Source organism: Xanthomonas sp. NCPPB 2866 (assembly GCF_041475745.2).
In the GTDB taxonomy this organism is placed as follows: Bacteria; Pseudomonadota; Gammaproteobacteria; order Xanthomonadales; family Xanthomonadaceae; genus Xanthomonas; species Xanthomonas arboricola.
The window spans coordinates 57,672-113,670 of record NZ_CM192975.1; the positions used below are offsets into that span (position 1 = coordinate 57,672).

The following is a 55,999-nucleotide window of genomic DNA, read 5'->3' on the forward strand; positions in this document are numbered from 1 at the left end:
ACTGCGGCAGCAACCGCCGCACCGGCTGCAGCGGCGTCATCCACCAGCCAGACCTTCACCACCACCTCCACGCACGGCCAGATCAACCTGTCGCATGACCCCGACCGCGATGCCTACGTGCTGCTGCAGGGCAACGACAGCGTCATGAATGGCTCGGTGGACGATCTCAAGCATGTGCGTCGCCTGGCCGGCAAGGATGGTCAGCTGATGTGGTTCCGCAAGGATGGCAAGCAGTACGTCGTGCGCGATCCCGACACCTTCAAGCGCTTGAATGCGGCGTATGCGCCAGTCACCAAACTGGGCCAGGCGCAGGGCGCGCTGGGCGAGCGCCAGGGCGAGCTCGGCGAGCAGCAGGGCGAGTTGGGTGCGCAGATGGCCGAGCTGGGTGCACGGGCTGCCGACGCGGCCGCAAAGCACGTCAATGCATCCTTGCTCGACACCGATGCACTGACACAACAGGCCGCCGAGCGTGCGGCGCGGGAAGCAGAACGCGCAGTACGCCAGGCCGAACAGGCCATGCAGCGCAGCGGCGCCGACCAGCGGATGCAGGCGCTGGCCAGGCAGCAGGCGGCGCTCGCCACCGAGCAGGCAGACCTGTCTAGCCAGCAGGCCGCCGCCAGCGTCCGCGCCGACAAGGAAGCCCAGCGCATCATGCGCGAGGCGATCGCACAGGGGCTGGCCACACAGATCGAGGGCTGATCGCCGCAGGCCGCTGCTCGCCGGGACTGTGCAGCACGCGCAGACGGCGAGCAGCTGGCGCCCTCTCGGCCGGAGGCAGTGACTGGCGTCAAACCGGCTCGGCGCCGCACGCGCCGTGCAGGCACGCGCGGCGGGCGACACACAGCGCTGGTGACTCGGTGACGCCGCGACTCGCCGATACTGCGCAACAGGCGCAGACGGCGAGCAGACAATGACGTACCGGGTGGTGGTGTTGGGGGGCTTCGGGCATTTCGGCGCGCGCATCGTGCGGGCGCTGGCGGCGACGGCGCAACTGCAGGTGATCGCGGCCGGACGGCATCCCGGCGATGTGGCGGCCAGGTGGCCGGATGTCGCGCCCGGTCGCATCGCGTGCTGTCGCCTGGATATCGACGCAAGCGATTTTGCCGCGCAACTGGCGGCCACTGCCGCCGATGCGGTGGTGCATACCGCAGGCCCGTTCCAGGGCCAGGATTACGCCGTGGCGCACACTTGCCTGCAGGCCGGCATGCACTACATCGATCTGGCCGACGGCCGCGCGTTTGTCCGCGATTTTCCCGCGGCAGTGGATGCAGCGGCAAGGCAAGCGCAGCGTGTGGCCATCAGCGGCGCCAGCACCTTACCCGCGCTGTCGAGCGCGGTCATCGATGCCTTGCTCCCGCGTTTTTCCGCCTTGCATGACATCCGCATGGTGATCGCACCCGCGCAAGGCACACCGCTTGGCCTGGCCACCGTGCGTGCGGTGTTGTCGTACTGCGGCACGCCGTTCACATGGCTGCATGAGGGCCGCTGGCAAACGGTGGTGGGCTGGGCCAGACCCACGCGCGTGCAGTTCACCCAGCTCGCGCCCCGGCTTGCGTCGCCATGCGATGTGCCCGATCACGATCTGCTGCCACAGCGCTATCCAGGGGTGCAGAGCGTGCAGTTTCGCGCCGCGTTGGAGGTGCCGTTCCTGCAGCGCTGCCTGGCCGGTGTCGCCTGGATGCGTCAGCACGGCGTGCCGTTGCCGATGGCGCGCCTGGCCGAGGTGTTTGCACGTGCGGCACGCTGGTTTGACCGCTTCGGCACCGACCTCGGTGGCATGCGCGTGGAGCTGCGAGGCATGAGCCATCCCCAGGCTGGCGATCCCCGGCCGCTGCGACTGCAGTGGGACCTCACCGCTGCAATGCTGCACGGCCCGGAGATTCCCTGCTTCGCCGCAATCCTGCTGGTGCGCAAGCTTGCCGCAGGGCAGGCGTTACCGATCGGCGCGCATGCCTGCATGGGCTTGTTGACCCTGGCCGAATTCGAGCAGGAGTTCGCGGCGTGGCAGATGGTGACCGAGCTGTTGGAAGTGCCTGTGTGAGTGCGCTGGCGCCACGGCCGATGACGGCCTGTTGTCAGGGCGTCTCCAGCATCGGAATCACGTCACGGTCCTGCGCTTCCACTGCCACCAGGCGCTGCATCAGCAGCGACAAGGTCACCACGTCCTGGTGATTGTGCTCGGCCACGCGGCGCAGGTTGCGCGCGCTGCCGCCGCGCAGGTAGCTCAGCCAGGCGGCAGGCGCTTCGGAGCCGGGCAGGTCGTCTTCGCGCACCACGCGCAGCAGCTGCCGTTCGATGGTGGACAGCTTGCAGTTCTCCCAGGTGCCGCGATAACGGCGCCGGGTGGGGAACAGCAGGTCCACATGGTCCAGCGCAGAGATCGGGTCGCCGCGGCGCGCCAGGCGGTAGCGCGTCTTCAACAACGGCGCGTCGTAGCAGCGGCCGTTGTAGCTGGACAGCACCGTCTGCGGCGACAGCCAGCTGCGGAACAGATCCAGCATCGCGCTTTCGGCCGCCATCGTGGACATCATCAACTGGCGCACGCGCAGCCCGCTGCCCTGCGTAGCGTCGGTGTACCAATCGGCCACGCCGATCATGAAGGCGCGCGTGCCGGTGCCGCCGGCCAGGCCGGTGGTTTCGGTATCGAAGAACAGCAGGTCCATTGGGTCCACCGCGTCCTCGCGCTTGGCGAACGCCAGCGACAGCGCCTGGCGCGGGATCGCCTGCGGCAGGAAGGCTTCGATCAGGTGCAGGCCGGGCGCGATCTCGTTGCCGGGCAGATGCCGGTCGGTGGACGCCGCGCGTACCGGCGCGTGCGCCGAGACCGCGCGCTCGCGCAGGCCGATCATCTTGCGCAGGCCGGCGATATCGGTGCGGCGCTGCGGTGCCGGCAGTGATGTGGGCGCAGCCGGTGTCGCGCGCACAGCCGGCACGCGCGCTGCCGCATCGGCCGCCGCACCTGCCGGCTTGTGGCGCACATCGTGGTCCACCCAGGCAAACGCCGAGCTATCGCGCGCAGGCGCTGCAGCAACCGGTGCCTGCAGGGCGCGGCGCGTCATGGCCGGTGCGCTGGGCGGGGCACGCGGTGCACCGGCCGCCTCTGCGCTGCCGGGCTGCGCGCTTCGCACAGCCGCATCGCGCGGCAAAGCGCGTGACCCAGACGCAGCAGCACCCGGCGCAGGCTGGCGTTGCGCACGCGTGGGCATCACCGCATCGTCCTTGCGCGCCGTGGGTGTCAGCCCGCCGACCTGGCGGCGCAGCAGGCGCAAGCGTTCTGCGCTCACCCCAGGATCGCTGCCAGGCACCGGCGCTGCCGGCGCACGCATCGGCTGCGCCGCCGCAGGCATGTCACCTGCGGCACGCGTGTGCGCATCGCCCGGCACTGCATCCGCACCGACTGCATCACCCGAGGTGCGCGCCACCGCTGCCGCGCGCAGTGGGTGGGCATCGGCCTGCGCATCGGCCGCAGCGGAAACATCCGCACCATCCACTGCAGCGCCATCTGCAAGCGCCGCCGGCGCCGGCACATCGGCGTGTCCGGCCTGACGCCGCAACAAGCGCAACCGGTCCGCACTCACGCTCATGCAAGCACGTCCAGCGCCAGGTCGTCGTCCACCTGGGTGGCATGCCGCAACGGCGCATCCGCATCGAACAACAGCGCCAGCACCGTCAAGGCCAATGACTTGGGCGACTCGCCCTTGCCTTCCTCATGCGCGGCCAGCACCGGGCCCACGCAGGCCGGGCAGCCGGCGCTGCAGTCGCAACGCCGCACCAGCTCGTCGGCGCGCTGCAGCAGCTCGGCCTGGCGCAGCCACAGCGGCTCGCTCAGGCCCACCCCGCCGGGGAAGTTGTCGTACAGATATACCGTGGGCACGAAGGCCTGCTGCAATTCCACCGCGCCTTCTTCGCCCTCGTCCACGCCACGCAGCTGGCCGCGCCCGGTCTGGTCGGCCACCGCAAACCACGCGCCGTCGCCATTGCCCACCGCTTTTTGCAGGTCGCGCGCATCGGCCATCACCGCCACCGTAGCCACCACGTGCAGCGCATAGGCCGCACCCAGGAAACCATCCAGCGCATCCTGCTTGGACGCGAACGCCTTGCCCAGCGTGGCCTGCGGCAGCTGCCACCACACCGCAGTGGTGTGCAGTTCCTGGTCGGGCAGATTGACTGGCCCGTAGCCGATGTTCTCGTGCGTGTAATAGCGGATCTTCTTGTAGCCGGACACGCGCCGCACCACATGCACCTCGCCGTGATGCGAGTCGCCGCGCCCGGCCACGCCGCCGTCGAAGCGGTCCAGCACCTTCAGCTTGGTGTAGTCGATGCTGTCGGTGTAGTAGTCCACATGGGTGCGCGTGACATAGGCCTTGCGGCCTTCCCAGTCCAGCCGCTCCACCTGGTACGGCGTGCTCTGCACCATGTGGATGGCGCCTTCGTACAAGGTCAGCGCGGCGGCCGAATAATCCACCTCGGCGATGATCTGCTGCTTGCCATCGCTCTTGTCCACCACCACGAAGTTGCCGTCGGCCACCGAGCGCAGGCTCACCGCATTGGCCGGGTAGCTGTCGGCGATCCACTCCCAGCGGTCGCCTTCCTGGTGGATCACTTCGCTCTCGGCCAGCGCTTCCAGGAACACCAGCGGGTCGATCGGCCCGAACGGCTCGCTGGCAATGAACGGCAGCTCGAACGCCGCGCAGCGGATGTGATCGAACAGGATCAGCGGCTGGTCCGGCGCAATGCGCGCATGTTCGGGCGAGGCATCGGCAAAGAAATCCGGGTGCCGCACCACGTACTGGTCCAGCGGCTGCGAACTGGCCACCAGCACACCCAGCGCCGGTTGCTGGCGGCGCCCGGCGCGGCCGAAGCGCTGCCAGGTCGCCGCCACGCTGCCGGGGTAGCCATTGAGGATCACCACATCCAGCGCGCCGATATCCACGCCCAGCTCCAGCGCCGACGTGGACACGATGCCGTCGATATTGCCGGCGCGCATCGCGCGCTCCACCTCGCGCCGCTCGGTGGGCAGGTAGCCGCCGCGGTACGCACGGATGCGTGGCGGCTTGCGCGGGTCGTGGTCGAAGATGTCCTTCAGGTACTTGGTCAGCACTTCCACCATCAAGCGCGTCTGTGCGAACACCAGCGTCTTGAGTCCACTCTTGATCGCGATGCGCGCAATGCGGTTGCTCTGCGAGCGTGCCGATGCGCGCAGCCCCAGGTCGGCGTTGACCACCGGCGGGTTCCACAGCAGCACGTGCTTGTCGCCGGTGGGCGCGCCGGATTCGGTGATCGCATGCACCTGCTCTTCGATCAGGGCCTGCGCGTGCGCGTGCGGGTTGCCGATGGTGGCCGAGCACAGGATGAACTGCGGGTTGGCGCCATAGAACGCGCAGATGCGCTTGAGCCGGCGCAGCACATTGGTGACGTGGCTGCCGAATACGCCGCGGTAGGTATGGATCTCGTCGATCACCACATAGCGCAGGTTCTCGAAGAACTGCGCCCACTTGGTGTGATGCGGCAGGATCGCCTGGTGCAGCATGTCCGGGTTGCTCACCACGATGTCGCCATGCAGGCGGATCGCCTGGCGCGCATCGCCGGGCGTATCGCCGTCGAAGGTGAAGGCCTTCACCCCCAGCTCGCCGGCGCGGTTCAATTCCAGCAGCTCGGCCACCTGGTCCTGCGCCAGCGCCTTGGTCGGGAACAGGTACAGCGCCTTGGCCCCGGAGCGCATCGCCGCGCTCACCACCGGCAGCGTGTAGCACAGCGATTTGCCCGACGCGGTGGGCGTCACGATCGCCACATGGTCGCCGCGTTGGGTGGCCGCCCAGGCATCGGCCTGGTGGCTGTAGAGCTGGCTGATGCCACGCGCGCGCAAGGCGTCGGCCAGCGCGGCCGGCACGTCGGCGGGGATCGGCGCATAGCGGCCATCGCGCCCGGGCAGGGTAAAGCTGCCGGTGATGCGGTCGTGGTAGCGCCGTTCCAGGCGTTCGGTGAGCAGTGCGCCATCGCGGCTGGGCCGGCCATCGGTGGTGGCCAGCGCGCGTTCTGCGGTTTCGGTGCGGGGAGCGAGGGCAAACGGAGGCATACGGCGGCTCCCAAAGAGGGGCATGAGACAGGGGAGGTGTCTCAGAGTATGAGACCAGCGCCGAACCGGCGAGCCTGTGTCACTGAGCGGATTCAGCAAGACGGGTATTCTGTTGCCCCCACCGCGTCACCGTTGCCTTGCACGCTGTGGCTCCCCCATTTCGAAGAACCGCCGTGCCCGTTTCCCCCAGCCTCACCGCGCCGCACTACAAGACCCGTTCCGCCCGCCGTGCCGATGTGATCGTGCATGCCGCCGGCCTGTTCCTGGCCATCGTCGGCGGCGCCTGGATGGTCTGGCGCGCGCATGCCAACCAGACCATGCTGCTGGCCACCTGCGTCTACGCGCTGGGGCTGCTGGTGATGTTCGGCTGCTCGGCGGCGTACAACTTCGCCCCGCCGCAACGCCAGCCGATGCTGCGCAAGTTCGACCACGCCGGCATCTTCGTGATGATTGCCGGCTCCTACACCCCGTTCCTGCTGGTCGCCCTCGACGGCACCTGGCGCTGGGCGATGATCCTGGGCGTGTGGAGCGTGGCCTTGTTCGGCGTATTCGCCAAGCTGTTCCTGCCCGGCATCGCCAAGGGCTTCTGGGTGGTGATCTACCTGCTGCTGGGCTGGGCCGGCATCGTGGTGATCAAGCCGCTGCTCGCCGGCCTGGACAGCACCGTGCTGTGGCTGATCGCCGCCGGCGGCGCGTTCTACACCGTGGGTGTCACCTTCTACGTGCGCAAGTCGCTGGTCTACAACCGCGCCATCTGGCACGCCCACGTGCTGGGCGGCGCGCTCTCGCACTGGTGCGCAATCTGGTTGTGCCTGCAGCCGTTGGGCGGGGTGTAGCGCGCTGTCGATGTCGTCGAGCAGTCGCGTATGCCCATCGCTCGGTAGCATCGACGCGTCATGGATCTATTGATCGCCTGACTACGTCGGCTTCCAATCAGAGCGCGCAGGTACGAGGGCAAGGATCAGCACATCGTCGCCGTCGCGTGTGTAGATCAAGAGATATCTGCCGTCCTGGCAGGTGTACAAACGCGTTCCCGGCAGTGGCCCAGAGTGATAGGTGGCGGCACCATCCAGCGCGTCGCCCTCGGCTTCGATCTGGTCGTCCTGTTCACATGCGGCGAAATAAATCTGCGGGTCGGAGATTTCGATCGCACGCGCCAATGCTGAGGCGAGCAATGCGGTGCGCGCATCCAGCGCGCTCTGCTTCCAGGCCACGCTCACGCACGCGTGTCCTTTGCAGCCAGGGCTGCCTCAAGCGCCGCACGGTGTTGCGTCTTGAGCGTCTCCATCTGCTGCTTCGCCTGCGCGCTGGAGAGTGCGGGGCGGGGGTCGGCCAGGGCATGCTCGGTCTGGGTGCGTAGCGACACCGCATAGCGTGCATCCAACTCCTTGACCTTCATCGCCTCGGAGCGGTCAGGCCGGCGCTTCGCATTGCCGCCCTCGGCGTCCCACTGCGCAGCGTCCACGTGAAGCACGTCCAATGGCATGCCCATCTCGCGCAAGACCTTTAACGCACTTTCGAAGCTGCCAAACCGGCGAGGCGCATTCGCCTTGGTGGCCAGCACACGGGTCTGGTCATGGGTCTGCAATTGCACGGTCCAGGCACCGGCTTCCCCGATGACCGACGCGTGCCTGACCGCACTGGCGTCGACCAGAGCACGTGCGGTCGCCAGCTTGACCAGATTCGTCATGGCGTTATCCAGTTAAAGATTAGGTGGTAGCCACTTTATCATTGATCTGGCGCGCCAGCTAACGGTTGTCAGTCAGGCTCACGCCCTACAGCTTGGTCTTCAATACCGCCTCGAAGGCCGCATCCGGCGCGATGCTGTCGGAGAGCACGACCACCGAATGCAACGTGCCCTTTGACTGCACGTTGTATTCAAAGCCCACCGGCTTGCCGCCGCGGCTGAACAGCTCGATCTCGCTGTACTCACCGAGCCGGCCTTCATAACTCTCGCGCTCCAGCCCGTGCTCCTTGGCAAAGGTGCCGGCGGCGCTGCGTGCGCCCTCCCACACCGCGTCCTCGTAGCTCATCGGCTGCAGCAGGCTGATCATGTGGGTGGCGCAGGCGTTGGTGCTGGTCACGCCATAGCCATCGACCTCGCCCAGCAACGGGATCTTGCGGACGTCGCGTTTGGGCGTGGCGGTGACGGTGCAGCCAAGCTGCTGCAGCTCGGCAAGGGTGAAGTGCTCGGACTCTGGGCGCGGCGCGCTGGGGGTGGCCGTGCCACCGTTGCAGGCGGACAGCAGGCCCAGACAGGCGAGCGGCAGGAAGCGGCGTAGGGAAACGTGCGACAACGGTGACGTCCTTGTAGTGAATGGAAAAGCGGTACGGCTTGCCTCGACGCCGACGTGCAAGCAGGACGCCAACGCGTCACGCAATCGCCCAGGTCGAGGCAGCCAGGGCGCGCGAGGGTAGCGCGCCAGGCGTCAACGCATGCTGAGAGCCATCCACCACGCCACCGCGCTCATTCCGGCATCACCATGCGGATCGCGCGTGTGCCGATCTCTGCACCGGTGACTGCGTCGATGGCGACCGGCTGCAGCTCGGTGCCGGTTTCCGCATCCAGAAAACGCAGCAGCTTGCCCTCGCCACGGTGTTTGCTGCCCCACGCACCGATCATGAACAGCACCGGCAGGTAATCGCGCCCTGCCTGGGTCAGCACGTACTCCTCGCGCGGCGGGCGGGTGGAGTACAGGCGCTTTTCCAGCAGCCGCTCCTCGGTCAGCGTCGCCAGCCGCTTGGTCAGCATGGTCGGGGCAATCCCCAGGCTCTGCCGGAACTGATCGAAGCGGGTCAGCCCGGAATTGGCGTCACGCAGGATCAGCATCGTCCACGCATCGCCCAGGAAGGTCAGGCTGCGCGCGATCGGGCACAGGCTGTCCGACGCATTTTTTGAGTTCATATCATTTCCGTATTGACTCACTATCAAATCGATACTAGCATGCGGCGCATGGGCAGTCCAACCGCGCGTTCCAGGCAGGTGACGGGCGCCCAGGCCGCGGCGGCAACCGCGGCGGCAGTCCGCATCAACGCACACCGCAATGCAGGTCAGCGTCAGGCACCGCGCAGCTGCACGCCGATGGCTGGCGATGTTTCTCCACCTTCCCTAAACCGCATTCCTTCAGAGACACCACGATGAAAAAGACAGTGCTGATCACCGGCGCATCCTCAGGGTTTGGCCTGTTGCTGGCCACCAACCTGCACAAGCAAGGCTTCAACGTCATCGGCACCAGCCGCGAGCCGGAAAAGCACCAGGCCAAGCTGCCGTTCAAGCTGCTGCGCCTGGACATCGACGATGACGCCTCGATCCAGTCGTTTGCCACAACGCTGTTCCAATCGGTCGACCGCCTGGATGTGCTGGTCAACAACGCCGGTTACATGGTCACCGGTATCGCTGAAGAAACCGCCATCGACGTGGGCCGCCAGCAGTTCGAAACCAACTTCTGGGGCACGGTCAAAACCACCAATGCGCTGCTGCCGTACTTCCGCAAGCAGCGGAGCGGGCAGATCATCACCGTCAGCTCCATCGTGGCGCTGATCGGGCCGCCGAACCTGTCGTATTACGCGGCCTCCAAACATGCGGTGCAGGGGTATTTCAAATCGCTGCGGTTCGAACTTGCCCAGTTCAATATCAAGGTCAACATGGTGGAGCCGGTCTGGTTCAAGACCAATCTGGGCCACAACGCAGTGCCTGCCGCCGGCAACACCATTGCCGACTACAACGCTTACCGCACGCAGGCCAACGCGGCGACCCAGAAGGGAATCGACACCGCAGAAGCACCGGATGCCGTGGTGGACACCATCCAGAAGCTGATCCAGGCCAAGGATCCCAAGTTCAGCAACCCGGTCGGAAAGATGACCGGCATGATCCTGTTCCTGCAGAGTTACCTGCCAAAGATGTTTGAAGGCGCGATTTTCAAAAGCATCAAAACAGCCTGAGTGCTGTGCGTTACATGCAGCGCCGATCCAGCTGCTGATTCAATCAAGTAAACCGCGCAAAACCCCGTGTTATCACCCGATCAACGGCTTTGCTAAAGCCGTGACGCATCCCCTTTGCCACGAGTACACGAGAATGAAAGCGTATTTCTGCAAATTCATCCCGCCGCGCGCGGACTTTCTGGCCACCATGTCGGATCAGGAAAAAGCCCTGATGCAGCAGCATGCCGCGTTTCTCGACCAGCGCCTGGCCGAGGGCGTGCTACTGGCGCATGGCCCGGTCATCGATGAAACCGGTGGCTTTGGTCTATCGCTGTATCAGATTGCCGACGACCAGGACATTGCCGCCATCACCGCACAAGACCCGATCATCAAACACGGCGTCGGGCAGTATGCGCATTACCCCATGCTGCATTTGAAGGCGCGCGGATAAAACGCCGCGCTGCATATGGCACGCTCAAATCGTCATCGCAGCCGCACGTTGCGGTGGCGAGAGCGCGCCGCGCATGCAGCAAGCCATGGCGGCCGCAGGCGTGCTGCGCTCAGGCCACGCTGTCAGTTGCCGGTCTTTCGAACAGGCGGGCGAACGCTCTCACCGCACCGGCACCCGCGCGCTGGCGCCCAAACCCTGCGTGGGAAACGCTGCGGCCACCGGCGCACGCCGCTGTACCCACATGTCACCCATCATCCGGTCCAGCCCGCGGTCCAGGCCGGTGACCAGCCCCGCACCCGGGGTAAAGGTCAGTTCGCCGAAATAGACCTGCCCGTGCTGGATATACCAGTCCACCCGCACGTAATCGAAGTCGCTTGCCAGCAGCTTGCTCAGCTCCAGCGCCTGTTCCAGCAGCGCCGGCGCGCAGGGCGGTGCGCGCCCGTCGTCGCGGATGCGGTGAAAGGCCTCGTGCAGGTTGCCCACAAAGAAGGTCATGCCCAACTTCGGCGTGTCGAAGCGCCCGTAGATCACCTGCAGCACGTACTGAAAACTGCCGTCCACCTGCCGGAACATGTGGAACTTGTAGTCCACCGGCACCTGCTGTGCATCGCCGATGTACTGCTCCACCAGGATGCGCGGCGGAATATCGCGGTAATGGATCTCGCGCACCTTGTCGGAGAAGTCGGTGCGCAGCCATTGGCCGCAGCGCTCGATGATGCGGCGCTTCTGCTGCGCATCGGGCTCATCGCGCACCACCTCCACCATCGCCGCACCATGGTTGGCCTTGATCACGGTCTGCCGCCACTGCGGCAGGCGCAGCAGCTCCTGCGGATCGGTGCTGTCCAGCAGCAGCGGGATCAGGTGCGCCTCGCCGATCCTGGCCGCCACATACGGGCGCACCGCAAACTTGTCCGCCAGCCGCCGGTACAGCGGGTAATCGCCGTGCACGCACTTGCGGTAGAGGATCTTCTCGTTGAAGCACTTGGGCGCGTACAGATCCGGCAGCCGGCCGAAGGTGTGCAGGTAGTACAGCCGGTCCTGGTGCCGCCAGGGCAAGGTGCGCAGCAGGCCGCGCGCACCCTTGCGCAGCAGGCGCTTGAGGCCGGCCACGTCGGTGCCCGTGGGCGTGGCGCGGCCGTCGCCCGGAGACGTCGTCAACGCCGGCAGTAGCGCAGCCCACGGCTGACCTGCCCCACCGTGCGCGCCCAGCGGCTGCGCCTGCAGCCCCATCCCGTTGTCGGCCATCGCCAGATCCCTCGTCCGTAGTGAAGTGAGACTTGCATCACATTTGAGTGTGATGTGTGTCACGGTATACGGAAAGACGCAGACCAGGGTTGCGAATCGTCTCAAGCGACCCGATTGCGCAAAGATCGCGCCGCTTTGGGCATAAAGACTGGCGCCCGGGCCTGCGCTAGCGCCCGCTTTTGTGCGCCGCGCAAACCTGCGCAGGCCAGGGCCTGCGACCGGCTGCCTGGCGCGTGCGGCACCAGCAACCGGCACAACGCCGCGCCGGGTGCGCAAACCCGGGCTGCGGGGCAGGCGCGCAATGGCGCACGCATGCGCCGCCACCTGGGCGGCAGTGCGTGGGAGCAAATGCCGGCGCGGCCGGCAAGGGGAGGCAGTCGCATCGCAGGCCGGCATCGCGCAACATCACGCACCGGCACTGCAGCCCGCAACGGATGGCCCATGCACGTCACCAAACTCACGCCCCTGGCAACGCTGTGCCTTGCGCTTGCCGCCTGCGGCAAAACAGACCAAGCCGCGCAAACCGATAAGGCGCCCACATCGGCGCAGGCAGCAGCCAGCCCCGCCACCGCAGATGGCAACGCCGCCGCACTGCCGCCCGCCCAGGCGGCCAACAGCAGGCCGCCCGCTGTAAGCCAGCAGGCAAGGCGCTATCTCTGCCCGCAAGGCCCCAACGCCTGCCCGGCCGGTGGGCCATTGATCGCCAACTCCGATGCAGAGGCGCAGTGGCTGCTGCGCCACGGCTACCCGACGGAGCACGAACTGGCCCGCTTGGAAACCCTGATGCTGGACCAGCTCAAGGCCGAGTCGCAGGCAGGCAACCAGGCCGCAACGGTGATCTACGGCAAAAAGACCGCACTGGCGGGCCGTTTTTATCAGGGCATCGGCATCCTGCGGCGGGCCGCGGTGGCGGGGAACCTGTATGCGTACTACGGGCTGTCGGACGTGTACGTCAGTGACACCGCAAACAAGAACCTGGTCGATAGCCTGGCCTACCTGCGCCTGGCTTATCTGCTGGGCGATGCAAAAGCCTCGGCCGTCATCGCATCGCGTGGTCTGAGCAGTGTTGAAAACGTCGTTGCCGACGAGCGCGCCGCCTCACTGCACAAGACGTTTTCCAAGTATCAGCGCCCCTCGCCACGGCCGCTGGAAGAACGCCGGGCGATCAGCCTCCCACATTCAGTTGCGGAATCTTGGCAAACGCCTCGGCAATAAAATCCATGAACACGATCGCCCGCTTCGGCACCAGCCGGTTGGCCGCATACAGGATGTGCATGGGCACCGCAGGTGCAGAGAATGCGCCCAGCACGATCTGCAGCTGCCCGGCCTTGAGCCCCTGCTCGAACAACCACTCCGGCCCCTGCCCGATGCCCAGGCCCGCACTCACCGACTCGCGCGCGGCCTCCGGCGAATTGACCCGGATCCGGCCGGATACCGGCACCTCCACATCCTTGAAACGCCACATCGCCCCGGAGGCCAGCAGGGTGTACAGCACGCAATCGTGCTGGCGCAGGTCCTCGGGCACGCGGGGCACGCCGCGCTCGGCAAGATACGCATTGCTTGCCACGCACACGCGCTTGAACGTGCCGATCCGCCGTGCGCGCAGCGCGCTGTTTTCCAGGTGGCCGATGCGGATGGCGAGCTCCGCGCCCTCGTCGAGCAGATTGACGAAGCGGTCGTTGATCTGCAGGTCCAGCTCCAGGCCCGGAAAGCGCCGCAAAAACTCCGGCACCAGCGGCATCACATAGTGATGCGACAGCGCCGTGGGGCAGGCCACCCGCAGCAAGCCTGACGGTTGCACGTTGTCGTGCAGCGCCATCTCCGATTCACCCACCGCATCCAGGATGCGGCGCACCTCGGCGTAGTAGCGCTCGCCCTCCGGCGTCAGCACCAGCTTGCGGGTGGAGCGGTTGAGCAGCCGGGTGTGCAGGTGCTCTTCCAACGCCGCCACGTGGCGGCTGACATTGGGCTGGCCCAGGCCCAGGTCGCGCCCGGCCGCAGAAAAGCTGCCGGTTTCCACCGCACGCGCAAAGCAGGTCATCAGCAGAAACCGGTCCATCGCCCGTCCTCATTCATGCGCAGATCGCATGAATGGTATGTGCCGACGTGGTCTTCCGCCACATTCGGCATGGGCGCAAGCTGCACCGCATCGAAGGCCGGCCACATGCGGCGGGCCTGCCAACTCCCAGGAGCACCCCATGTCCCGCCTAGCAGGCAAACGCACCCTCATCACCGGCGGCACCAGCGGTATTGGTCTGGAGACCGCCCGCCAGTTCCTCGCCGAAGGCGCCCGCGTCATCGTCACCGGTAACAACCCCGAGTCCATCGCCAATGCCAAGGCCGCGCTGGGTGCCGAGGTGCTGGTGCTGCGGGCCGATTCAGCCAGCGTTGCCGCGCAGCAGCAGCTGGCGCAGGCGGTGCAGGCGCATTACGGCCAGCTCGACATCGCCTTCCTCAATGCGGGCGTGTCGGTGTGGGCACCGATCGAAGACTGGACCGAGCAGGCCTTCGACGCCTCCTTCGCCATCAACGTCAAAGGCCCGTACTTCCTCATGCAGGCGCTGCTGCCGGTGTTCGCCAACCCCGCCGCGGTGGTGCTCAACACCTCCATCAATGCGCATGTGGGCGCGGCCCGCTCATCGGTGTATGCGGCCACCAAGGCGGCGTTCCTGAGCATGGCCAAGACCCTGTCCAGCGAACTGCTGGCGCGCGGCATCCGCCTCAACGCGGTCAGCCCCGGCCCGGTGGAAACCCCGCTGTACGACAAGCTCGGCATCCCCGACGCGTACCGCGACCAGGTCAACCAGGACATCGCCGCCACCATCCCGTTCGGCCGCTTCGGCACCCCGGACGAAGTGTCCAAGGCCGTGCTGTACCTGGCCTCGGACGAATCCCGCTGGACGGTGGGCTCGGAACTCATCGTCGACGGCGGCCGCACGCTCAACGGCTGAGTGTTTCGAAGGCAGTAGCAGGCGAACGGCCACGCCCACACCCTTCAAGCGCGACACCGAGCGCTGCAGTGTGCGTCCACGTTGCGGCGCAAGTGCAGCGACTCAATAATGCGCACGCCCTCTTCAGCGGATAACACGTGCGCGCTTTATTCGTCTATGCCGCTGCCCCCGCGATCCTGCTGGCGCCGGTGGCAACCGCCCACGCAGCCCCTGCCGCTGAGTTATGCGGGGTCTTGCGCGCCTTTGTCGGTGCAGTACAGCCGGGCCAGGTGCGTAGTTTTGCGTTCCACACCTCGTGGGGAACCAACTTCAAGCATGCGCAAGAGCAGGCGCTTTCCGCCAAACGGTGTGAGCACGGTGGCGACCCGGCCGCGCAGGCGGTTTGTGCCTACCTGATGCAGCATGGGCAAACAGAGCTTGCAGACGCCACGGTAATGGACTCGGTGGCCTGCCTATCGAGCGGCACCACATTTGACAGCAGCCTGAGACTGCACCACGCCGAGCTGTCCTTTCGTCATGAGGCCATCAACGCAGGCGCGACGGTCACAGTCACCTTTGGCGAAGAGACGGAACAGGGCGGCAGGGTGTTTCGATTTCAGGCAGAAGGCGACTAGGCGCCGCCCTACATTTGCTCAGAGGCGCAACGCGCGTCGAAGTACCAAGCAACCGCTCACTAGCCGCGCGTGCGGTTGCGTCATGCGGCTATGGAAGGTCCGCATCCGGGCACGTGCTACCGGCGCAACACGCCGGCCTGACGCGTCAATGAATCCGCAACGCCGCAACCTTGCCGCCCACCAGCTGGAACACATGCTCCAGCTGCAGCGGGCTCTGCGGGAAATCGCCGGACACCTGCGCGGTGACACTCACCTGCTCGCCCTGGGTGTGCACGCCAACCGGCACCGCACGATACGGCGTGGTGGCCTGCGTCTGTGCCAGCCAGGCCGCAATGGCGGCAGCGCCACGGTGCTGGCGGTGCTCGTCGTGTACCACTGCATCGTCGGCCAGGTGCGGCAGCAGCTCAGTGGCATCGCCAGCGTTGCTGGCGGTAAAAAAACAGGCAATGGCGGCGGGCAGGGCAAGCGACATGGTGGCGGTGTCCGGTGGAAACGGTATGCCATGATCAGCAGCGGCATCACCTGCCGCAAGAACGCACGCAAAGGTAAGTCACGCACCCATGGGAAAGCCGCACACCCCGGACACCGCCGCGTGCGATGTCGAAGCCCTGCTTAAACTCATCGAAGGCCGCTGGAAACTGCTGCTGCTGTTCCACCTGTTCGACGGCAAGGTGCAGCGCTACTCGGACCTGGAGCGGCTGATTCCCGCCATCTCGCAAAAGATGCTGGCCCAACAGCTGCGCCAGCTAGAACGCGACGGCCTGGTGCTGCGCACCGTCTACGCGCAGGTGCCGCCGCAGGTGGATTACCGCCTCACGCCCTGGGGCCAGGCCCTGTGCCCTGCGCTGGATGCAATACTCACCTGGGGCCAGGCGCGGAAGCCGTTGCCCGACACGTCGTCGCAGTAAACGCTTGGCGCACTGCTGTGCACGCTGGCCTTAAAACATCAGGCACTAGCGCCACGCATGTCGCCAGATAACTTGCCCAGATAACACACCGGCGGTCTTGCAGTATCTGCCGTCTCGCGCGCTGCAACCAGACTTGTGCCGCCAACATAATCGGCCTAGTTTCGTCTCGCCACCACTGGGGTGGCGAGGAGGTCACACGCATGGCGACCAACTAGAAAACCGGCCCCAAAGCGGCCAAGGCCGCAAGCAAGGTCTTGCGTAGCGGCAGCACCGGCAAGGATTCAAAAACAGCGGCCGCGTCCGCTTTGAGTCAAACGCCGGACAAGAACGGCAAAAAGAAATAAGCGAGCGCTGCAGTAAATGAGTAGGGACGTTCGCACAAAGGCGAGCGTCTCTAGTCATGCAATTTAGTGCGTGCAATCACAGCGGATGACACCTCTGATACAAAATGTCGGGTACCTGCTGACAAAACTGCTACACAACGGTAGTGTGCAGGTTGGAACGGGGGTTTCATGCATGGGATGCAAACGGGGAAGTACCGAATTTACGGCTTTGCGGTCAGTGGCATGGTCGCTTGGGCTCGCTGCGGGGGTTGGCGATTTTTTCGCCATACGTACCGGCGTGCCGTGGCTGCTATCGCATCAGAGCAGCCTAATCGCCCGAGGTTTCAATCAAGGCATCAGTGCAGCGCTCGCACCCATTGCATGGATATTGCTGGGCATGTGCTGGCTTGCAGTGTTCGCATCATTTATCGGTAGCTACAAGGCTCGCAAGTTACTTAACACCCGCGCTACGTCGGAGAGTCTGGCCGCAAACGGCTCGCGCCAGTTCGAATTGCTGGTGGGAGAAAGCTTTTGCCAAGGTTATGCCGTGGAAGAACCCTGCCTGAGCGGCACCGATAGCAGCATTGACCTGACTTTGCGTAAAGACGTCCACCACATCGTAGTGCAATGCAAACAATGGAAACATCAGCAAATGGGTGTCAGTGTGGCGATTGAGACCTATTGGTTGCTAACGCACTACAACGCCGATGCCACGCAAACCATTTGGGTTGGCATTTAAAAGACGCTGAGCGGTTTCCGCATCGAAGGAAAAATTCATGAGCGATGTTTTGCCAGGGTTGGAAGAACAGCCAAGCGCGAAAGACGGAATTGAGCTTGCATATAAAGAGCATCAGGATCTCCTTATCTTTGCTCTAACTGGTAGAACGGGCAGTGGTTGCACTACCGCCGCTGACTTGCTATCAAAAAATTTTAATGAGAATTTATCTGCTCATTTCAAGACAAGCGGGCCTGATGCGAGAAAACAGGAAATAATTACCAATTATGTTTCCCAAAACTGGGAGCCATTTTCAAAAATAACTGTTTCATCGCTGCTCCTAACCTTTCTGGCGGGACAGGATGGCGACGCCCCAAAGTCCGAGTGTGAAACAAATGCAGATGAATCCACTTTCTTCAAAAAACTTAGCAATATCAGCAATATTTTATTGAAAGTAAAAAATGATGCAAAAGATCTTTTATTAGCACTTGACGAACCTAGTCCGATTTTCTATTCAAAAGACTGGGCTTCCTCGGCACAGATAAAACAGCAATTGACGCAGCTGCTACCCGAGTTGCTAATACAAGTGAAAACGGCACTAGGGGAGCAATACAACTCTTTTCTCCAAGAAGTGGGCGATAACCTCCGTAAATCGGGAAATGCATACAAAAAAGAAATAAACTCCGAAATGTTGTTCGCGCTTCCACACCGAATTACTCGCGCAATTGAGTGTATACGCGAAGTAGATAAAAAGTTCAGTCGTAAAACACGAATAGTGATTGACGCAATTCGTAACCCTCTGGAGTTGGTCTATATCAAAGACAGGTACTCGCCTCTATACGTAGTTGCAGTAACTGCCGATGAGGCTGAGCGGCAAAGGAGGCTCTTGTCAAATAATTACACGGCATCTTCCATTGCCGCAATAGATGAAAGAGAGCACCCGGTAAAGCACAATCCATATGCTAGTTATGAGTCTCTTATAACGCAAGATATACAAAGTTGTCTGCAGAAATCGGACATTTTTATAAGCAACCCTGGTGATTTACGACGGTCTGATAATGCAGAAAGCTATGAAAAGGGAAATCTCTACGGCCAGCTCCTGAGGTATTACGCGCTAGCACTGCGCCCAGGACTCGTTACGCCCACGAAAGATGAGAGGTGTATGCAGGTTGCATTTATCGCTAAAGCAAACAGTGGATGTATCTCTCGGCAAGTCGGGGCTGCCATAACGGACGAAAACTTTGCCGTAAAAGCTATAGGCTGGAACGATGTGCCGCGTGGACAAGTGCCATGTTCGCTAAGAAATGTGGACGATCTTATTCTTGCTAAAGATGAAGAGGCATATAGCGACTATGAGCGCAGCGAAGGCCTGCTTCGCTCTCATATAGTCGAGAAACATAAAGAGCGAGAAGTCTTGGAGACAAAAGGAATACCATGTTCCTATTGTTTCAAAGATGCGGCTAATCAGTCGATCTTTAAAAAAGACGGACGAAATGGCACTAATCAGGTTCATACTAGATCTTTGCATGCTGAGGAAAATGCGTTTCTTCAACTAACTCATGGTGGCCCATCTGTTAAAGGAGGGAGTCTGTTTACCACGGCCAGTCCTTGTGAGCTATGCTCGAAAAAAGCCTATCAACTCGGAGTTAGTGAAATTATTTACATTGACCCGTATCCAGGAATATCAATCCCTCACATAATATCTACTGGAAAGTTTAGTGCTAGGCCGGGACTCAGGTTGTTCAGTGGAGCTGTTGGGAAGGCATACCACAGGTTGTACGAACCAATGATTCCAATAAAAGACGAAATAGCTGCATGGCTAGGCTTGTAGATATCGAGAACCAATATGCTTAATTTTGGTAAACTTTTGTAGTGGAAGCTGCTACTACGTTTGGTGAATTTCAGCATGTACGATTAACAAAATCACCGTTTTTCAAAATCCTAACGAGTAAGCGAGCTCATCAAATTTGGTCAAGATTTTTGTTGAAATTTTAGTTCTAAAGCGCTAAAATCAAAGCTAGCCTGAGCGAACCGCTCAGCCGTATCAGCAGGTTTTCAAAATCCAGTTAGCATTGCTCGCCTGAGCGCATCAAAGCACTGCTTTGAGCATTTCGGAGGCTTCAGTCTCCCGCCCTCCTTTCCGGAGAAGCGCGTGTTATCAGGTCCAGGGTTGATGAGGTGGTTGAAGCTAACTGGCAATCTGCTAAAAGCGGCACCTTGTCAACAGCCCTTTAGCATGTGGTGGACTGGACCTGAGTTCCACGAATGGAATCAAGAAAATTATCTTCAGTTAATGGTACGGCCGGCCCGATAACGCGAATTCGGGACTTGGCGAGAATCTTGGATGTTCCCATCTCTGATTTTAGAGCTGCCTTGTTGCTTTCAGAAGAAGAGCGTTTTCGGCTCTTGCCTGATAAGAAAAAAGCAGATGGCACTGATAGGATTGTTTACAATCCCGATCCATTGATCAGAAAAATTCAGAGAAGGTTTTTAACAAGAATTCTTAGTAGGCCTAGTGCGGTAAAATGGCCAGAGTTTTTGTTTGGATCTATTCCAAATCATTCATTCAATGGTATTGATGTCTCCCGTGATTATGTTGCATGCGCCGCGAGGCATTGCGGTTCAAAAAGTCTTTTGAAACTCGATATTAAGTCTTTTTTTGAGAATGTTCATTCAGATTTAGTTCTCGAAATATTCCGTGGGGTTTTCTCCTATGGAGACTTAGTAAGCCGTGTTCTGACCCGAATTTGCACTCACAAGGGTGGATTGCCGCAAGGCGGCATAGTTTCTAGTTATCTTGCTATGCTTTGCCTACATGATGTCGAAGCTAGAGTAGTAGAGCGTCTTAGACAAAAAAGACTCACTTACACTCGTTATGTTGATGATATAACTGTGTCAAGTAAATCTTCTAATCAGGATTTCGATTTCTCGAAACGGATTATCGAGGAAATGCTCCTATCTAAGAACCTTCCGCTCAACTATAAAAAAGTGCTAGTCAGCAGAGTGTCAACTACGGCATTGACCGTTCACGGATTACGTGTCGGGTTCAAAGAGCCGAGGCTTCCTGCAGACGAGGTAAAACGAATTCGAGCATCTGTGAAATATCTGGAAATACTGTACGTGGACGGTGATTACAAATATACGTCTTCATACCGAAAAAACTTCAATAAATGTATGGGGCGAGTCAACAAACTTAAAAGAGTTGGCCACAGCCAGCACGGTCAATTGAAATCACGAATAATTCGTCTAATGCCAAAAGCTTCGAGGTCTGATCTGGCCAGAGTATTTAAGATATCAAAGCGGTTGCAAAGCGATTATTTAGAGAAAAAAGATACGTTTGGTTTTTACAAGAGGTTTCACATCTTGGCAGAGCGACTTAATCTTGTCGCCAGAACTCATCCAGGTATAGCGCGTTTAATAAGACGGAGGCTTCGTGAAATTAAGCCGACTTTTGAATAAATTAAAGATAACGACCGGGGTGCAGAACTTTGTTCGTAATTCAGGTCTTTCAGCATTGCTTGGTTTAATTGCTTTAATTTTTATCGTCGGATGTATTATTTTTACGTTCTCATACTTCGCAACTGCTCGCGAATCAGCTGCCTTTGACAAGGCGATTTGCCTGAGTTCTGCTTGCTTAGGTGAATTCACAAAAACATTCAAAAATACTCTTCGGCTGGCGGGGTTGTTCGCTGCTTGCATCACCTGGGTATTAACAATTGGTGGCGTATTGATAGCGTTGCTTAACTATTTAAATAGTAGTGCTTCAACCGCTCTTGGAAATCATGTGTCTCATAGCAAAATATTTTATGAATACTTGAGTTGGGAGATCGCAAAGCGTCCCAAAATAAATGCCCAAAGCATCGATATTTTTGGCATCTATGCAATGATTTTCCATCGATCAAGATATGGCGAAATGACCATATCAAATGACTACATAAAAAACGTAAAGGTTGTTGTAGAGTGTTTGAGAGAATCTAATAAAAGTTATGTTAGTAGCAAGGGAGAGGGATTTCGATTTTCTGACCACCAATCTAGATTCATTGCGGCGTCTGGACGCTTAGGAATAACTGTCGCTGCCATGCCTAGAATTGACTTCTTTGAAGTGGAGGGGGAAATATTGTCATTATTAAAATCGATTAATATCGTATTCTGTCAGGTTGGCAGTATTGACGAATTTCCTGAGAGGGTTTATAGGTAAAAGTAAAATTTTATCTAACCCAGCACGGCGAATTTTTACGTGATGAAAATTTACTCGCAGCGTATTACTTACTATAGGGGGGGTAATTGCAGTGCCGAGGCTCAATCTCAAATTCTTCGTTGCGCTGCGCGTCCGTTGAGTTATTTTTGTAACCGATGCATCGCAAGCAAACTTTACTTGTCAGTATCAACAATATCAGCATCAGCTCATGTTATCCAATCGGCTTGTTGTCCTTCCCTACCCACAGTGCGGCGCTTTTAGAAGCCGCATTAAATAGCTTTCAAATAATAATATCGCGGTCGCCTGCCTTACAGTTGACAAGCTTCCTGACACGTAGCAATCTCTCCTCAAGGAGCGTAGAAACTCCTCAGACAGCGGTACCCACCTCCGAAAGACCGGTGGGTTTTTTGTGCCTGCATTTTTTGTGCAGACACAACCGACGCGATGCCTGCGTCGGGAGGGCGGCTAATACAACACCCTTCGGGGGAATACGCCCGCCGTCTGTCTGCGGTTTCTAACCTCCCGACATCCCGTCGCCGCCCGGCGGCGGGGCCTGTTCGTCAAGGAGGGCTTTGCCATGCGTCGGTCCACGTCCAGTCCCAAGCCATCGCGCAAGCGCGCCACGGTACCACCGCCTACCGAAGTCGTCTGGCGTTCGCTGGATCCCTCGATCCAGCCGCGGCGCTACCTCGAGCGCACGCCCGTCCCCGAACCTCGCGCCGAACCCCGCACACCACGGCGGCCCGGCCGCCCACGTGCGCCGCAGCAGTGCACCGTCGGCTATGGGTACTATCCCGACAGTCACCAGCGCATTCCCACCCTGCGCCTGCGCGGCCGCTGGCTGGAACAATTGGGCTTTGCCATCGGCAGCAAGCTGCACATCCGCCAGCGCGATGGCGAGTTGGTCATCAGCGTTGTAGACCCTCGCTGATCACGCCGCAGCGCATATGCGCACCGCATGTGCCCGGCCCGTTGCTGGAGACGTCGCATGATGAGTGAGGGCATGACCGGCGCGTCGCGTGCAGACCGCCACGGTGTCATCGGCCAGGCGGTCGCGGCACGCGCGCACGCCGCAAGTGGGGTGACGGTTGATCGATACGGCAGCCGCCCCTGGCGCCACCGCAGCGCCTACGCCGTGCGCGAGCTGCCGGCTCGCGCGCCCGTGGTGGGCACCTACGCGCTCGGCCGCGTCACCACGCGCTGGCAGGTGCGCGAGGAGCGCGCGCCAGCCAGGGAGCGCTTCGACCAGGCCGTGGTGCAGCTGCAGGCGGAGCTGCTCACCTACATGCGGCGGCGCCTGCGCGACCCGCACACCGCCGCCGACCTCGCCCAGGAAGCGCTGCTGCGCCTGCTGGGCTACCGCGACACGCCAGACATCCACAGCTACAAGCTGCTGCTGTACCGCATTGCCCACAACGTGGTGCTGGAGCATTGGCGCACGCGCCACCGCAGGCACGCCTCCCGCCATGTGCCGCTGGAGGGCAGCGAACCGCTTGCCGCCACCGGCACGGCGGTGGACCAGCTGGTGGACGCCCGCCGCACCCTGCAGCACCTGCACACCCACACGCTGCCCGCGCTGCCGCCCAAATGCCGCCAGGCCTTCATGCTCAACCGCTTCGACGGCCTCACCTACCCGGAAGTCGCCGCCGTCATGGGCATCTCGGTCAAGATGGTGGAAAAACACATCAGCCGCGCCCTGGCCGCCTGCCGCGCGGCGGTGGGCGAGTAACGCCAGGGCAATGCATCGCTCGGGTTGGCAATCACGGCCAGTCAAGGCCGTTCACCACCAGGAGCTAGAGTCTCTCCTGGTCCACTCAGGAATCCAACTCGCCGGACTTTATGGAAAATCTCTGCAAACCTCTTATCGCCGCTTTTGTCTTCCTGGAGTTTTCCGGCAATGACGTCGTTGATCCGGACTCGGCGGTTGCAGCGATGGAGGCGATGACAGCAGAGCTGCAATCTTCATCGGCAGAAGAAAAGGAGGCCCTCATTCGGACATGCGCGCAACAGGCAGCTGCGTTTCGCTCGGCCTCTCACGATGCGCGTATCGCACAGTTCATTGCAGACCTTTCGCAAGCCACAGGCTTGATCGAATACGATGGCTGATAGCTCAATTATTGAGGCTAATCCAGCGTCAGGCGAGGATGGTGTGACGCCGCATTCCGACCGTACACCAGTCGTTGGACGCCATGAGAGCTCTGTCACTCGCTAGCATCAGGCGTCAAAGCGCATCGACGGAAGTGAGAAAGATTGACGGTAGTCCATGACTCGGCAAGGATCCTAGCCATATTTGGAATTTCTTTTCGTGGGTCGCGTCATTTTATTTTTACCGACGCCGCTTCGCTCCTCGTTAAAACTCTAGGTACCCCATGAAACAACGTGTGGTGTTTGTAGATGTTGATGACACATTGGTTCGCACCTTCGGCACCAAACGCATTCCCATGCCGCCTGTCATCGCCCGCGTGCGGGAGTTGCACCAGCAAGGAGTAGCGCTTTACCTCTGGAGTTCCGGCGGAGCGGAGTATGCCCGCGACTCGGCAGTGGAGCTGGGCATCGAAAAGTGCTTCGAAGGCTTCTTGCCCAAGCCAGATGTTTACTTGGACGACCAGCCCGTTCATGAGTGGCGCTACTGCCAGCACGTGCTCCCAGGCAATGCGAGCGACGCATAACGAGGCATCAAACCAGCTGCTCGGACAGGTGCTACAGGCACTGTGCCCATTGCTGCAGCGGAATCGCAGTTGCATCTAGCGTGCTGGCAATTGGTGCGGCACAGCCGCCCAGCTGGCAGCGTCCACCCTGTGTCGCGTTACTGCAGCGTTGCGTGGATGGCCGCTGCAGTTGGTGCGTAGGGCGAGGGCGGCTGGCGCGCGGCGTTCTGCGTACCGAACGAAGCGAGCAGGAAGAGCAGCCCCAACACGGCCGGTACCGTGTCCTTGGGCTTGCGCACACCCAGATGCGCCATGCCCGACAACAGCAGGTGGTAGAACATGCCGGCGTAGGCCAGATCGCTCAACGCGGTGTTGAAGCGCCACACAATCGCCACCGGGCCCAGGATCTTGATGACGATCATCCAGGGCACCAGCAACGGTGCCGAATACCCCAGCTCGGCTTGCGCCTTGCGCACGAACTCGCCCCTGGCCAGATACATGCCGGCAGAGGCCAGGTACAACAGGCACAGCAGTGCGGTACTGATCCAGTAAATAGAAATGCTCATGGTGTTTGCCAGTCAATATTTAAATGCAACCGGCCATCAGAATGTCGCCTAAGATATCGATTGAAAAGTAGGATGAATCACCGGGGCTTAGTATGAAAAAGCAGACCATTGAGGACGGCGAGCGCAACATGCACGAACAGATGCGTCGCGCATTTGCGTTGCTGTCTGGCAAATGGAAGCTGGAAATCATGTGGCTGCTGAATCAGCGCGTGTATCGCTTCGGCGAGCTGCGCAAGGCCATCCCCGGCGTTACCCAGCACATGCTCACCGCGCAATTGCGCGAGCTGGAAGCAGATGGCCTGGTCACGCGCACCGTGTTTGCGCAGGTGCCACCGCGCGTGGAATACGCCATCACGCCGAAGGCGCGCGGACTGGGCCCAACGATGGAAGCGCTGACCGCGTGGTGGCAGCAACATGGCGACAGCGTTGCGAAGCGGCCCGCTGCACGCGGGCGCAAGGCCGGCGTTTAGGACGCAGCCCAGGGAGTGCGTTGTGCGCGTGCACATGGCTCGATCATCGTTGCGGCGACGTGCACACACTCCTGGCCGTCAGCCTGGTAAATCAAAAACCATTTCCAAACCCCACAACGCCAACGCCCCGATCATGTCGGGGCGTTGGTGCGATCTCTCGCCGAAGTGGAATCCACCGTCTACGTCGTGCGTGACGCCTGACGGCCAATCCACTGCTTCAGCGCGGCGGGCGTAATGCCTGCCTACGGTGCTGACCTGCCAGCGTTACTTGGCGGCGTCGCGCACTTTGTCGGCGACCTGGCCAGCCTTGTTCTGCACCTTGCCGACATTCTTTTCGGCAGCGCCTTCCAGCTCGGTGCTCTTGTCGCCGGTGACACGGCCAACGGTTTCCTTGATGGAACCCTTGACCTGCTTGGCGGTACCTTCGATACGGTTCTTGTCCACGGGGTGCCTCATACGGTTGGGGATGTTGCAACCCAGTCTGTACCCGCAGGACGTGAGTGCGACGTGGGCATGCCGTCATCCCCGCGTCAGCACGCCCAGCTGGCGCGCAGCGCCACCGCGGGGCACGCGCGCGTCTGCACGGCTTGCTGAGGTCGCTGCGTGCCACAATGCGCGCACTTTCCGCCAGGCAATGCCGTCACGTGAGCACACAGCGCCCCGCCATCGAGTCCGCCGGCCTGGAGTTTCTTGCGGGGGGCGGCGAGATGGGCGCGTTGATGCGCGCACACGACTGGGCCGCCACGCCGCTGGGCGCGCCGGAGACCTGGCCGCAGTCGCTGCGCTCGTCGTTGTCGGTGGTGCTCAACTCCACCCTGCTCGGTGCGGTGCTGTGGGGGCCGGAGCTGCGCCTGCTCTACAACGACGTGTACGTGCAATCGATGGGCGACCGTCATCCACAGGCGCTGGGCCAGCCGGTGACCGAGGTGTGGAAGGAAACCTACGCGCCCATCGCACAGGACTTCGCCCGGGTGATGCAAACCGGTGAGGGCTTCGGCCAGGGGGTCATCGCCTTGCCGATGCTGCGCAACGGCGTCAACGAGATGACCTACTGGAATGCCACCGCCTCGCCGATCCGCGGCGAAGACGGCAGCATCGTGGGGCTGATGAATATCGCCATCGAAACCACCGCGCAGGTGGCGGCCGACCGCAACCGCGACATCCAGCACGCGATGTTGAGCAACGAGAACACCCACCTGGTGCACGAGGTGGTCAACCGCACCAGCGAGCGCGATCGCGCGCTGGAGGCCGAAACCGTGGCGCGCCGCAATGCCGAGCGCGTGCAGTTGGCGCTGGCGGCCGGGGCGATCATCGGCACCTGGATCTGGGACCTGCCCACGGACGCGTTTTCGGTGGACGAGGCGTTTGCGCAGAACTTCGGCTTCGATCCGTCCACCAGCCGCACCGGCCTGTCGCTGGAGCAGGTGATCCAGACCGTGCACCCGGACGACCGCGAGGGGCTGCGCGTGGCCATTGGCGAAGCGCTCGCCCGTGGCGGTGCCTACGCGCACCAGTACCGGGTCAAGCGGCGCGACGGAAAGTACTACTGGCTGGAAGCCAATGGCCGGGTCGAAAAGGGCGCCGATGGCACGCCGCTGCGATTTCCCGGCGTGCTGCTGGACATCGAGGCGCGCCACGCACTGTCGGAAGAGCGCGACCGCGCGCTGGCGGCACTGCGCGAGCTGAGCGACACGCTGGAGCAGCGGGTCACCGAGCGCACGCGCGAGCTGATGACGGTGGAAGAGGCGCTGCGCCAATCGCAGAAGATGGAAGCGGTGGGGCAGCTCACCGGCGGGCTGGCGCACGACTTCAACAATCTATTGGCGGGCATTTCCGGCGCGCTGGAGCTGATGAGCCTGCGCATCGAGCAAGGCCGCCTCCGCGACCTGGAGCGCTACGTGGCCACCGCGCAAGGCGCCACCACGCGCGCGGCTGCGCTGACCCACCGGCTGCTGGCATTTGCGCGGCGGCAGACGCTGTTGCCCAAGCCGACCAACGTCAACCGGCTGGTGGTGGACATGCTGGAGCTGATCCAGCGCACGGTGGGCCCGGGGATCTGTGTGGAAAACCTTGCCGCGGCCGAGCTGTGGCTGGCCCTGGTGGATGCGCCGCAGCTGGAGAACGCGCTGCTCAACCTGTGCATCAACGCGCGCGATGCAATGCCCGACGGCGGGCGCCTGTGCGTGCAGACCAGTAACCGCCGGATCGACCGCGAGATGGGCCAGCAGCTGGGCATGCCGGAAGGCCACTACCTGTCGCTGTGCGTGAGCGATACCGGCACCGGCATGCCGCCGGACGTGGTGGCGCGCGCGTTCGATCCGTTCTTCACCACCAAGCCGATCGGCGAGGGCACCGGCCTGGGCCTGTCGATGATCTACGGGTTTGCCAAGCAATCCGGCGGGCAGGTGCGCATCCATTCGGAAGTGGGCAAGGGTTCGACGGTGTGCATCTACCTGCCGCGGCATGCCGGTGCCGACGACAGCAGCGACGGCGGTGCCGCCACGCTGGAACTGGCGCCCTCGCTGGCCGGCGAAACCGTGTTGATCGTCGATGACGAACCGTCCATCCGCCTGCTGTTCACCGAGGTGCTGGAAGAGCTGGGCTACACCGTGCTGGAAGCCGGCGACAGCGCCACCGGGCTGGGCATCCTGCAATCGCCGGCGCGCATCGACCTGCTGATCAGCGATGTGGGCCTGCCCGGCGGCATGAATGGCCGGCAGATGGCCGATGCGGCGCGCGTGGGCCGGCCTAGGCTCAAGGTGTTGTTCATCACCGGCTTTGCCGAACACGCGCAGTTGAACGACCGCCACCTGGAACCGGGCATGGCGGTGCTGGCCAAGCCCTTCAGCGTCAGCCTGCTGGCGGCGCGGGTCAAGGAGATGATTGCAAGCGAGTGCTGAGCGGTGGCGCTGCGCATGCGCCGGTCAGGGCGGGTGCGTGTGCCCGGCCTGCAGCGACCGGGCCGGCCTCACTCCACGCTGGCGGCGACCAGCCGTTGCCATAGCGCGGCATTGGCCGCGTGGTCCGGCTCCAGCGTGGACAGCACGCCCAGCGCATGCTCCTCCTGCTCGGCACCGTGGCGGGCGAGCATGGCCAGCGCGGCGGCCAGCCGGCCGTAACGCAGCGCCATGCCGAGCGAGCTGGTGAGCAGGGTGGTGTCGTGCTGGGGGCGTTGCTCGTCCAGGGCGGTGCCCAGCGCGGCGGGCAGGTCCCAGGTGGTGGCAATGGTCTTGGCGACGGCGGCGGTGTGGCGCTCGACCAGCGCGGCGGCCACTTCCAGGCTGTAGGGCAGGCTCGGGCGCTCGGCGTAGGCATCGCGCAGCACGCGCAGGATCACCACCGCGCCCAGGCCTTGCAGCAGGCCGGCCAGCTGCGCCGACAAGGTGTCGCCACCGCGCTCGCGCATGTAGGCGGCTGCGGCGGCGGCGGTCCGCAGGGCGTAGTCCCACACCGCCGCCGGCAGGCGCGCGTAGAGGCCGCCCTCCAGGCTCAGCACCGGCTGCATCACCGCGGCGGCGACGATCTGGCGCACGCCCTCGGTGCCGATATGCACCACGGCCCGCTCCAGGCTTTCCAGCGGGCCGCCCTGCGGGCGATACAGCGCGCTGTTGGCGATGCGCAGCAGGTTGGCGGCCAGCGCCGGGTCCTGCGCGATGATCGCGGCGATGCCACGGCCGGAAGCATCCGGGTCGTTGACCGCGCGCATCAGCTGCGGCAACAACTGCGGGCGGCGCGGCAACAGTTGCGGGCGCAGGTCCACGTGGTCGAGCGCAGCGCCCACCGCCGCCAGCACCGCGGCCTGGGCCGGGTCGGTCGGCAGGTGGCCGTCGGCCAGCGCCGGGGTGGACATCACCGCGGCATACATGCGGCGCAGCAGCGGCTGCATCGGTGGCGGCCCGGACGGCAGGGGCTGTGCTGCAGCGGCGGCATGCGCCTGGGCCTGCTGCGGCGCCCGCACCTGCTCAGCCACCGGCTGCGGCACGTGCGGCGCTGCTGCGGCATGGGTGACGGTGGCAGACGCGGCAGATGCAGCCGTGGTGCGCGCGCGCTGGCGCAGCAGCAGCCAGGCGACGACGCCGGCGAGTCCCAGGCCGGCAAGCAGTCCGGCAGCAAGCAGCAACACAATCACAAAGGTCCAGGAGTCGTCCGATCGGTGCAGCGACTATCCGCGAAGCCGGTGTTGACGGCAATGCAGGCGTGCGGCGGCGTGCGATGCCAATGGCGCCCGCCACATGCGCGCGCCAGGGCCGGATACCGGCAATGACCTGCTGCACTGCAGCGATGAGTGGGGTGTCTTCAAGTTGACTGCTGCGCTGCACGTGGCGCTAACGCCGCAGGCCGCACTATGCGTCACCAGCTGTGCAGCCCTAGAGCATCTAGGCAGCTTAAAGGGTGCAGGCATCCGCAGTTGGACCACTTTCGATACGAAGACACCGCGCACTGCGCGGTGTCTTCGTTTGTGGATGGCGATGGGCACGCGCGCGGCATCGCTTGCGGCGGCATCGCGGCACAGGCGCGCTACAGCGTGCCCTGTTTCCACAGCCGCACGATCGCGGCCGGTGCATGTTCCTCGGGGATGCGCAGCGGCTCGCTGGCACCGTCCCAGGCAATGCTGAAATAACGGCGGTCGCCGCCACCGGCCTGCGGGCGCGGCAGCGCATGCACCAGGCACTGGTCCAGCAAGGTGCGCAGCTGCAGGCGCTGCGCCTCGTCCAGGTCATCCATCACCAGCTGGCGTTCGCGCCGCATGGCGGGGAAGGCGGCCACCCCGCCTTCGCGTGCCAGCCGCAAGGTCACGCCTGCATCCACTGGCGGACGCTGTGGACTCATGCCAGCACGCCCACGTCGCGCCAGGCCTGTTGCACCGCGGTTGCCTCGGCACTGCCGGCACCGTAGTCCACACCGGCAATGCTGACGGTGAGCGCGGCAAAGGTGGCGAAATCCGCACCGGCGGCCAGGTTGCCGCCGCTGAGCGCGCGGTACCAGATGCGGCCGGTTTTCTCCCAGGCGTGGCCACCGATGGCCACGGCTGCGCGATAGAACGCGTGATTGGGAATGCCGGAGTTGTAGTGCACGCCGCCATCGTCCTCTTGTGTGTCGACGTAGCCGGCCATGCTGGCCGGTTGCGGATCCTTGCCCAGGGCCGGGTCATCGTACGCCGTGCCGGGCGCGCGCATCGAGCGCAGGCCAACGCCGTTGATGCCGGGCATCAACAAGCCGGCGCCGATGATCCAGTCCGCCTCGCTTGCCTGCTGCTGCAAGGAGTGCTGCTTGATCAACACGCCGAACACATCCGACAGCGACTCGTTCAAGGCACCGGACTGGCCCTGGTAGATCAGGTTGGCGGTGCGCTCGGTCACGCCGTGGGTCAGCTCGTGGCCCACCACGTCGATGGCGATGGTGAAGCGGTTGAAGACCTCGCCATCGCCATCGCCGAACACCATCTGCTCGCCGTTCCAGAAGGCGTTGTCGTAACCACGCTCGTAATGCACGGTGCCGATCAACGGCATGCCGTCGCCGTCGATGGAATTGCGCCCGTACACCGTCTGGAAGAAGTCGTGCGTGGCGCCGAGATAATCGTAGGCCTCGGTCACCGCCACATCGTCGGTGGCGGCAGCGCCCTCGGCACGCACCAGGGTGCCGGGCAGCGCGGTGCCTTGTTGGGCGTCGTAGATCTGCCGCTGCACGGCCTGCGTGGTGGGCGTGCTGGCAGCATCGGCGGCCAGCGCCTGGGCCCGTGCGAGCAGGCCGAGCGCGCGCTGCTGGCGCAGCTGCGCGGTGATCTGCCGCGACAGCAGCGCGCACTGGCGCGCATGCTCGGGCGCGGCCTGGGCCACATGGTCCAGCAGGTACGGCGGCAGGATGCCGGCACGGCGTGGCGTGACGAATGCAGACATAAGCGACCTCCACGATGGGCTGCGCCCGCGACTATGCCGAGGCCGGCTTTAGGAATTCGTTAGGCCGGTGCACGGTGCACCGCGCGCAGGCATCGCGATAGGCCTGGCGTTCATTCCAGCTGCGACAAGGCCTGCTGGATCGGCGTCTGCCCGTCGATGAAGCCCACCGTCTTGCCGATGGTGGCCGGCATGGCCAACGCTGCGGCGATGACCTGCGCCACGTTGGTGCGCGACACGCCGCCATCGGCATCGCTGCCCGGATCGCGGGTGATGCGGCCGCTTGGCGGCTCCTGCGTGAGCCGCCCCGGCCCCAGCACGGTCCAGTCCAGCGGGGTGGTGCGTAGCTGCGCATCGGCGGCGGCCTTGGCCTGCGCGTAGGCGAAGAAGCCATCGTCCGGGCCGATGCCGTGTTCCAGCCCGGCGCCGAGATAGGACACCATCACGTAACGGCGCACGCGTGCCTGCGCGGCGGCATGCATCGACCGGATCGCCGCATCGCGGTCCACCGCGTAGGTGCGCGCCGCATCGCCGCCACCGGCGCCGGCCGACCACACCACCGCATCGTGGCCGGCCAGTTGCGCGGCGATCGCATCGGTGTCGGCCTGTTCGATATCGAACACCTGCGGGGTGGCGCCGTCGGCAATCACATCGTCTGCGTGTGCAGGATTGCGAAACAGTGCGGTGACCGAGTGCCCACCGCGCACCAGCAACGGCGTCAGCAGACGCGCGACCTTGCCATGGCCACCGATCACGACGATACGCGACATTCCAACCTCCAAGACGGTGCGCCATGACGGCGCGGGCTGCACGCATCCTCGCCAACCTGGCGCTAAGGCAGCGTGGATAGGCGTGGAGAGGCGCTCCGTATGCGCATGCACTTGCAGGTGCGTGGATTCGATCCAGCGGGTGCTTGCTTGGTGCGGCGCCATAGTGATCGCCCTGCGCATCACGCGAGCAGGCGCGTGCGATGCACCGCATCGACTTGCGGCATCGCGCAGCCTTGCCGGCATCCTCGCCACCGGCATGCAGGGCGCAGATGCACCACCTGCCTGCCGCACATCTGGGACACTACGCGCCACAACATCCGGAATGCCTATGTCCAACTCAATCGATACCGACCGACGTCCACGCGTTGGCTGCGGCGCGTTTATCCGCCGCGCCGATGGCCGCCTGCTGCTGGTGCAGCGCGGGCGTGCACCTGAGCAAGGCCATTGGGGCCTGCCCGGCGGCAAGGTGGACTGGATGGAAACGGTGGAACACGCGGTGGTGCGCGAAGTGCTGGAAGAAACCGGCCTGCACGTGCAACTGCAAGGCGTGCTGTGCATCGTCAGCTACTTCGAGCCGGACCTGACGCCGCCGCAGCATTGGGTCGCGCCGGTGTATCTGGCCGCGATCCAGGGTAGCGAGCACGCCGAGCGCCGCGAGCCCGAGGCGATCGCCGACATCGGCTGGTTCGCACTGGACGCACTGCCGTCGCCACTGACCACCTCCACGCTGCAGGCGTTGCAGCATCTGCCACCAACGGCAGCGTCGACATCTGCCGTCTGAGCGCATGACTTCAGTGCATGCGTCGATGCACCGGCACACGCCGTGGCGGTGCCGGTGACCGCGATGTCGATGTCCGCCCGATGCAAGCAAACGCATCAACCTGCCTGCGATAGAGAACGCTAGCGCACGCTTGATGCGATGCTCCGATTGCACGCTGTGGTGTGCGTAGTTGCAGCATTTGCGTTACATCGCGTCGTTACATGCAGCGCCATTATCTGCACGCGATGCAAGCCGGCCGCTGACGGTATCCTTGGCGGTTCGACTTGCCTGGGAGGGCACTGCATGACACGTCATTGGTTGAACAAGACGCTGGCGCTCACGTTGATCTGTACCGCGTGCAGCGTGCACGCAATCGCCGCCGAGCCGGCACCACCGGCGGCCGCATCGGCCCCCGATGGCATCCGGCATGTGCCCGCATTCGACCTGCCGGTGTCGGAATATCTGAGCCCGGCCGCGCGTGCGCATATGGCCGCCGGGGTGGCCCGCGCCGATCCGTTGGACAAGGCCGACAACGCCACCTTGCTCAAGCAATTGCCGAGCATCCGCGCCGACACCGAGCGTTGGGCCAAAGGCGTGATTGCGCAGCTGCGCACGCGCTACGCGGTGGAGATCACGCCCGAAACCTGGAACGGTGTGCCGGTGCTGCGGGTGGAGCCGCGCACGCGTACACCCGAGCAGGCCAAGCGTATGTTGATCGAACTGCATGGCGGTAGCTTCGTGATGGGCAGCGCGGCATCGTTCGGCTTGATGGAAGCCATTCCGCTGGCGGCGATGACCGGCATGACCGTGGTTGCGGTGGATTACCGCATGGGGCCCGAGCACCATTTCCCGGCTGCCAGCGAGGATGTGGCGGCGGTGTATCGCGCCGCGCTCAAGACCTATGCGCCAGAGCGCATCGGCCTGTTCGGTTGTTCGGCAGGCGGCGTGCTCACCGGTGAATCGCTGGCGTGGTTCGCCAAGGAGAAGTTGCCGATGCCGGCGGCGGCCGGGCTGTTCTGCGCCGCAGGCGATGCGCGCTACCGCGGCGATTCGCGCATTGTGGTGGCGGCAGTCAACGATGCCTTGTTGCCGGACAAGGCCGGTGCGTTGCCGATCTGGGAAGACCTGTACTACGGCGACAACGTGGACTTCCACGACCCGCTGGTGTCGCCGGTGTTTTCCGATGCGGTACTGCAGCAGTTCCCACCGACGCTGTTTCTGACCGCCACGCGTGCTGCCGAGCTGAGCAATGCCGCCTACACGCATGCGCGCCTGGTGGATCTGGGCCGCGAATCGGACCTGCATGTGTGGGATGGCTTGGGGCACGCCTTCCACCTCACCAATGCACTGCCGGAGAGCCAGCAGGCGCTGCGGGTGGCCGCGCGTTTCTTCAGCAAGCATCTGGGCCTGCCGCCTCCGCCGCTGGCCGCACCACGCTAACGCCACGCTGACACCGGCTAGGCGCGGCGCTTACATCCTCTCACCTAGGTTGAGGCCGACTGGCGTTGCACATGCAGCGCCGTTCTATCAGGAGAATCGAATGAGTCTGCAAATTCCTCAGGGTGCGTTGGTGGTGGTGGCCGATGGTGGCGAAGCGCGCTGGTTCACCAACACCGGGAACGAAGCCAAGGTGGTGCTGCGCCAGCACGCGCGCACCGATGTGCAGAACGTCGACGACGATGGCCCGGCCGGCAAGGCGCCGCAGGATCTCAGCGAGGCGGACATGGATGAAATGACCTTCGCCAAGCAGCTGTCGCACGCCTTGAACGATGGCGCGCTGAAGCACGAGTACACGCACCTGGTGCTGGTCGCCGACCCGACCACGCTGGGTCGCGTGCGCCCGCTGCTGCACAAGGAAACCCAGCAGCGCCTGGTCGGCGACCTGGCCAAGGACCTGACCAACCTGCCGCTGGAAGAGATCCAGCGCGCGTTGTCGTAAGCACACCGGAGCGGCTAGACGATGGGGTTTGTTCGCGACTACGCCACCCAGGCGCCCGAACGCAGCGAGGTGGAGGCACAGGCCGGTCTGCAGGTACTGGAGTTCGGCACCGACTGGTGCGGCCACTGCATTGCCGCGCAACCGCTGCTGCAGAAACTGCTGGGTGGCGTGGCGGCGCTCGACTACCGCAAGATCGAAGATGGAAAAGGGCGGCCCCTGGGCCGCTCGTTCCGCGTCACGTTATGGCCGACCATCATCCTGTTGCGCGACGGCGTGGAAGTGGCGCGCGCCGTGCGCCCGCAGACGCGCGAGGATCTGCAACCGCTGCTGTCGCAGCTGGGTGAGGCGCTGGTGTAAGCATGCACGGCGCCAGATCGATGGCGTGCACTACGGCAGGACATGCGCAGTGCACCGAGGGCGCAAGGTACGCGCCAAACACGCCAACTGCCTTGAAACAAGCAGTTTTTCGTGCTGCTACCGTAGCGCGGCTGCAGCGATCTGCGCGCTGTAGTACCATAACGGGCTGATCAAGCCCTTGGGCATTGCCCATCCCTTGGTCGTCTGTCCCGCAGCGTCGCTGAGTCCACGCGGCCGTCCGGGAATGCCTCCGGCGTCATCTTGTGCATGTGCCATTGCCATGCCTGCGTGATGCGCCGTGTCCTGTGCGTTGCCAGGGCGAGCGGGCAGCGATGGCCGCACATGGAGACACAACACATGCACGACACGCGCGCGATTGCCTCGCACTTCGGTTGGTTCAAGCGCCGCCGCCAACTGCAACTGGACGAAGTCACCGTGGTGGACCGCGGCATGCTGCGCAAGGCAGTAGGCGCCGCCGCGCTGGGCAATGCGATGGAGTGGTTCGACTTCGGCGTGTACGGCTATCTGGCGGTGACGTTGGGGCAGGTATTCTTTCCGGCCAGCAATCCCACCGCGCAGTTGATCGCCACCTTTGCCACCTTCACTGTCGCCTTCCTGGTGCGGCCGATCGGCGGGTTGGTGTTCGGCCCGCTCGGCGACCGCTACGGGCGGCAGAAGGTGCTGGCCGCGACCATGATCCTGATGGCCCTGGGCACCTTCAGCATCGGCCTGATTCCGTCCTACGCCAAGATTGGCCTGTGGGCACCGGCGCTGCTGTTGCTGGCGCGGCTGTTGCAGGGGTTTTCCACCGGTGGCGAATACGGCGGCGCGGCGACCTTCATCGCCGAATACGCCACCGACCGCAATCGTGGATTGATGGGCAGCTGGCTGGAATTCGGCACCCTGGGCGGCTACATCGCCGGCGCCGCCACGGTGACGGTGTTGCACATGACCGTAACCCAGGCCCAGATGCTCGACTGGGGCTGGCGCGTGCCGTTCCTGATTGCCGGCCCGCTGGGCCTGCTAGGCCTGTACATGCGCATGAAACTGGAAGAAACCCCGGCATTTCGCGCCTATACCGAGCAATCCGAACAACGCGAGCGCGAAACCGCCGCGCAGGGCCTGCTGACGATGCTGCGCCTGCACTGGCCGCAATTGCTCAAGTGCGTGGGGCTGGTGCTGGTGTTCAACGTCACCGACTACATGCTGCTGACCTATATGCCCAGCTATCTCAGCGTGACCATGGGCTACGCCGAGAGCAAGGGCCTGTTGCTGATCATTCTGGTGATGCTGGTGATGATGCCGCTCAACATCGTCGGCGGCCTGTTCAGCGACAGGCTGGGCCGCCGGCCGATGATCATCGGCGCCTGCATTGCGTTGTTCGCGCTGGCCATCCCCTGCCTGCTGCTGATCGGCAGCGGCCACGACGGCTTGATCTTCGCCGGCCTGATGCTGCTCGGCCTGGCGCTGGTGTGCTTCACCAGTTCGATGCCGTCCACGCTGCCGGCGCTGTTCTACACCCCGGTGCGCTACAGCGCGTTGTCGATCGCCTTCAACGTGTCGGTGTCGTTGTTCGGCGGCACCACGCCGCTGGTGACCGCCTGGCTGGTGGAGCGCAGCGGCGACCCGCTGGTGCCGGCGTACTACCTGATGGGCGCGGCGGCGATCGGCCTGGTGACCATGCTGTTCGTGCGCGAAACCGCCGGCCTGCCGCTGCGCGGCTCGCCGCCGGCGGTGGCCACCGATGCCGAGGCGCGCGCATTGCTGCGCAGCGACAGCCCGGTGACGGTGGATGCGCAGCTGCCCGGCAGCACGGCGCCTGCCATGGGCCAGCCGCATACGGCGTAAGCGGACCCGGCGCGAGCGAGCGGTCCGCTATGTCGCCATCGGGGACGACAGTTGGCACGCCAGGGCGCGTGGCTTGATGGATCGGCGTCTACCGTGTCGCCCTTATGCCAGCAGGCGGCCGTGACATCAGCCGCCACTAGCGCAGCGTGCGACCGCCGCTGTCGGGCAGCTAGGGGTCGCGCATGTCGGCCGACGGCATGCCTTCGCCGGTTTCCACATAGCGCTTGAGACTGCTGCCCAGGAAGAAGCGCCAGCCACGTGCGCAGGCTTCCTTGCAGGGCGAGTCGCGATAGCCGGAGTGTTCGAACTCCACCTGCGTGCCCTGGCTGGTGGAATGCAGGTCAAAGCGCATCACCGTGCCCTTCCAGGCGTCGGTGTCGAGCATGTTGGAGGCGTGGCAGCGCCAGCGCACCAGGCGGTAGTCGGCGCCGTCGTCGATGCTCAGCTCCACCCGCCAGCCCTGCCGGCTCCAGTCCAGCCGCACCCGGTTCTCGACCAGGCTCACCTCGCGCGTCCACCAGCGCGCCAGCTGCATGGGCTCTGACAAAGCGGCGCAGACCACTTCCGGCGCGGCCGCAATGACGATGCTGTGGCGGATCTCACGATTCATGTGATCGGCATTGGCTGCTTGAACCCCGATGATCGCGCATTTTGCCAGCCAATTGCAGGATGGTGTTTTTCGCTTGCCGAGTTCGCTCGTCCGGCGCTCACATGGCGCTGGGTACCATCGGTGCAAGCCCCCAACGACGAAGAGCAGGCATGACGACGCTTCCGATCCCGGTGATGGACGTTGCCGCGCAACGCGATCTGGCCACCGCGCACGCGCTGTTGGAAAACCCCGGCGTGGCCGCCCGACTGGCCAATGCAATGGGCGCGCCGATCGAGAGCCTGATCACCCGACGGCTGCCGAAACTGGTTACCCGCAGCATCGACGGCGTGACCCGCCGCGCGCTGCAGGTGGCGATGAAATCGGCATTACTGAGCCTGCGCGGCACGACCGATCTGCAGCAGCCTGCGTCCACCGCACGCCACACCATGGCGGTGGCTGTCGCCGGTGGTGCGGGCGGATTCTTCGGCCTGCCCGGGCTGTTGGTGGAGCTGCCGGTGACCACCACGGTGATGTTGCGCTCCATCGCCGATATCGCCCGTTCCGAAGGCGAATCGCTGCACGATCCGGACACCGCGCTGGCCTGCCTGGAAGTGCTGGCGCATGGCGGGCGCAGTGTCGGCGACGATGGCGCCGAATCGGGCTACTTCGCGGTACGCGCGGCGATGGCGCAACAACTCAGCGCTGCGGCGCAATACGTTGCCGCACACGGGTTTGCCAGCAAGGGCGCGCCGGTGCTGGTGTCGCTGGTGTCGCGCGTTGCGGCCAAGTTCTCGGTCAATGTCGGCGAAAAACTCGCCGTGCAGGCAGTGCCGCTGGTCGGTGCGGTGAGCGGCGCAACCCTCAATACGGTGTTCATGCGCCACTTCCAGGCGATGGCGCGCGGGCACTTCATCGTGCGCCGGCTGGAGCGGCGCTATGGCGAGGACGCGGTGCGACGTGCGTATGACGCATTGCCGGCGGCGCGTTGAACCTAACGCCCCGCGGTGCCGCGCATCTGCGGCGGGCAGGCCGCAGGCGCCATCCAGGCAACCTGCAAGCATCCACGGAATTTGCGGGCCTGCGTTGATGCACGCGCATGCGCATGCGGGCGCGGCGCCGCATCGATGCCCTCGTGCGCACTGCGCAACGCCGCCGCCGCGCGCGACAATCGGGTTCGCTCTTCCTGGATGTCTTCCATGACCAAACCCTTTTCGCCAGCCTCCGCGCGCAACCGCGACCCGATCCTGGAGGTGTTGCAACGGCACTTTGCCGACCGCCGCAATGTGCTGGAAATCGGCGCCGGGACCGGGCAGCACGCGGTGCATTTTGCCGCGGCGATGCCGTGGTTGCGCTGGCAGGCCAGCGATCATGCCGACCATCTGCCGGGCATGACGCAGTGGCTGGACGAGGCGGCATTACCGAATACGCCGCCACCGATTGCATTGCAGGCGGTGCTGACGCCGACACCGGGCCTGGCGCCCACGCCGCCATTGCCGCCTGCGCAGGCGGGCGAGCCTGCCGGCTACGACGCGGTCTACAGCGCCAACACCTTGCACATCATGGGCTGGCCGCAGGTACAGGCGCTGTTTGCAGGGCTGCCGGCGGTGATGGCACCGGATGCGCTGCTGGTGGTGTATGGGCCGTTCAATCGCGATGGCCAATTCACCAGCCAGAGCAATCGCGCGTTCGATGCGATGTTGCGCGAGCGCGATGCCGCATCGGGCATTCGCGATGCCGAAGCGGTGGATGCACTGGCGTCGTCGGTGGGTTTGCGGTTGATCGACGATGTGGCCCTGCCGGCGAACAACTGTTGCCGGGTGTGGTCGCGTCAGTCGCGTTGAATGTGTCACCAAGACGTTGCCGATGTTGCAGCACTGCTGTTTTCCAGCGCAGTGGAGTGCAAAGGCCCTGGAAAGCGCGCCGCACGCGGGCCTGCGCTGATGTGGCCGTGCACTGCCGCAGTCAGCGCCGGCGTCGTTCCAGCCACCACAGTGCTGCGGCCAGCGTGAGCCAGGCCAGCAGCCAGGGCCAGCGGGCGCCGGGTTGCGCCGTTGGCGTGCCGACGCTTGCGGGCGTGTCGATGGCGGCCATCGCAACGGTGGCGTCGCGGATCTGCTGGGTGTGCAGCGCGGGGGCATCGCCGGGCGCGCGGACATAGAGCCAGCGCTGTTCGGTGCCGGTCTGCAGACGATGCCAGCCTGCGGTGGTGGGCCAGTAGGCGGCGCAGGCCCGCGCGCCGCTGGTGGGATCGATCAGCAGCGCTTGAGATGCGCCCGTAGGGCCGATGACGGCCGCGTCCGCGGCGACACCGCACAGCGTCATGCGGTGCTGCGACCAGCCAGTCTGCACCGCAGCCGGCGCGCTGCCGCCTGCGCGGGCGACAGCGCTCACCAGCTGCGCCCACAGCGCGGCATGCAGGTCGCTGCGGCCGGCCAGGACCAGGGCAAAACTGTCTTCGATCAGGCCGATGCCGATGCGGCCGCGGCCTTGCGGCCGCCACCAGCCCAACGCGCTGCCGTCGTCTGCGCGTGCGGCGATCACGGCATCGGCCTGTTGCGGCTGCAGGGTGCGGCGTTGCAGGGGCGGCAGTGGCGCGGCGTCGGCCGGCGCTGCGGCTGCGTCGCTGGCGCCGGGCGATGCCAGCGAGCGCGGCGCGGGAACCGCTGCGCCGGTGCTGCCGCCTGTCACGGCCAGGCCCAGCTCGCCGAGCGCGGCGCGGGCGGCAGCATCCAGGGGGCCGTCGGTGCGCACCAGCACGCCCAGGCCGCGGCCGATCGCGGCGCGCAGGCCCTGGCGCTGCGCGTTGCCCAGGGCGACCAGGCGGCGCTGGTCGATGACCAGCAGGTCCAGCGCATCCAGGCTGGCGGCATCCAGTGCAGCGCCCTCGCCCAGTTGCACGCCCGGGCCGACGGCGATCTGGCTGCGCACCTGCATGCCGGCATCGCTGGCCCAACGGCGCAGGTATTTCAATTCCGGCTGCGGCGCGCCGGCCAGCAACAGCACGCGTGCGGACGGCACCGCGGCGATCAGCACCGGCACCTGCACGCGGCCGCGTTCGGCGCCTGCGCCATCGCGCAGGCGCAGCGCGAACAGCACCTGCCCCGGTGCGCGCGCCGGACCACGCAGCTGCACCTGGCCGGCCGCATCGGCGGTGGCGGTGTCGACCACCTGCCCGGCAGGATCCAGCAGCTCCACCCGCGCGCCCGGCAGGCCCTGCACACGCGCGCTGATGGCGATGCGTTCGCCGGGTGCGGCCGGCGGCGGCGTGGAGACGGCGACCAGACCGGTCGGCGCCGGAGCCAGCGCCAGCCGCACAGGGACGCGCAGGCCGTCGCGGTCGCGCGCCGGCAGGCCGCTGCCATGCACGACCAGCGCGGTGGTGCCGGGCGCGCGCCGCAACGCGGTGGCCAGGTCCGGCACGCGTGCCACGCCGGGCAAGGTGGGTGCCTCGGGCAGGGCGACCCACGACGCTGCAGTCGGGCGAACCTGGTCTGCCCGGGTGCCTGCGGTGGCGACATGCAGTTCGCTCGTACTGCCGGCGCGCGGCGGCGGCAGCAGCACCGGGTAGAGCAGGCCGGCCAGGAGCGGTTGGGCGGCAAGCAACAGCCACAGCCGGGCGCGTGGTTGCCGGGCATGTGCGCGCAGCAGCCGGAACCAGCTCAGCATCACCAGCAGCAGCGAGGCACTGCCGACCAGCCAGGGCAGCGCGAGCGTCATGCCTGCGGCTCCGCTTGCGTACATCCAGCCCGCCGTGGCCCCACGCGGCGGGTCGCCGCGCGCGCATGCAGCAGGCGCACGCTGCCGCGTGCGGTCAACCGGGGCAGTGGCAGCATCATGGTTGCGGCTCCTGGCGCAGGGCATCCAGATAGCGCTGGCCGCGCGCGTCGGCAGGGGCGCGGCGGTGCGGCGGGGCCGGCGGGGCGACGAGGGTGCGCCAGACCTGGGCGCGCAGCTGGGCGCGGCAGCTGGCGCAAGCGGGTTCGGCGCGCAGGGTTTCCACCGCCGCGGCCAGGCCCAGCGGATCCTGCAGGCGCTCCTGCTGGGCCTGCAGCCACTGCGCGTAGCGGGCCAGGGTGGCGTCGGGTATCGGGGCCTGCTCGCCGAGGGCATCCCACAACTGCAGCGCCGACGGGTCCGGATCCGGGCGGCTGTCCAGGCCGGCGGCACGGTCGCCCAGGCCGGCGCGGTCGCCGCTCAGGCGGCGGCCGGGGTCGATCGGCGGCAACTGCGTGCCGACCCGCGCCAGGTAGATGCGTTCGGCCTGCTGCACCTGCTTGATGAAGCCCAGCGCCTTGTTGGCAAACGGCAACGCACGCTCCGGGTGGCCCTGGCGCAGCTCGCCCTCGGACTGCCACATCTGGTCCAGCGCGGCGCGCAGCAGCGCGCGGGTCTGCGGGTCGAGCAGGGTGGCGGCTTCGGCATGGTCGTGGGTGTGCCCGAACTCGGACAGCACGTCCTGCGCCTGGCCGAAGCCGCCGCGCTCCGGCGCCCCGTCGCCATGCGCATGGTCGTGGTCGTCCAGCGCGGCAGCGCCGGCCTCGGCGGCATGGTCGTGCGCATCGTGCCCGTGTTCGTCCCGGGCGGGCGCGGGCGCCGCAGGCGTTGCCGGCGCATCCGCGGTGGGCATGTCGGCAGTGGGCAGATCGTCGGCCGGGGCGTCGCTGGTCGGCGCTTCGTCGGCGGTCGGCGGGCCCTTGGGCGCGCCTTCGCTCTCTTCGCCCAGGAACTGGCCGTAGCGCAGCCGCAGCAGGCGCTGGTCCACGCCGATGGCGTCGGCGCGCTTGAGGTAGGTGGCCGGGTCCAGGCGCGGCTTTTCCTTCAGCAGCGCCTCGGCATCGATGATGATCTGGCGCTGACTGCGGAAGTAGGCCGGCAAGGTCTGCTTGACGCTGGCCTCCAGGCCGGCGGCCACGGTCTGCTCCGGCGGTGGCCAGCGCAGGATCACGCTGGCGCTGCGGCCTTCCTGCGGGCCAGGCTGGCGGGTGTCGTGCACGATGAGCTGGGCGATCAGGTCGTCGCCGGCGGCCATGCCCAGCGCCTGCGGCTGCAGCGTGGTGGAAAAGCCGCGCAGCCGGGCCGGGCCGCTGCCGCCGAGCGTGCGGCGCTGGGTCTTGAAGGTGATGTTCTCGCCGCTGCCCTGGGCCAGGGTCAGGCGCAGCTCGGCGCTGGCGGCGACCGCGTAGTCGTCGCTGGCTTCGAAGCGCAGCGTCCAGCCTCGATTGCCGGTCTGGGACGGCGTCCACAGCAGCAGGCTCTGTTCGGGCGCCAGCACGCGCACCTGTGGCGGGCGGTCTAGCAGCACGTCGAGGCGATGCAGCTGGCGGTCGGCCGGCGCGCCGTCGATGAGGATGCGGTACAGGCTGGCACGCTCGGCGACCCACTGGCCCTGCCATTGATCGGTGCTGCCTTGCCGGGCCAGCGCGATGCTGCGGCCGTCACTGAGCCGCAGCGCCACGCTGCGCGGGGCCGGGTTGACCTGCAGCTGCCAGTGCAGCCGGGTGCCGGTGGGCACACGCGCATCCAGGCCGGGCAGGCGTGCGGGCGGCAGGCCGGTGTAGGCGGGCGGCGTGCTGTGCAGCCGCGCCTGACCCAGGGTGGGGGCGCCGGTGCCGGCGCGTGCGGCGGCGATCCGGTCGTTGCCTGCGGTGGGCCGGTGAGCGGTGTGCGGCCACAGCAGCACCGCGGCGCAGGCGAGCAGGCCGGGCAAGCCCCATGCCAAGGCGCGCCGCCAGGGCCAGGCCGGGCGCAGATCACGCGGGGTGCTGCGCAGGCGTTGTTCCAGGCGCTGGCGCTGCAGGGCCTGCAACGGGCCGAGCTGCCCGGCCGGGGCGAACAGCAGGTCGCTGCTGTCTTCCAGATCCGCTTCGCGATCCAGCCGGCGGATCAGCCAGGTCTGGTCCAGCCGGCGTGCCGCCAGCAGCGCCACGCCGATCAGCGCCAGCAGGCCCAGGAGCAGCAACGGCAGGATCGCCGGCTGCGGACCGGTGCGCCACGCCAGCAGCGCCGGCAGCACGGCCAGCGGCAGCCCGCACAGCAGCACGCCTGCGGCCTGCCGCCGCCGCGCGGCCTGCCAGGCGTGGTGCAGGGCCGGCGTGCTCATGCCGCGCGGCTCCGGCGGGGCGCGGTGGCCAGCCAGCGTTCGATCGCAAACAGCAGCAGCACCAGGCCGATCAGCCACGGCGCCAGCGGCCAGGGGGCGCTGGCCAGGCGGATGGCGGGGCCGCGTTGCGGCTGCTGGGTCTGCGCCAGCGCGCGCTGTGGTGCGGGTATCGACTGCAGGGCGTCGTGCAGGCGGGTGGGGAAGTCGGCATCCAGCAGCGCCGGCAGCCGCTGCGGCTGCAATGGCGCGGCCCAGCGCAGCAGGCGGCCGCGGCCGACCGTTGCGGCATCGATCAGCGCGGCGCCGTGTGCGTCCTGCAGTAGCGCTTGCAGCGGGCCAGCCAGTGCGGGCGGGGCCGGCGTCTGCGCATCGAGCAGCAGCTGCCCGCCGGCCGCGACCCAGGCGATGACCGGCGCCGGTGGTGGGCGCTGCGATAGCCAGGCCACCACCGTGCCGGCCGGCCAGCGTGCCGGCTCGGCCGCGCTGGGGGCGCTCACCGGCAATGCGCCGGGCAGTGCCCAGGCGGCATGCACGGCGCGCAGATAGCGCAGGGCCGGCTCGGTGGGGGTGTCGGCGATTGCCTGCAGCCGCAACGGTGGGACGGGCGCCACGGCGGCCGCCGGCGACTGGCCGGGCAGCACCTGCCAGCGCACCTCGCGCGACAGCTGCAGGCGTTGCGCATCCAGCGGCCCCCACTGGCTGGGCACGATCACGCGCAGCGCGGTGTCCGGCGGCAGGCTGGCATCGAGTTCGCGCAGCAGGCTGCCGACCGGCGGCGCGGTGCCGGCGGGCGTGGCAGGTGGGTGTGCGGCATCGGCAGCGATCGGCGGGAAGCCCGGGGCCAGCCACACCCACTGCGCGTTGGCCGGGTGGCCGAGCGCCCGGGCCGCGGCCAGATCCACGCCGGGGCTGACCGCAATGCGCGGGCGCGCCTGCTGGTGGTCACGCAAGGCCGGCTCGGCCAGTAGCAGCGCCACTGCGGCGAGCAGCAGCAGGCGCACCAGCAACAGCGGCCATTCGTCGAAACGCAGCCGATGCCGGGGCCGCGGCTGCGCGCGCAGCCAGCGCAATGCGGCAAAGTCGGTGGGCCGGTGTTCGCTACGTCGGGCCAGATGGATCAGCAACGGCAGCAGCAGTGCGGCCAACGCGGCCAGGCCGGCGGGGAACAGCAGGAGCAGGTTCATTACTGCGCTCCCTCAGCTGCGGCGCTGGCGCCGGTGCACTGGCTCATCGCCGCGCACCGTGTGCAAACAGCTCGCGCAATGCCGCATCGGGTGGCGCATCCAGGTAATGCACCGCGTGCGCGATGCCGGCCGCCTGCCAGCGTGCCTGCAACGCGCGCTGGGCAGCGCCGAAGCGTTGCAGATACGCAGCGCGCATCGCGGCGCCGTCGCCGAGCAGTTCTTCGCCGGTTTCCGGGTCGCGGAAGCGGTGCCCGCCGCTGAAGGGGAAATCGCGTTCGTCGCAGGTCAGCACCTGCAGCTGCATCACCTCGCGGCGCGCGGCGGCGAGTTTTTCCAGCGCGCCGAGCAGGTCCTGGTCGAAGCCGTCGCCGATCGACAGCACCAGCGCATGGGCGGCGATGCGTTCCCACAGCGGATGCAGCGCGTCCATGCCCGGCCAGCGGCCACCGGCGCGCAGCCCGTGCAGGGCCAGCCAGAGCCGGTCGCGCTGGCGCGGCCCGCCACCGGCCGGCACGGCCACCAGGCCATCGCCATGCACCGCGAACAGGCCGACCTGGTCGCCTTGCCGCAGCGCGACCTCGGCAGCGCACGCGGCCAGGGTCGCCATCGCCTGCAGGCGGGTGACCTGCGGGCGCGCCTGGTCGGCCTGGCCGGCGGAGGCGGTGGCGTCGAGCAACACCCACAGCGTCAGCGGGCTTTCGCGCTCGGCCTCGCGCACGAAGAACCGGTCTGAACGGGCGTAGAGCTTCCAGTCGATCTGGCGCAAGGCATCGCCGGGTTCGTAGGCGCGGTATTGCGAGAATTCCAGCCCGGCGCCGCGGCTGCGGCTGGCGTGCTGGCCGATCCCTTGCGCGCCCTGCGCCTGCCGCGCACGCAGCTGCAGGCCGCGCAGGCGGCTGCGCAGCTCGGCGGGCATCAGTGCCGGCACGTCCATGCTCACGCCGCAACGCGCCTCACGCCGGGAACGGCACGGCGCGCAGCAGCGCGGCGACCACATCGTCGGCGCTGCGTTGTTCGGCCTCGGCGGCGAACGAGAGCAACAGGCGATGGCGCATCACCGGCGCGGCCAGCGCGACGACATCCTCGCGGGTGGCGGCAAGGCGGCCATGCAACAGCGCACGCGCCTTGGCCGCCAGCACCAGCGATTGCCCGGCGCGTGGGCCGGCGCCCCATTTGATCCACTGGCGCACGTCCTCACTGGCCTGCGGGCCTGGGCGGCTGGCGCGTACCAGGCGATTGATCCAGGTCAGCAGATCCGCGCCCACATGCACGTGCCGCACCTGCTGCTGCAGTGCCAGCACGCTGTCGGCATCCATCACCCTGGGCACCTGCGCGCTGCTGGTGCCAGTGGTCTGGCTGAGGATGTCGCGCTCTTCCTGCTCGCTGGGATAGTCCACCCGCACATGCAACAGGAAGCGGTCCAGCTGCGCTTCCGGCAACGGATAGGTGCCGGCCTGTTCGATCGGGTTCTGCGTGGCCAGCACGAAGAACGGCGCCGGCAACGCGTAGGTGGTGCCGGCGTAACTCACCGTGCGCTCGCTCATCGCCTCCAGCAGCGCGGCCTGGGTCTTGGGCGGGGTGCGATTGAGCTCGTCGGCCAGCAGCAGGTTGGTGAAGATCGGCCCCTGCTGGAACCGGAACTGGCGATGTCCGGTGCCGTGATCCTCTTCCAGCAGCTCGGTGCCGAGAATGTCGCTGGGCATCAGGTCCGGGGTGAACTGCACGCGGCGGAACTGCAGCTCCAGCGCCTGCCCCAGCGAGCGCACCAGCAGCGTCTTGCCCAGGCCGGGCGCGCCTTCCAGCAGGCAGTGGCCGCCGGCGAGCAGGCCGATCAGCAGTTGCTCCACCACCGCGTCCTGGCCCACCACCGCCTGCGCCAGGGCCGCACGCAACGCGCCGAGTTGGGAGAGCTGCCGGGTGAGGGTGTCGTCGTTGGGGGAAGTCATGGGAAACGTCTCGTTGTGGGACTGCTGGCGTAGGAGCGTGCGATGCGGGGTTAGCGATAAGGCATCGCGCGCAGGCGCGCTCCTACAAAGGCGTGCGGGGCTCGCGGGTGCGATGGCGGTGGGTGGCGGTGGATGCCGTGCCCGTGCCTGTGAAACATCTCACGCGATCTGTGCAGGAGCGCGCTGGCGCGCGAGGCGGCGTTGCCGGGAAGGCATCGTGCGCAAGCGCGCTCCTACAGGGTGGTTTCAGTTGGTCAATGCATACATCACGATGTTCACTGCGAACTTGGTGTTGTCTTCGGCCAAGAAGCGTTTGTTGCGCCAGTCGTAATCCCATTCGCAGCCGTAATCCTTGTTGCTGTACAACACGCCGAGCCGGCCGTCGATGCTGATGCCCCTGAGATAATCGTGCACCAGGTCGTCGCCCCAGCCATTGAGTTCGAAACTGGTGGCCGGCGGGCCGTCGGGGAATTTGAAGAATGCGCTGTAGAGACGGTGGTTTTTGGGCAATTTCTGCAGCGCGGTCTTGCCGAAGATGGAGGCCATCTGCGCTTCGAACGAGGTGGCGAACAGCCCGTCGATATCGTGGTTGCAATCGTCCACGAACACGAAGCCGCCATTGTGCACATAGCGCTCGAAGTTGCGCCGCTCGGCGGGATTGAACTCCACCAACTTGTGACCGGACAGATAGCAGAACGGCGCCTGCAGCATGCGCGGATCGGCCAGGTCCAGCACATGCTCCTGCGGGTCCACGCGCAGCTGGGTGTAATCGATCAACGAGGTGATCAGGTTGGACGGCATGCGCGCATCCACATCCCAATCGCCCGAGTCGTAGCGCAGCCGGGTAAACCAGAAATCGTAATTGCCCGCCGCCCGCGCCTGCCGCGGCAACGCCAACGCAGCGACGCTACCGAGCAGCAATCCAAGGAAATGACGGCGCGATGTCGGGGCCATGAAGAAACAGGGAACCGGAAGCGCTGGTAAACAATCCGGTTGGGAAGAGCGGCTCTTGCTCTCCCATTCCCGATTCCCCAATCCCGATTCCCGGCTCCTCCTCACACCGCGTCCGACAACGAGGTAAACGTAAAGTCGCGCAGCCGCATCGGCGGAATCATCATCACGTAGCTGGATTCATCGCCAGCCACGCGCACCGGCCTGCCCAGCTCGTCGATGTTGTTGAGCATGATGATCGGCGATTCGTTGAAGCGGAAATTCTTCACCGGGTACTTGATCTGCCCGTTCTCGATGTAGAAGGTGCCGTCGCGGGTCAGCCCGGTCAGCAGCACGGTCTGCGGGTCGACCATGCGGATGTACCAGGTGCGCGTGACCAGGATGCCCTTCTCGGTGCCGCGCACCAGCTCGGCGATGTTCTTGTCGCCACCGGCCATCAGCAGGTTGCCCGGCTCGCCGACCGCGCGCTTGCCGTTCTTCTGCGCCCAGAACCGCGAATACTGCAGGTTGGCGATCTTGCCGTTCTCCACGATCGGCATCTTCTCGCGCGGCAGGCCTTCCTCGTCCCACGGCAGCACGGCGGCACGCGCATCCCACGGGTCGGCGGTGATGTTCACGCGCGGGTCGTAGACCTGTTCGCCCAGCTTGTTGCCGCCGCCCTTCTTGGACAGGAAGCTGCGGCCCTCGTCGGCCATGCGCGCATCGAAGTAGCGCATCATGAAAGAAATCAGGCCTGCCGCCGCTGCCGGCTCCAGGATCACTGTGTACTTGCCCGGTTCCAGCGCCTTGGCTTCGGACGAGTCGCTGGCCTTGCGCATGGCGATGCGGATGTCCTGCTCGGCCTTGAAGTCGGCGGCATCCTTGAGGTTGCGGCCGACCCAGCCCGAGCCGCGGCCGTCTTCGGTGCGCACGGTGCAGGTGTAGTCGAAACGCGCGCCGCGCTGGTAGCCGAAGTTGCCCTTGCTGTTGGCGAAGGCGGTAAAGCTCTGGCCATCTTCCAGGAAGCCGGCCGCGATCAATCCCTTGCCCTTGCACGGGGCGATCGAATCGGCGGCCACCTGCGCGCGGAACGCCGGGTCGATGGCGGCGGTGGATTCGCTGAAGGTGGGGCTGGGTTTGTAGGTCTGCTTGTCCACCGCCGGCATGAATTCCGGGTTTTCCGGCGCCAGCCGCGCCAGGTCTTCGGCACGCCGCACCACGCGCTCCAGCGCGGCGTCGTCGAACTCGTTGATGGTGGCGATACCCACGCGCTTGCCGAACGCCACCTGCACCTGCAGGTCGGTGTTGTCGACGATGCCGCTGGTGGACACGTTGTTGAGTGCGAAACGGATATTGCCGTCGATCGAGCCGCTGAGCGTGGCGGTGCACTCGTCGGCCTTGGACAGTTTGATGACCTTGTCCAGGATGGCCTTGGCCTGCGCTTCGGTAAGGATGCTCATGTGGGTTTCTCCTGTCAGCCGAGCGAGCGGGCGGTGTTGATGACGTTGATGCCGTCGAAACGGGCGGTGGACGAGCCATGCGAGACCGCCGAGGACTGGCTCGGCTGGCCCTTGCCGTCGAAGAACGAGCCGCCCAGGCGGTAGTCGCGTTGATCGGCCACCGCACTGCAGGCGTTCCAGAATTCCGGCGTGCGGATCTGGTAGGCCACGTCCTCGAGCATGCGGGTGATCGCGCCGTTCTTGATCTCGTAGAACAGCTGGCCACCGAACTGCGCGTTGTAACGCTGCTGGTCGATGGAGAACGAGCCGTCGCCGATGATGTAGATGCCGTTTTCCACGTTCTTGATCAGATCGCTCACGCTCAACGGTGTCTTGCCGGCGGCCAGCGACACATTGGCCATGCGCTGGAACTGCACGCTCGACCACGAGTCGGCGTAGCAGCACCCGTCGGAGGCGGTCTTGCCGAGGATATGCGCCTGGTCGCGGATGGCCTGGTAGTCCACCAGCTTGCCGTCGCGGATCAGATCCCACTGCTTGGTCTTGACGCCTTCATCGTCGTATCCCACCGCGCCCAGGCTGCCGGGCTGGGTCTTGTCGGCCAGGATGTGCACCTTGTCGCTGCCGTACTGGAAACCGGCCTTGAGCTTGTCCAGCGTGGCGAAACTGGTGCCGGCGAAATTGGCCTCGTAGCCGAGCACGCGATCCAGCTCCAGCGGGTGGCCGACCGACTCGTGGATGGTGAGCCAGGTGTGCGAGGGGTCCAGTACCAGATCGTACTTGCCCGGCTTCACCGACGGCGCCTTGAGCTTTTCCTGCGCCTGCTTGGCCGCGGCGATCGCGTCCTCCTTCATGTCGTAGGACAGGCCGTAATTCACCACGCCATTGGGCGAGACGAACTTGCCCGAGGCGGCGCCATCCAGATATTCGTAGCCCAGGCCCATCGGCGCGGACAAGCCGTCGCGGGTGCGGAACTTGCCGCTGGCCTTGTCGATGGCGGTCACGCTCAGCGGCGCCCAGATGCGGTGTACGTCCTGGTCGATATACGAGCCGTCGGTACTGGCAAAGTACTTCTGCTCGTTGACCACGAACAGCATCGAATTGACGAAGTTGGCGCCGGCAGCGGTGGCGGCAGCGTTGACACCCAGCAGCAGGTCCACCTTGTCCTTGATCGGCACTTCCATCGCGTTCTTCTTGATCGGCGTCTTCCAGCTGACCTCGCCCACGCCCGGCGTGGGCGCCAGCTGCACCGGCGTGCCCTGCACCTTGGCATTGGCCTTGGCGATCGCGGCGGCCTGCGAGGCGGCCTTGGCCACGCCCTGTTCGGTGAGCTCGTTGGTGGCGGCAAATCCCCAGGCGCCCGCCACCAGGACGCGCACGCCCGCACCGATGGATTCGGTGTTGACCACGTTCTGCACCTTGTCCTCGCGGGTGATGACGAACTGGCGCAGATAACGGCCGATGCGCACATCGCAATAGCTCGCACCGGCCTGGCGCGCGGCGTTGAGGCCGGCATCGGCCAGGCGCTTCTTGCGGCCCACATCCAGCTGCGTCACCAACTGCTCGGCGGCGATCGCCTTGCCGAAGTAGGCGGGCACGATCAGGCCGCCCATGGTCAGCCCGGTCAGGGCCAGGAAATCACGTCGCTGCACGGCAACTCCCCAATGATCCCGCGCGGCGCGCAGGTAGTGTGGTGACGCACAGATCGCTATCTGCGCGGTATCGCCGATTCTTGCCGGGCGATGAACGCTGCGTCAAATGACTTTCGGCAGGGGTCCGTGCGCAAATGCGATACCCGCATGAAGCGAGTAGCGCAGCAGGCCTGCGCGTGTGGCGAGCGCTGCTGACCGGCTGCGATGGATGTGGCCGCGCGTTAAGAGCTCTGGATGTCAGGCATGCGTGGTTTGTTTGCGATCGTGCATGTGCGATCAGCAGGTCGTCGGGGGCGGTGGCGCTGTAGGGGGCTCTGGTTGGAAAGCGTTTGATCTGCTGCTTGGTTGCAGGGCCCTTGCCCGCCCACCATCGCAGGACACGCCGCAAGTACGTCCGTGTACGCGCTTACGCGGCATCCATGCCGCGTAAGGTCCCGCGACGGTGGACGGGCAAGGACCTGTCGAGATGGTCGGTGTGCACAGTGAAGAGCGGTAAGAGCAGTGCGTGATGCGCGCTGTTCGATGCTGGTGCGCAAACTCAATCTCTGTGGCACCACGCCCGCGACCGACCAGGTTCTCTCAACCCAATGCGCGCGCGGTGTTGATCACGTTGATGCCATCGAAGCGCGCCGTGGACGACCCGTGCGAGACCGCTGATACCTGGCTGGGTTGGCCCTTGCCGTCGAAGAACGAGCCGCCCAGGCGGAAATCGCGTTGATCGCAGACCGCGCTGCAGGCATTCCAGAATTCCGGCGTGCGGATCTGGTAGGCGCCGTCTTCCACCAGACGCGTGACCTGGCCGTTCTCGATTTCGTAGAACAATTGCCCGCCGAACTGCGCGTTGTAGCGCTGCTGATCGATCGAATACGAGCCGCGCCCGTGGATGTACAAGCCGCGCTCGACGTTCTTGATCATGTCGGCAACAGCCAGCGGCGTCTTGCCTGCCGCCAGCGAGACATTGGGCATGCGCTGGAACTGCACGCTGGACCACGAGTCGGCATAGCTGCAGCCATCGGATGCGGTCTTGCCGAGCAGATGCGCCTGATCGCGCGTGCATTGGTAATCGACCAGGATGCCGTCCTTGACCAGCTCCCACTGCTTGCCCTTGACGCCCTCATCGTCGTAACCCACTGCGCCCAGGCTGCCGGGCTGAGTGCGGTCGGCGACGAAGGTCACCGCATCGCTGCCCCAGCGGAAACCGGCATCGCGCTTGTCCAGCGTGGCAAAACTGGTGCCGGCGTAATTGGCCTCGTAACCGAGCACGCGATCGAGCTCGAGCGGGTGGCCCACCGACTCGTGGATGGTGAGGAACAGGTTGCTCGGGTCGATCACCAGATCGTACTTGCCGGCCTTCACCGACGGTGCGGTGAGTTTGGCGCGTGCCTGTTTGGCGGCGGCGATCGCATCTTCGCGCGCGTCGTAACTGTGGCCGTAGCCGATGAGTCCGCCAGGCAACCGGTGCTTCTGGCTGGCATCGCCATCCAGGTATTCGTAGCCCATGCCCATCGGCGAGGAAAGCCCGTCGCGGGTGCGGAACTTGCCGCTGGCCTTGTCCACCGCGGTGACGGTGAACGGCAACCACAACCGGTGCACATCCTGATCGATATAGGAGCCATCGCTGCTGGCGAAGTACTTCTGCTCGTTGATCGCAAACAGGCGCGAAGCCACGAACGTGGCGCCGGCATTGAGCGCAGCCGCGTTGACGTCCATCAGCAGCGCCACCTTGTCCTGCAGTGGCACCTCCATTGCGTTCTTCCTGATCGGCGTCTTCCAGCTGACCTGTCCGGCCGGCGTCACTGGCGCCAGCTGCACCGGCGAGCCGCCCAGCCGCGCGTTGGCCTTGGCGATCGCCACCGCCTGGCGCGTGGCGGTGGCCACGCCATCGCTGGTGAGCGTGTTGGTGGCCGCAAACCCCCACGCGCCATCGGCCAGCACGCGCACACCCACGCCGCTGGATTCGGCGTTGACCACGTTCTCCACCTGCGCCTCGCGGGTGATCACGAACTGGCGCAGATAACGGCCCACGCGCACATCGCAATAACTGGCACCAGCCGCCTTGGCGGTGCTGAGCGCGGTATCGGACAAGCGACGGCTGCGCGCGGCATCGTTGGGTGTGAGCAACTGCTCGGCCGCGATCAGGCGCGTGTTCGGCAGCAGCAGCCCGGCAGCACCGATGCCGGACAGGGTGAGGAAGGTACGACGGTCCACGGCGGTTCTCCGTTGAAGGCCAGCGGCACGACTCCCCGCCGCGCCAGCCCCCGAGACTGGCCCGTGCAGGCGACGGCGGTCAAGGGGGCAGTGCCGGCCTGGCGTCAGGCAGCTCCAACTGCAAAGCGGAGACATCGGCAGCGTCGGCAGGGCCGTGGCGCGAAGGCAATGCGGGCATGCCAGGCTCGGCCGCCGTTACCGCAGCGACCGAAACGTCGTTCGCAGATGATCGACAAACACCGGTGGATTCTCCATTGCCGCAAAATGTCCGCCCCGCTCCGCTTCGCCGAAAAAGCGGAGGTCGGCAAAGCGTCGCTCTGCCCAGCGCCGGGAAATGCGCACCTGCTCCCCGGGAAACATGCTGATGCCGGTGGGTGTGGGCATTGGATGCGAAGGCATCTCCGCCATCGCCTCATGCGCGGCTTCCCAATACAGGCGTGCAGAGCTGGGCCCTGCGTTCGGGAGCCAGTACAGCATGATGTCGTCGATGAGGTGGTCCAAGGCGAACACGTTCTCCGGCTCGCCGTCGCTTTGTGAGACGTCCTGAAAGAGTGCATAGATCCATGCAGCCAGGCCCACCGGGGAGTCAGCCAAACTGAAGCCCACCGACTGCGGCCGTGTGCTTTGCAGCTTCATGTAGCCGGAAAATTCCGCGTAGTAGCGCTGGGCGTCTTCCAGCATCTTCTGCTCGGCCGGTGTGGCTTCGGCGATGTCCTGCGTGCTGGGTTCGAACATCACCATGTTCAGATGGAGACCCCGCAAGCCGGGTGGCTGCATGAATCCAAGCGCGGTGGTGATCGCACTGCCCCAATCGCCGCCCTGTGCGGCCCAACGCTCGCCATAACCCAAGCGGCGCATCAGTTCGACCCATGCGGCAGCCGTGCGCCCGACGCCCCAGCCACGGGCGGTTGGCTTTGCAGAGAAACCAAAGCCAGGCAAGGATGGGATGATGAGATGAAACGCGTCCGACGCCTGCCCGCCATGGGCCACCGGGTCACTCAAGGGGCCGATCACCTCGCGGAATTCGAGCACCGATCCGGGCCACCCATGCGTCAGCAGCAACGGAAGCGCGTCTGGCTCCGGCGAGCGGACATGCAGGAACTGGATCTCCAGTCCATCGATCGTGGTGCGACTGCTGTTCCAGCCGTTCAATAACCGCTCGGTCGCACGCCAGTCGTAGCCAGACTGCCAGCGGTCCACCAGGCGCCGGATGCGCTCGCTCTGCGGGCCCTGGCTGTGGTCCTCCACGGTTTCCCTACTTGGCCACCGCGTTTGCCTAAGCCGGTGTGCGAGGTCATCCAGCTCCGCCTGTGCAACCTGGATGTGGAACGCTGCAATGCCATCGCGCATCTCAAGACTCCCGTACATACGTATTGGCCAGTGTCTGGCGGGCTGTTTGCCAGGCGCGCGCACCGTAGCGATCGTTATCCAGTGGGACCAGTTTGCCGCGCCCGCTCATCATGTCGCGCAGATATTGCATGCCCTGCCAGGGAGGGAAGGGGTCATCGCTTGCGGGCGTGAGTGCACGCACCGCACTGATGATTGCCGACATCGTCCCGAGCCCACCTGGCCTGAGCGTGCGATAGCGCTGCGCGGTGAGTTGGGTGAGCAGTTGCGCGATGTCGTTGGGCGAAATGCTGTTGCCGGCAATGCGCAGGTCCCGTGGTGCCGTGGAATCCAGTGCGGCCGCCGCCGTGTAGCTGGCAACGTCATCTTTGGCGGTGAAATCGAGCTGCTGGTTGGCGTCGCCAAAATGCATGACGCGACGGCCCGGCACCACGAGGCGTGCACTGCCCTCAAGAAGCTCCAGAAAGCCGCCGCACAGAACCGAGGTGGCCGCGATCGGCGCGGCATCCAGTTGGTCTCTGAATCGGCGCCGGAAATCCAGGTTTCGATTGTCGCCTGACCGTGTCTTCGTATAGTCCAGCGAGAAATCAGACGGAATGAAGCGAGGCACGCCGGCGCTGACCGCTGCATGCAACAGCTTTCCCTGTTGACCCAGCATGACGTCTTCCAGACCGTTGAGCGCGGAAACGACACATGCCGCATTCCCGACCGCTTCACGCAACGAGTTGGCGTCTTCCATCTCGACGTAGTGGATCGTGATGTTCCTGCGTTGCAGGGCCGCAATACGGTCCTTGCCTGCGCCTTGCCGAACAAGCGCAACCACCGCGGCGCCCTGGTCCTGCAGGGCAAAGGCGATGCGGCAACCCAGGTCGCCGGTGGCGCCTGCAACAACGATTGGGGATCTCACATCTGACGTCATGACTTGCCTCTCGCTTGGGTCTTTTGCGCCAACGACGGCAACGGGAACTGCAACAGAAGATGCAGGCTGTCTGTCACGCAGCACCCAGGCCATTCGCCGGCTTGGCAGACCACGCAGCGAATAACTGAACGATAACGTTCAGTTGATGGCAATGCAAGCGGCGTGTAAGTTTTCGTGCATGAAAGCGGTCAAGCAAAAATCAAAAGGTGGACGGCCGCCACTCGATAAGGCGGGCGATGTCGAACGGCGCTTACTCGATGCGGCGCTGCAACTCTTCCTGGAACGCGGGTTCGAGCACACCTCGTGCGAGGACATCGCGCGGCTGGCAGGCGCGGGCAAGGCAAGCCTTTACGCGCGCTATGCCAACAAAGACGCCATCTTCGAGGCGGTGGTCCGTCGCGATGTCGACACCCAGCCGCTGCCTGCCGCAGCCAGCGTCCCCATGGATCTGGAGGGGCGCCTGAGACACGCAGGACAAGGAATACTTGCGCATGCATTACAGCCCCAGACGGTGGCCATGATGCGCCTGGTCGTCGGCACCTCCATCCGCGCGCCGGCGCTTGCCGCTGAAGTCAACCGCATCGGCTGGGAGGGCGGGCTACGACGCGTGCAGATGACGATCCTGGACGGCCCGGATCAACCGGCCAATCCGTCTGCGTTGGCAAGCCACTTCGTCGACCTGGTGTTCGCCCCGCACCAACTGCGCGCGCTGCTGGGCGAACACCCGGACGACCTGATTGCCACCGCATCGGCCCGTGTGGAGTGGGCGCTTGCACTTCTCAAGGATGCTGGCCAGCTGGAGACCGGAAGTCCTCAGTAACACCCTGGAATTGCAGGAATCCTTGAACAACGCAGCGAAACGCCGCGACAGTCCCCACGCATGGCGATGGGGCTCAATGGAACCGGCATCCGGAATCAGGTCTCGGATGCCGCGCCCGTAGGGCCGCTAAAAAGACCTGAAATATCAGCCTTGTGCTTTATCAAACTCAAGGTGATAGCGCGTGGCCTCATTC

55 protein-coding genes (2 of these 55 only partly in view) are annotated in these 55,999 nt (G+C 65.0%); 27 read left to right on the forward strand and 28 right to left on the reverse strand.

Translation table 11 applies throughout. The annotated features are described in order from the left end of the window. Positions 1-699, forward strand: partial view of a M56 family metallopeptidase gene (locus ACCQ04_RS00205; protein ID WP_226427992.1) — the end only. Its footprint begins 1,101 nt before the window's first position; the window shows 699 of its 1,800 coding nt (coding positions 1,102-1,800); the start codon falls outside the window, past its left edge; its stop codon occupies positions 697-699. 211 nt (positions 700-910) lie between these two features. Then, positions 911-2,041 carry a saccharopine dehydrogenase NADP-binding domain-containing protein gene (locus ACCQ04_RS00210; protein ID WP_372358624.1) on the forward strand — a complete coding sequence of 377 codons (1,131 nt, stop codon included), beginning with the start codon at positions 911-913 and terminating at the stop codon, positions 2,039-2,041. Positions 2,042-2,075: 34 nt separating this feature from the next. Here the strand turns inward: ACCQ04_RS00210 and ACCQ04_RS00215 are convergent, their stop codons facing one another. Next, on the reverse strand, positions 2,076-3,584 hold the full coding sequence (locus tag ACCQ04_RS00215) for a ribonuclease H-like domain-containing protein (protein WP_226427993.1): 1,509 nt from the start codon (positions 3,582-3,584) through the stop codon (positions 2,076-2,078). Further along, complete coding sequence (locus ACCQ04_RS00220) at positions 3,581-6,076, reverse strand: DEAD/DEAH box helicase (RefSeq protein WP_166769335.1); 2,496 nt, start codon at positions 6,074-6,076, stop codon at positions 3,581-3,583. Before ACCQ04_RS00220 ends, ACCQ04_RS00215 begins: the two co-directional genes overlap by 4 nt. A 173-nt stretch (positions 6,077-6,249) precedes the next feature. Here ACCQ04_RS00220 and trhA point away from each other — a divergent pair, with 173 nt between their 5' ends. Further along, positions 6,250-6,912: a PAQR family membrane homeostasis protein TrhA gene (trhA, locus tag ACCQ04_RS00225; protein ID WP_184432719.1), complete on the forward strand. Its 663-nt coding sequence runs from the start codon at positions 6,250-6,252 to the stop codon at positions 6,910-6,912. A gap of 81 nt (positions 6,913-6,993) precedes the next feature. Here trhA and ACCQ04_RS00230 read toward each other — a convergent pair whose 3' ends face one another. From ACCQ04_RS00230 to ACCQ04_RS00245, 4 genes are all read right to left on the reverse strand, one after another. Next, the gene (locus ACCQ04_RS00230; protein ID WP_104544185.1) at positions 6,994-7,296 is read right to left on the reverse strand and encodes a plasmid stabilization protein; all 303 of its coding nucleotides are present in this window, start codon (positions 7,294-7,296) and stop codon (positions 6,994-6,996) included. Next, positions 7,293-7,766: a hypothetical protein gene (locus ACCQ04_RS00235; RefSeq protein ID WP_225874215.1), complete on the reverse strand. Its 474-nt coding sequence runs from the start codon at positions 7,764-7,766 to the stop codon at positions 7,293-7,295. The genes ACCQ04_RS00230 and ACCQ04_RS00235 overlap by 4 nt, the downstream gene beginning before the upstream one ends. 85 nt (positions 7,767-7,851) lie before the next feature. Beyond that, on the reverse strand, positions 7,852-8,373 hold the full coding sequence (locus ACCQ04_RS00240; RefSeq protein ID WP_226427994.1) for a hypothetical protein: 522 nt from the start codon (positions 8,371-8,373) through the stop codon (positions 7,852-7,854). 170 nt (positions 8,374-8,543) lie between these two features. After that, positions 8,544-8,981 carry a winged helix-turn-helix transcriptional regulator gene (locus ACCQ04_RS00245; RefSeq protein ID WP_126966826.1) on the reverse strand — a complete coding sequence of 146 codons (438 nt, stop codon included), beginning with the start codon at positions 8,979-8,981 and terminating at the stop codon, positions 8,544-8,546. Positions 8,982-9,214: 233 nt separating this feature from the next. On the opposite strand from ACCQ04_RS00245, the gene ACCQ04_RS00250 reads away from it, so the two are divergent. Both ACCQ04_RS00250 and ACCQ04_RS00255 read left to right on the forward strand, forming a co-directional pair. Further along, complete coding sequence (locus ACCQ04_RS00250) at positions 9,215-10,018, forward strand: SDR family NAD(P)-dependent oxidoreductase (protein WP_039518026.1); 804 nt, start codon at positions 9,215-9,217, stop codon at positions 10,016-10,018. Continuing rightward, positions 9,981-10,448 (forward strand): YciI family protein, encoded by a 468-nt coding sequence (locus tag ACCQ04_RS00255; protein WP_226427995.1) that lies wholly within the window; start codon positions 9,981-9,983, stop codon positions 10,446-10,448. Before ACCQ04_RS00250 ends, ACCQ04_RS00255 begins: the two co-directional genes overlap by 38 nt. 159 nt (positions 10,449-10,607) lie before the next feature. On the opposite strand, the gene ACCQ04_RS00260 is transcribed toward ACCQ04_RS00255, so the two are convergent. Further along, the gene (locus ACCQ04_RS00260) at positions 10,608-11,678 is read right to left on the reverse strand and encodes an ATP-grasp fold amidoligase family protein (protein ID WP_226428017.1); all 1,071 of its coding nucleotides are present in this window, start codon (positions 11,676-11,678) and stop codon (positions 10,608-10,610) included. Between the two features lie 456 nt (positions 11,679-12,134). Here ACCQ04_RS00260 and ACCQ04_RS00265 point away from each other — a divergent pair, with 456 nt between their 5' ends. Next, the gene (locus tag ACCQ04_RS00265; RefSeq protein ID WP_226427996.1) at positions 12,135-12,908 is read left to right on the forward strand and encodes a hypothetical protein; all 774 of its coding nucleotides are present in this window, start codon (positions 12,135-12,137) and stop codon (positions 12,906-12,908) included. On the opposite strand, the gene ACCQ04_RS00270 is transcribed toward ACCQ04_RS00265, so the two are convergent. Beyond that, the gene (locus ACCQ04_RS00270; protein ID WP_047126481.1) at positions 12,859-13,752 is read right to left on the reverse strand and encodes a LysR family transcriptional regulator; all 894 of its coding nucleotides are present in this window, start codon (positions 13,750-13,752) and stop codon (positions 12,859-12,861) included. The genes ACCQ04_RS00265 and ACCQ04_RS00270 overlap by 50 nt on opposite strands. A gap of 139 nt (positions 13,753-13,891) precedes the next feature. Here ACCQ04_RS00270 and ACCQ04_RS00275 point away from each other — a divergent pair, with 139 nt between their 5' ends. Both ACCQ04_RS00275 and ACCQ04_RS00280 read left to right on the forward strand, forming a co-directional pair. Further along, the gene (locus ACCQ04_RS00275) at positions 13,892-14,644 is read left to right on the forward strand and encodes an SDR family oxidoreductase (RefSeq protein WP_226427997.1); all 753 of its coding nucleotides are present in this window, start codon (positions 13,892-13,894) and stop codon (positions 14,642-14,644) included. Between the two features lie 137 nt (positions 14,645-14,781). Continuing rightward, on the forward strand, positions 14,782-15,258 hold the full coding sequence (locus tag ACCQ04_RS00280) for a hypothetical protein (protein ID WP_226427998.1): 477 nt from the start codon (positions 14,782-14,784) through the stop codon (positions 15,256-15,258). A 145-nt stretch (positions 15,259-15,403) separates the two neighbouring features. Here the strand turns inward: ACCQ04_RS00280 and ACCQ04_RS00285 are convergent, their stop codons facing one another. After that, positions 15,404-15,730, reverse strand: a complete 327-nt coding sequence (locus ACCQ04_RS00285; RefSeq protein WP_226427999.1) for a nuclear transport factor 2 family protein — start codon at positions 15,728-15,730, stop codon at positions 15,404-15,406. An 88-nt stretch (positions 15,731-15,818) separates the two neighbouring features. Between ACCQ04_RS00285 and ACCQ04_RS00290 the strand changes: the two genes are divergently transcribed. The 9 genes from ACCQ04_RS00290 to ACCQ04_RS00330 all read left to right on the forward strand — a co-directional run bounded on the left by ACCQ04_RS00290 (position 15,819) and on the right by ACCQ04_RS00330 (position 24,071). Continuing rightward, on the forward strand, positions 15,819-16,166 hold the full coding sequence (locus ACCQ04_RS00290) for a winged helix-turn-helix transcriptional regulator (protein ID WP_166771452.1): 348 nt from the start codon (positions 15,819-15,821) through the stop codon (positions 16,164-16,166). A 561-nt stretch (positions 16,167-16,727) separates the two neighbouring features. After that, positions 16,728-17,228: a restriction endonuclease gene (locus tag ACCQ04_RS00295; RefSeq protein ID WP_226428000.1), complete on the forward strand. Its 501-nt coding sequence runs from the start codon at positions 16,728-16,730 to the stop codon at positions 17,226-17,228. A 37-nt stretch (positions 17,229-17,265) separates the two neighbouring features. Then, positions 17,266-19,035, forward strand: coding sequence for a cytidine/deoxycytidylate deaminase family protein (locus tag ACCQ04_RS00300; RefSeq protein ID WP_226428001.1), 1,770 nt, complete (start codon positions 17,266-17,268; stop codon positions 19,033-19,035). Positions 19,036-19,544: 509 nt separating this feature from the next. Beyond that, entirely contained in the window at positions 19,545-20,663 is a 1,119-nt protein-coding gene (locus ACCQ04_RS00305) for a reverse transcriptase family protein (protein ID WP_181097817.1), read from the forward strand. Continuing rightward, a complete protein-coding gene (locus ACCQ04_RS00310; RefSeq protein ID WP_146091151.1) occupies positions 20,638-21,402 on the forward strand; it encodes a retron Ec48 family effector membrane protein in 765 nt (254 codons plus the stop codon). The genes ACCQ04_RS00305 and ACCQ04_RS00310 overlap by 26 nt, the downstream gene beginning before the upstream one ends. A 577-nt stretch (positions 21,403-21,979) precedes the next feature. Continuing rightward, positions 21,980-22,333 carry a SymE family type I addiction module toxin gene (locus ACCQ04_RS00315; protein WP_102255320.1) on the forward strand — a complete coding sequence of 118 codons (354 nt, stop codon included), beginning with the start codon at positions 21,980-21,982 and terminating at the stop codon, positions 22,331-22,333. A 60-nt stretch (positions 22,334-22,393) separates the two neighbouring features. Next, on the forward strand, positions 22,394-23,131 hold the full coding sequence (locus ACCQ04_RS00320; RefSeq protein ID WP_226428003.1) for an RNA polymerase sigma factor: 738 nt from the start codon (positions 22,394-22,396) through the stop codon (positions 23,129-23,131). Positions 23,132-23,241: 110 nt separating this feature from the next. Further along, positions 23,242-23,508, forward strand: a complete 267-nt coding sequence (locus ACCQ04_RS00325; protein WP_226428004.1) for a hypothetical protein — start codon at positions 23,242-23,244, stop codon at positions 23,506-23,508. A gap of 263 nt (positions 23,509-23,771) precedes the next feature. After that, a complete protein-coding gene (locus ACCQ04_RS00330; protein ID WP_226428005.1) occupies positions 23,772-24,071 on the forward strand; it encodes a DUF705 domain-containing protein in 300 nt (99 codons plus the stop codon). Positions 24,072-24,208: 137 nt separating this feature from the next. Here ACCQ04_RS00330 and ACCQ04_RS00335 read toward each other — a convergent pair whose 3' ends face one another. Further along, a complete protein-coding gene (locus tag ACCQ04_RS00335; protein WP_226428006.1) occupies positions 24,209-24,616 on the reverse strand; it encodes a DoxX family protein in 408 nt (135 codons plus the stop codon). 92 nt (positions 24,617-24,708) lie between these two features. On the opposite strand from ACCQ04_RS00335, the gene ACCQ04_RS00340 reads away from it, so the two are divergent. After that, positions 24,709-25,086, forward strand: coding sequence for a winged helix-turn-helix transcriptional regulator (locus tag ACCQ04_RS00340; protein ID WP_065033249.1), 378 nt, complete (start codon positions 24,709-24,711; stop codon positions 25,084-25,086). Between the two features lie 264 nt (positions 25,087-25,350). Here ACCQ04_RS00340 and ACCQ04_RS00345 read toward each other — a convergent pair whose 3' ends face one another. Next, entirely contained in the window at positions 25,351-25,530 is a 180-nt protein-coding gene (locus ACCQ04_RS00345) for a CsbD family protein (protein ID WP_016902944.1), read from the reverse strand. A 167-nt stretch (positions 25,531-25,697) separates the two neighbouring features. Between ACCQ04_RS00345 and ACCQ04_RS00350 the strand changes: the two genes are divergently transcribed. Further along, the gene (locus tag ACCQ04_RS00350) at positions 25,698-27,986 is read left to right on the forward strand and encodes an ATP-binding protein (RefSeq protein WP_255618947.1); all 2,289 of its coding nucleotides are present in this window, start codon (positions 25,698-25,700) and stop codon (positions 27,984-27,986) included. A 68-nt stretch (positions 27,987-28,054) separates the two neighbouring features. Here ACCQ04_RS00350 and ACCQ04_RS00355 read toward each other — a convergent pair whose 3' ends face one another. The 4 genes from ACCQ04_RS00355 to ACCQ04_RS00370 all read right to left on the reverse strand — a co-directional run bounded on the left by ACCQ04_RS00355 (position 28,055) and on the right by ACCQ04_RS00370 (position 31,750). Beyond that, positions 28,055-29,215: an HDOD domain-containing protein gene (locus ACCQ04_RS00355; protein ID WP_226428008.1), complete on the reverse strand. Its 1,161-nt coding sequence runs from the start codon at positions 29,213-29,215 to the stop codon at positions 28,055-28,057. A 389-nt stretch (positions 29,216-29,604) separates the two neighbouring features. Next, positions 29,605-29,916, reverse strand: a complete 312-nt coding sequence (locus tag ACCQ04_RS00360; RefSeq protein ID WP_026064425.1) for a protealysin inhibitor emfourin — start codon at positions 29,914-29,916, stop codon at positions 29,605-29,607. Beyond that, complete coding sequence (locus ACCQ04_RS00365; RefSeq protein ID WP_226428009.1) at positions 29,913-30,983, reverse strand: M4 family metallopeptidase; 1,071 nt, start codon at positions 30,981-30,983, stop codon at positions 29,913-29,915. Before ACCQ04_RS00365 ends, ACCQ04_RS00360 begins: the two co-directional genes overlap by 4 nt. Positions 30,984-31,093: 110 nt before the next feature. Beyond that, complete coding sequence (locus ACCQ04_RS00370) at positions 31,094-31,750, reverse strand: SDR family oxidoreductase (RefSeq protein ID WP_226428010.1); 657 nt, start codon at positions 31,748-31,750, stop codon at positions 31,094-31,096. Between the two features lie 322 nt (positions 31,751-32,072). On the opposite strand from ACCQ04_RS00370, the gene ACCQ04_RS00375 reads away from it, so the two are divergent. The 5 genes from ACCQ04_RS00375 (at position 32,073) to proP (ending at position 36,654) form a co-directional block, all read left to right on the forward strand. Then, positions 32,073-32,531 (forward strand): NUDIX hydrolase, encoded by a 459-nt coding sequence (locus tag ACCQ04_RS00375; RefSeq protein ID WP_226428011.1) that lies wholly within the window; start codon positions 32,073-32,075, stop codon positions 32,529-32,531. A 282-nt stretch (positions 32,532-32,813) separates the two neighbouring features. Beyond that, positions 32,814-33,950: an alpha/beta hydrolase gene (locus ACCQ04_RS00380; protein ID WP_039517982.1), complete on the forward strand. Its 1,137-nt coding sequence runs from the start codon at positions 32,814-32,816 to the stop codon at positions 33,948-33,950. Positions 33,951-34,050: 100 nt separating this feature from the next. Further along, complete coding sequence (locus ACCQ04_RS00385; RefSeq protein ID WP_016902952.1) at positions 34,051-34,449, forward strand: host attachment family protein; 399 nt, start codon at positions 34,051-34,053, stop codon at positions 34,447-34,449. A 21-nt stretch (positions 34,450-34,470) separates the two neighbouring features. Next, positions 34,471-34,806 carry a thioredoxin family protein gene (locus ACCQ04_RS00390; protein ID WP_024940036.1) on the forward strand — a complete coding sequence of 112 codons (336 nt, stop codon included), beginning with the start codon at positions 34,471-34,473 and terminating at the stop codon, positions 34,804-34,806. A 357-nt stretch (positions 34,807-35,163) separates the two neighbouring features. After that, positions 35,164-36,654, forward strand: a complete 1,491-nt coding sequence (proP, locus tag ACCQ04_RS00395) for a glycine betaine/L-proline transporter ProP (protein ID WP_024940035.1) — start codon at positions 35,164-35,166, stop codon at positions 36,652-36,654. Between the two features lie 169 nt (positions 36,655-36,823). Here the strand turns inward: proP and ACCQ04_RS00400 are convergent, their stop codons facing one another. After that, positions 36,824-37,264, reverse strand: a complete 441-nt coding sequence (locus ACCQ04_RS00400) for an SRPBCC family protein (RefSeq protein ID WP_226428013.1) — start codon at positions 37,262-37,264, stop codon at positions 36,824-36,826. A gap of 173 nt (positions 37,265-37,437) precedes the next feature. Here ACCQ04_RS00400 and ACCQ04_RS00405 point away from each other — a divergent pair, with 173 nt between their 5' ends. Further along, positions 37,438-38,232 carry an EcsC family protein gene (locus tag ACCQ04_RS00405; RefSeq protein WP_226428018.1) on the forward strand — a complete coding sequence of 265 codons (795 nt, stop codon included), beginning with the start codon at positions 37,438-37,440 and terminating at the stop codon, positions 38,230-38,232. Positions 38,233-38,439: 207 nt separating this feature from the next. Beyond that, complete coding sequence (locus ACCQ04_RS00410; protein ID WP_226428014.1) at positions 38,440-39,084, forward strand: DUF938 domain-containing protein; 645 nt, start codon at positions 38,440-38,442, stop codon at positions 39,082-39,084. 121 nt (positions 39,085-39,205) lie between these two features. On the opposite strand, the gene ACCQ04_RS00415 is transcribed toward ACCQ04_RS00410, so the two are convergent. From ACCQ04_RS00415 to ACCQ04_RS00465, 11 genes are all read right to left on the reverse strand, one after another. Beyond that, complete coding sequence (locus ACCQ04_RS00415) at positions 39,206-41,104, reverse strand: amino acid adenylation domain-containing protein (RefSeq protein WP_372358625.1); 1,899 nt, start codon at positions 41,102-41,104, stop codon at positions 39,206-39,208. Beyond that, complete coding sequence (locus ACCQ04_RS00420) at positions 41,076-43,343, reverse strand: DUF4175 domain-containing protein (RefSeq protein WP_226427111.1); 2,268 nt, start codon at positions 43,341-43,343, stop codon at positions 41,076-41,078. The genes ACCQ04_RS00415 and ACCQ04_RS00420 overlap by 29 nt, the downstream gene beginning before the upstream one ends. Then, a complete protein-coding gene (locus ACCQ04_RS00425) occupies positions 43,340-44,527 on the reverse strand; it encodes a BatA domain-containing protein (protein WP_226427110.1) in 1,188 nt (395 codons plus the stop codon). Before ACCQ04_RS00425 ends, ACCQ04_RS00420 begins: the two co-directional genes overlap by 4 nt. Positions 44,528-44,570: 43 nt before the next feature. After that, positions 44,571-45,467, reverse strand: a complete 897-nt coding sequence (locus ACCQ04_RS00430; protein ID WP_226427109.1) for a DUF58 domain-containing protein — start codon at positions 45,465-45,467, stop codon at positions 44,571-44,573. A gap of 13 nt (positions 45,468-45,480) precedes the next feature. Further along, positions 45,481-46,473, reverse strand: coding sequence for an AAA family ATPase (locus tag ACCQ04_RS00435; RefSeq protein WP_024940482.1), 993 nt, complete (start codon positions 46,471-46,473; stop codon positions 45,481-45,483). A gap of 246 nt (positions 46,474-46,719) precedes the next feature. Continuing rightward, positions 46,720-47,427, reverse strand: a complete 708-nt coding sequence (locus ACCQ04_RS00440) for a DUF4159 domain-containing protein (protein WP_255618507.1) — start codon at positions 47,425-47,427, stop codon at positions 46,720-46,722. Between the two features lie 101 nt (positions 47,428-47,528). Then, a complete protein-coding gene (locus ACCQ04_RS00445; RefSeq protein ID WP_039517956.1) occupies positions 47,529-48,863 on the reverse strand; it encodes a TldD/PmbA family protein in 1,335 nt (444 codons plus the stop codon). A gap of 14 nt (positions 48,864-48,877) precedes the next feature. Beyond that, positions 48,878-50,512, reverse strand: coding sequence for a TldD/PmbA family protein (locus ACCQ04_RS00450; RefSeq protein ID WP_024940479.1), 1,635 nt, complete (start codon positions 50,510-50,512; stop codon positions 48,878-48,880). A gap of 579 nt (positions 50,513-51,091) precedes the next feature. Further along, positions 51,092-52,720, reverse strand: coding sequence for a TldD/PmbA family protein (locus ACCQ04_RS00455; protein ID WP_054591785.1), 1,629 nt, complete (start codon positions 52,718-52,720; stop codon positions 51,092-51,094). Between the two features lie 195 nt (positions 52,721-52,915). Further along, the gene (locus ACCQ04_RS00460) at positions 52,916-54,070 is read right to left on the reverse strand and encodes an epoxide hydrolase family protein (RefSeq protein ID WP_104553830.1); all 1,155 of its coding nucleotides are present in this window, start codon (positions 54,068-54,070) and stop codon (positions 52,916-52,918) included. A 1-nt stretch (position 54,071) separates the two neighbouring features. Beyond that, positions 54,072-54,986 carry an NmrA family NAD(P)-binding protein gene (locus ACCQ04_RS00465; protein WP_226427106.1) on the reverse strand — a complete coding sequence of 305 codons (915 nt, stop codon included), beginning with the start codon at positions 54,984-54,986 and terminating at the stop codon, positions 54,072-54,074. Between the two features lie 178 nt (positions 54,987-55,164). Here ACCQ04_RS00465 and ACCQ04_RS00470 point away from each other — a divergent pair, with 178 nt between their 5' ends. Then, the gene (locus ACCQ04_RS00470; protein WP_016903908.1) at positions 55,165-55,806 is read left to right on the forward strand and encodes a TetR/AcrR family transcriptional regulator; all 642 of its coding nucleotides are present in this window, start codon (positions 55,165-55,167) and stop codon (positions 55,804-55,806) included. 144 nt (positions 55,807-55,950) lie between these two features. Here ACCQ04_RS00470 and ACCQ04_RS00475 read toward each other — a convergent pair whose 3' ends face one another. After that, a protein-coding gene (locus ACCQ04_RS00475; protein ID WP_154831160.1) for a class 1 fructose-bisphosphatase crosses the window boundary here: on the reverse strand, positions 55,951-55,999 show its 3' end. 968 nt of this gene lie beyond the right edge of the window; only the last 49 of its 1,017 coding nucleotides appear in the window; its start codon lies off the right edge, out of view — the gene reads right to left on this strand; it ends in the stop codon at positions 55,951-55,953.

Excerpts from the sequence above, each read along its gene's own strand:
- ACCQ04_RS00285 (WP_226427999.1), bottom strand. The coding sequence starts at position 15,730 with ATGTCGCTTGCCCTGCCCGCCGCCATTGCCTGTTTTTTTACCGCCAGC.
- ACCQ04_RS00470 (WP_016903908.1), top strand. The coding sequence starts at position 55,165 with ATGAAAGCGGTCAAGCAAAAATCAAAAGGTGGACGGCCGCCACTCGAT.
- ACCQ04_RS00390 (WP_024940036.1), top strand. The coding sequence starts at position 34,471 with ATGGGGTTTGTTCGCGACTACGCCACCCAGGCGCCCGAACGCAGCGAG.
- ACCQ04_RS00435 (WP_024940482.1), bottom strand. The coding sequence starts at position 46,473 with ATGACTTCCCCCAACGACGACACCCTCACCCGGCAGCTCTCCCAACTC.
- ACCQ04_RS00445 (WP_039517956.1), bottom strand. The coding sequence starts at position 48,863 with ATGAGCATCCTTACCGAAGCGCAGGCCAAGGCCATCCTGGACAAGGTC.
- ACCQ04_RS00375 (WP_226428011.1), top strand. The coding sequence starts at position 32,073 with ATGCCTATGTCCAACTCAATCGATACCGACCGACGTCCACGCGTTGGC.
- ACCQ04_RS00260 (WP_226428017.1), bottom strand. The coding sequence starts at position 11,678 with ATGGGGCTGCAGGCGCAGCCGCTGGGCGCGCACGGTGGGGCAGGTCAG.
- ACCQ04_RS00300 (WP_226428001.1), top strand. The coding sequence starts at position 17,266 with ATGAGCGATGTTTTGCCAGGGTTGGAAGAACAGCCAAGCGCGAAAGAC.
- proP (WP_024940035.1), top strand. The coding sequence starts at position 35,164 with ATGCACGACACGCGCGCGATTGCCTCGCACTTCGGTTGGTTCAAGCGC.
- ACCQ04_RS00465 (WP_226427106.1), bottom strand. The coding sequence starts at position 54,986 with ATGACGTCAGATGTGAGATCCCCAATCGTTGTTGCAGGCGCCACCGGC.
- ACCQ04_RS00365 (WP_226428009.1), bottom strand. The coding sequence starts at position 30,983 with ATGTCTGCATTCGTCACGCCACGCCGTGCCGGCATCCTGCCGCCGTAC.
- ACCQ04_RS00325 (WP_226428004.1), top strand. The coding sequence starts at position 23,242 with ATGGAAAATCTCTGCAAACCTCTTATCGCCGCTTTTGTCTTCCTGGAG.
- ACCQ04_RS00410 (WP_226428014.1), top strand. The coding sequence starts at position 38,440 with ATGACCAAACCCTTTTCGCCAGCCTCCGCGCGCAACCGCGACCCGATC.
- ACCQ04_RS00360 (WP_026064425.1), bottom strand. The coding sequence starts at position 29,916 with ATGAGTCCACAGCGTCCGCCAGTGGATGCAGGCGTGACCTTGCGGCTG.
- ACCQ04_RS00335 (WP_226428006.1), bottom strand. The coding sequence starts at position 24,616 with ATGAGCATTTCTATTTACTGGATCAGTACCGCACTGCTGTGCCTGTTG.
- ACCQ04_RS00440 (WP_255618507.1), bottom strand. The coding sequence starts at position 47,427 with ATGGCCCCGACATCGCGCCGTCATTTCCTTGGATTGCTGCTCGGTAGC.
- ACCQ04_RS00400 (WP_226428013.1), bottom strand. The coding sequence starts at position 37,264 with ATGAATCGTGAGATCCGCCACAGCATCGTCATTGCGGCCGCGCCGGAA.
- ACCQ04_RS00370 (WP_226428010.1), bottom strand. The coding sequence starts at position 31,750 with ATGTCGCGTATCGTCGTGATCGGTGGCCATGGCAAGGTCGCGCGTCTG.
- ACCQ04_RS00250 (WP_039518026.1), top strand. The coding sequence starts at position 9,215 with ATGAAAAAGACAGTGCTGATCACCGGCGCATCCTCAGGGTTTGGCCTG.
- ACCQ04_RS00425 (WP_226427110.1), bottom strand. The coding sequence starts at position 44,527 with ATGAACCTGCTCCTGCTGTTCCCCGCCGGCCTGGCCGCGTTGGCCGCA.
- ACCQ04_RS00210 (WP_372358624.1), top strand. The coding sequence starts at position 911 with ATGACGTACCGGGTGGTGGTGTTGGGGGGCTTCGGGCATTTCGGCGCG.
- ACCQ04_RS00275 (WP_226427997.1), top strand. The coding sequence starts at position 13,892 with ATGTCCCGCCTAGCAGGCAAACGCACCCTCATCACCGGCGGCACCAGC.
- ACCQ04_RS00245 (WP_126966826.1), bottom strand. The coding sequence starts at position 8,981 with ATGAACTCAAAAAATGCGTCGGACAGCCTGTGCCCGATCGCGCGCAGC.
- ACCQ04_RS00460 (WP_104553830.1), bottom strand. The coding sequence starts at position 54,070 with ATGCGCGATGGCATTGCAGCGTTCCACATCCAGGTTGCACAGGCGGAG.
- ACCQ04_RS00235 (WP_225874215.1), bottom strand. The coding sequence starts at position 7,766 with ATGACGAATCTGGTCAAGCTGGCGACCGCACGTGCTCTGGTCGACGCC.
- ACCQ04_RS00405 (WP_226428018.1), top strand. The coding sequence starts at position 37,438 with ATGGACGTTGCCGCGCAACGCGATCTGGCCACCGCGCACGCGCTGTTG.
- ACCQ04_RS00290 (WP_166771452.1), top strand. The coding sequence starts at position 15,819 with ATGGGAAAGCCGCACACCCCGGACACCGCCGCGTGCGATGTCGAAGCC.
- ACCQ04_RS00265 (WP_226427996.1), top strand. The coding sequence starts at position 12,135 with ATGCACGTCACCAAACTCACGCCCCTGGCAACGCTGTGCCTTGCGCTT.
- ACCQ04_RS00340 (WP_065033249.1), top strand. The coding sequence starts at position 24,709 with ATGAAAAAGCAGACCATTGAGGACGGCGAGCGCAACATGCACGAACAG.
- ACCQ04_RS00315 (WP_102255320.1), top strand. The coding sequence starts at position 21,980 with ATGCGTCGGTCCACGTCCAGTCCCAAGCCATCGCGCAAGCGCGCCACG.
- ACCQ04_RS00320 (WP_226428003.1), top strand. The coding sequence starts at position 22,394 with ATGAGTGAGGGCATGACCGGCGCGTCGCGTGCAGACCGCCACGGTGTC.
- ACCQ04_RS00270 (WP_047126481.1), bottom strand. The coding sequence starts at position 13,752 with ATGGACCGGTTTCTGCTGATGACCTGCTTTGCGCGTGCGGTGGAAACC.
- ACCQ04_RS00420 (WP_226427111.1), bottom strand. The coding sequence starts at position 43,343 with ATGAGCACGCCGGCCCTGCACCACGCCTGGCAGGCCGCGCGGCGGCGG.
- ACCQ04_RS00330 (WP_226428005.1), top strand. The coding sequence starts at position 23,772 with ATGAAACAACGTGTGGTGTTTGTAGATGTTGATGACACATTGGTTCGC.
- ACCQ04_RS00380 (WP_039517982.1), top strand. The coding sequence starts at position 32,814 with ATGACACGTCATTGGTTGAACAAGACGCTGGCGCTCACGTTGATCTGT.
- ACCQ04_RS00350 (WP_255618947.1), top strand. The coding sequence starts at position 25,698 with ATGCGCGCACTTTCCGCCAGGCAATGCCGTCACGTGAGCACACAGCGC.
- ACCQ04_RS00215 (WP_226427993.1), bottom strand. The coding sequence starts at position 3,584 with ATGAGCGTGAGTGCGGACCGGTTGCGCTTGTTGCGGCGTCAGGCCGGA.
- ACCQ04_RS00385 (WP_016902952.1), top strand. The coding sequence starts at position 34,051 with ATGAGTCTGCAAATTCCTCAGGGTGCGTTGGTGGTGGTGGCCGATGGT.
- ACCQ04_RS00220 (WP_166769335.1), bottom strand. The coding sequence starts at position 6,076 with ATGCCTCCGTTTGCCCTCGCTCCCCGCACCGAAACCGCAGAACGCGCG.
- ACCQ04_RS00415 (WP_372358625.1), bottom strand. The coding sequence starts at position 41,104 with ATGCCCTGCGCCAGGAGCCGCAACCATGATGCTGCCACTGCCCCGGTT.